Genomic DNA, 57,671 nt, shown 5'->3' on the forward strand with positions numbered 1-57,671 from the left:
ATTCAAGACGAACTTTGGACTTGCCCCAATTTCTGAAAAGAGAACTAAACAAGAGCAGAAAAGTCAATGTCCAAAACTGCCATATAGAACCTTCTTCTTTTTTCATAAATCCATTTAAGGAATTAAAACCAAATCCATATTTTTATATATAAAAATAAACATCATTTAAAATACACATAAATAAATTTAATTATTTTTCAAACACATTAAACACAAAACAGATATTTACTTTTTAATTACTGGTCAATTAATATCCAAACAATGTTTTTATAAAAATCAGGAATAATCATGGGTTTCCATCGTTCTCATTTTTCTAATAATTTCTCTATTTCTGTTACCCCCTCACATCTATCTGAACAAGCAGACAATCAAGCTGTTAAGATAGTTAATTCAAAAAAAAGATCCTATGAAGACACCCATTATCCTCAGTCTTCATCAAAAAAACAAGAAGAGCCGAATTCTTCTAATTTTTTAACCTTAGCACCGGAACTAATCTGTCACATATTTTCTAATTTAGGAGTTAGAGATCTATTGCATTTTGAGAGTGCAACCAAAGCCCATCAAGCACTTACTCAACATGTATGGGCTGATTATAGCAAAAGAGAGTGCCTCCATCATTTCAATTATCCGGAATCTGAAAATGAAACTAATCGACCTTATTCATCTAAATGGAATTATTGGTTAAGCAAAGCTCTGATCCAATATGTAAAAGAAGGCTATCCTTGTCTCTCTTCTCAAAGTTTGCAAACAGCCCAAAAGATCGGGAGATGTTTTAATGGATTGATGCAACGATTTTCCGATTTTAAAGCTTATATTAGCGAAGATCTCTTCCGGATAGGTTCTTCTCAGAAATATGACAGTCAAAATAGGCAAAAAATTATTGAAAGGCTATTTCAAGAAGGAAAATGGAGCGGAGATTATCTATTTGGGGCTCTATTCGAAGCCAGGCAATTAAAAGAGATAAGGGATCGATTTACACCTTCCGCAGATGTGTTAAAACAAGAACAACTAACTCGAGAATATTTTGAAGAAGCCATAAAAATTGGCGGGGCTTATGCTCACCTCTTAGCTTTTTATGCTTTGGGAGAACGCACATCTCCTTCACAAGAACAAGCTTTATCTAAGCAGTTAATAAAAACAAGCGCCTCATATGATACGGAAGGATTAGAATACCTGTTAAAGAGCGACTCTACTTTTGCAACTTTCATTTGCCCTCAAATCGTTGATTTTCCTCACCTTTTAACTAACTTTATGGATGAAGAAATCAATTTAAAGAAATGGCAAGAAGCCGACGAATGGGGTATCAAAACAATTAAGGCTTATGGCAACAATGTTCCGGCAGCTATATGGGCCAAGGTCGGCTTAGTAAAATTCAATTTAGGCAAATACTTAGAAGCCGATGAATGTTATACAAAGGCCATAGTAGCTTTTAAGGACGATACTTCGGCAGATGTATGGGCTAATGCCGGCTTAGTAAAAATTCATTTAGGAAAATGGCTAGAAGCTGATGAATGTTATACAAAAGCCTTAACGGCTTCTGAAAACAATGTTCCGGCAGCTATATGGGCTAATGCCGGCTTAGTAAAAATTCATTTAGGAAAATGGCTAGAAGCTGATGAATATTATATGAAAGCCTTAACAGCTTATGGCAACAATGCTCCAATAGATATATGGATTGGAGCTGGCTTAATAAAAATCTATTTAGGCAAATGGCTAGAATCCGATGAATGTTATACAAAAGCCATAGCAGCTTCTGAAAGCAATATTCCAACAGATGTGTGGAATAATGCCGGCTTAGTAAAAACCAAATTAGAAAAATGGCTAGAAGCCGATGAATGTTATACAAAAGCCATTACAGCTTCTGAAAACAATCTTCCGAAAGATGTGTGGAATAATGCAGGTGTAGTAAAAACCAAATTAGAAAAATGGCAAGAAGCCGATGAATGTTATACAAATGCCTTAACAGCTTTTGGGAAAAATGCTCCGGCAAGTTTATGGGCTAATGCCGGCTTAGTAAAAACCCATTTAAAAAAATGGCAAGAAGCCGATGAATGTTATACGAAAGCCTTAACAGCTTTTGGCAATAATATTCCAGAAGATCTGTGGAATGATATTGGCTTAGTAAAAAGCCATTTGGAAAAATGGCAAGAAGCTGATGAATGTTATACAAAAACCATTACAGCTTTTGGCAATAATATCCCTGCAGTTATATGGGTTCATGCCGGCATAGTAAAATTCAAGTTAGGAAAATGGACAGATACTGATGATTTTTTTACAAAAGCCATTACAGCTTATGGCAACAATGTTCCAGCTGATGTATGGAATGGAGCTGGATTAATAAAAACCAAATTAGAAAAATGGCAAGAAGCCGATGAATGTTATACGAAAGCCTTAACAGCTTATGGCAATAATGTTTCAGAAGAAGTAAAGATTAGTGCCGCTTTGGTAAAAACTAAATTAGAGGAAAAAATACCAGTGAGTACTCCTTAATATTCGAGAATATGTCAGGCAGAGCTAATAAGGTTTGTCAATGTAAAAGCCTGTAAAAAACCTTTTAATAGCTTGATTTCGAGTTCTTTTTCCCTATTAACCTGGGAGGAAATAATCTCAAATTCAAGCTATTATACATTAGTTAACAAACTCTCCATCGCTTTCTTATGACCCCTTTTTACATTCTTTCTTTGATTATTACCTAATTCTTTCCACATCTTATTGGTCTAATTTCTAGACCTTTAATTGAAAAAAATCAATAATTGATTTTAAAATCTATAAAAATATAATTTATCCATTTTCCAAACTAAATTCTTTTCCATTCGTTTATTTACAACTTAATTCTCTTGGATTATTTTACTTCCATTCGTTAGATAAATGATTCTAGTTGAAGGAAGGGACATGATTAGTTTTGCAACGGGAAATATTCTTTATCATCTGGTAGATGATGGAATCGCCAATGCACTAGGAGTGGAAAAGCTGCGCCATGGAACAAGCTTGCCTCATTATATCCGCATTCGCTTATATGGGGGCGATCCTGAAGAAGGTGGGAAAGCAACAGGGTCTACCCACCGCTTTTTTAAAGAGGATACCAGGCATTATTTGTATGTTTTTAAAGATAGCGCGTTTGTCACTCCCTTTTCTTTTTCTGACGGTCCCCCTTCTGTATTCGATTGCCCCTGTGTCCAAAAAAGAGTTCGTCCTGCCTGGCATGCTTTCCTTTCAGGATATAATCTTATTTCCAAAGAAGAAGGAACGCATGAATCTATGCTGCAAATCCTTATAGGCGAAGTCGGCGGTCTCGTTAACACCATTGCGACCCCTACTATTAGCTTTCATTTCAGCAAAATAGATAAAGAACGCTTTGAAGATGATCTCCACTATAACGGGGGAAATTGGGCCTATCGCACAAGCCAAAAAATAGAAAGCTGGCGCATTGGAACAATGGGAGCACTCTTCACGGGCATTAATCGAGGGTGGTTGGACAGGGTGAAAAAAAATCCTTGCAAAGTCCTGACGGGAATTGTCCAACTGACAGGAGCGATTGCCTTAGCGACTTTGGCCTGGGACACAGAAACAGTGTCAAGCCCGAATGTCTTTATCCCCCTGGTTTTAGGCGCCTTGCTCGCTTAATTCCGCATGCGTTATGGATAAATAGACGACGGACAGTGTTTCCTTTTAAAAAATAGATATAGGTGCAATCGATGGATGCCTTTGATTTAAGGAATTGGAGTGGATTCGGGCCTGCCGGAGGAGATTTGGCAGCTCCCGCCATCGTGGATCAAATCAGCATTGATTCAAGGCGGATAGATTCCAATCATGCCCTTTTTGTCGCTTTAAAGGGTGAAAAGCTTGACGGACATCAATATATTGCCCAAGCCGCTCAGGCTGGCGCCAAATTTGCGCTTATCTCTTCTCAATGGAAGCCGACGGAAAATATTCCCGGGCTCACGCTTCTTTCCGTTGCCGATCCCCTGCGTGCTTTTCAAGACATTGTCAAGTCTTATCGGCTGCAGCTTCCCACCAAGATCATCGGCGTATCGGGGTCTTTTGGCAAGACCATGCTAAAAGATTTGCTGTTAATCCTGCTCGGAACGCAAAAGCGGACGGCAGCTTCTCCGGAGAGCTTTAACAGCCAAATTGGCGTCGCTTTAAGCCTGTTAACGCTGAAAAAGGAACATGAAATCGCCATTATAGAAGCCGCTATCTCAAAAAAGCAGGAAATGGATGTGCTGGCCGATCTCATTCGCCCCGATTACACCATTTTGACGCCTATTGGAAAAAAGCATTTGGTCACGCTGCAAGATCTATCTACTTTATCCCAGGAAATTCTCAAGCTGGCCTCAGCGACTGCCCCTCACGGATGGTGCCTTCTGCCAAGCGACCTTCCCTTGCAGCCAGTTTCTTCCTCACCTATTTATACGTGGGACAAAGAGCAGGCGAATCTACCGCATGCCAATCCTCTGCATCCTGAAGTGACCATCCCTGCTTACTACCGCTTATCTTTTCCCGATCAAACGACCTATCAAGGGCAAATCACAACAGGATATTCATATTTCCTCAATCTCATCAACATGGCGGCCAAAGCGGCTTGGCTCAGCGGCATTTCTTCTGCAAATATCCAAAGGGTTTTTCAAGATTATCAGCCAGAGCCAACGCGGACTGAAATCTGGAAATCCCCGCATGGCGCGATCTTTGTCAACGACACCTATTGTTCAGATCCGCAATCGGTAGACCTTGCCTTGCGCCACTTTGACTTTGCCACAACAGAACATCGCAAGATCTTTTTGTTTGGAGGCATGCGAGGAGAGCCAATCCGCGCGCATACAGACTACCGCCGCATTGGCCAAGTTCTTGCAAAAGCCCATATCCGCCACCTCTTTCTTTTTGGGCAAAAAACATTTAAGCCGCTCATTGAAGAAGTGGAGAAGCTATCTCCGGAGACTGAAATTTTAGCTTTTGAGAAAGAGCAAGACGCCCTTCATTATTTGCAAAACCATATCCAAGCACATGACCTGATCCTTATTAAAGGAGATAAAAAGCTGCCGCTTGATGTACTCACAGAAACCTTTAATGATAGCTTGAACAATAATCAATGCGTGATCAATCTAGCCGCCATCCAGACCAATATTGCCCTCATCCGCAAGCAGCTCGCCCCCGATACGCGTCTTATGGTGATTGTCAAAGCGCTTGCGTATGGAACCGATGACGTACGCATGGCTAAATTCCTAGGCTCATGCGGCATTGATATTTTAGGGGTTTCTTACGTCGATGAGGGCGTCTCTTTAAAGCGCGCAGGAGTCACTCAGACGATTTTTGCCATCAATGCGACAAACTATGAAGTGGCCAAAGTCGTCAAATGGGAGTTGGAAGTCGGGGTAAGCTCTGCCGACTTTATTACGGCTTTATCAGAAGAGGCCCAAAAGCAAAATAAGCCCATCCATGTTCACCTGCATGTCAATACCGGCATGGGACGCTTCGGTTGCCGTCCGGAAGAGGCTTTGTCATTGGCTAAATTGATCGTCTCTTCTCCTTATTTGCGCCTAGCCGGTTTAATGACGCATTTTGCTTGCGCTGAAGATCCCGCTGAAGACGCCTTTACTTACCAGCAAATGTCCAGCTTCGATCAAGTCATCCTATCCTTAAAAGACCAAGGCATTTCCGCTCGCTGGACGCATGCCGCCAATTCAAGCGGAGCAATCCGCTTTCCCCAGGCGCAATACAACATGGTGCGCATCGGATTGGCCGTTTATGGCCTTTACGTGTCCGAGGCTGTCAAGAAAGCGCTAGATTTAAGACTGGCTTTAACGTTGACATCCCGCATTGTGGGCATTAATATTTGCAAGCAAGGGGAAACAATCAGTTATGGAAGGCGCTACCGCGTCGAACGCGATGTTCAAAAAATAGCCGTTCTTCCCATTGGCTATTTTGACGGGCTTCACCGCAATTACAGCGGGAAAGCTTATGTCATCATCCGCGGCAAGAAAGCCCCTATGATCGGCAACATTTGCATGGACTATATGATGGTCGATATCACCGACATTCCAGAAGCTGCAGTTGGAGATAAAGTCTTGATTTTTGGCGAGGATGAATTCGGCCAGTACCTGTCGCCCGAAGAGCTGGCTTCAAGCGGAGATTCCATTGTCCATGAGCTCATTACCTGTTTGGGGCCTCGTATCCAGCGGGTGTTCGTTTATGAAGAAGGACGCCAGATCCGCTAAATTTAACTTTAATTGGATATAACGCAAGAAAGGACGCCTCTATGGAAAAAGCACAAAAAGATTATCAGCAGCTCCACGAGCTGGCCAAGCACGCGCGCGTTTTGCAAGGGATTGCTTCTTTGCTGGACTGGGATCAAGAAACATATATGCCGCAAGGTGCAGCGGCCATTCGCGCCGAGCAGCTCAAAACGATGGCCGGCCTAGTCCACCGCGAGAAAACAAGCCGCAAATTTACCAATGCCTTAGCTAAATTGGTGGATATTAAAACCGGCCAAATCCTAGCCAAAGATCTGACATCTGAGCAAGCTGCAGCTGTCAGAGAATGGCGACGGGACTATATTCAAGACACCGCCCTGCCCACCAAGTTTGTGGAAGAATTCGCCAAGCTCACTTCCCAGTCCATTTTAGTCTGGCGCAATGCAAAGAAAGAGAATGCTTTCATGCAATTTGCCCCTTATCTTGATCGCATTGTCAGCATGAATCGCAAAAAAGCTGAATATTTGGGCTACAAAGACCATCCCTATGACGCTCTATTGGACCAGTATGAGCCCGATGTCAAAACGAAAGAAGTCAATCAGCTCTTCAGCCAATTACGCGATGCCTTAACACCTCTTATAAAAAAAATGGCCCACCAGCCAATTGATGACCAATTTTTATTTGGCAATTGGGACCATGCCAAGCAAATGGCTTTCAGCCATCAGATCTTAGAAGCCATGGGCTACGACTTTGATAAAGGCCGCCTCGATTTTTCTTCACATCCTTTTTCCTCTTCGAGTCATCCGACGGACAGCCGCATTACGACACGCATTCATCCCACCTCTTTAATGAGCAACATTTTTGTCATCTTGCACGAAGGCGGACATGCCTTATATGAAATGGGCCTTTCAACAGATCTTTATGGCACCCCATTGGGCGATGCACGCTCTTTAGGCGTTCATGAAAGCCAATCACGCTGGTGGGAAACCCGCATAGGGCTAAGCCGGCCTTTTTGGCAGCACTTTTTGCCTTTGCTAAAAAAAACCTTCAATGGGCAGCTTGAATCCATTACCCTTGATCAGTTTTATCGTGCCATCAATAAAGTCGAGCCTTCTTTTATTCGCGTCGAAGCGGATGAGGTCACTTATCCCCTGCATGTCATTTTACGCTTTGAATTGGAAAAGGCTTTAATTGAAGGTTCCTTATCCGTTCGCGATGTTCCGGAAGCTTGGAATGCCAAAATGAACGAATATCTGGAAATTACGCCTTCAGATAATAGAGAAGGATGTCTGCAAGATATCCATTGGGCAATGGGAGCCTTTGGTTATTTCCCCACTTACACGTTGGGCAATCTCTATGCCGCCCATCTTTTTGATGCCTTTGCTAAAGAGCTGCCAGATTGGGAAAAACGCGTCGCTGCAGGCGAGCTTCTTTTTATTAAGGAATGGCTTCAAGACAAGATTTATCAGCATGGCCGCCGCTTTGCAACGCAAGAGCTTCTCAAGCAAGCAACCGGAAAGGCGTTTAGTGCGGATGCTTATATTACGTATTTAAAAGATAAATATGCGAAAATTTATTCCTTATCTTAAATTCCACTGAATCGCGCTCCTTTTGAAGAATGAGTGTGATTCTCGAAATTGCCGCACACCTCTTTGCAACAGGAAAAAATGCAGAGGAAAAAAATTATAAGGGCTTTGCCAATGGTCATTTTTTTTCTCTGCTTTTAGCGCGGAAGCAAAAGTATAGATTCCAATAAAGACGTTTTGAATACGCCAAAAAAACCTTCCTGAACAATGGCTTTAAAATGATCCAGGCCAAATTCCGCTTGCGCATTTTCAATCGTCCTTAAGGCGCTTAGCATGCGATTGAATCGCTCGGGCAGCATGACGCGCTCTCGAATCAATAAGGCTGGCGCATAGAGCATGAAATTGAGATGATCCCAATCCGCTTCCGTCCATTCTTGCCCGCTCATCAATTTTAAGAAGGTAAAGAGCTCAATGCTATAGGCTTCACCTATATCTATTCCATCTTTGCAAGTTAAGCTGAAAGAATCTGGAGAGACCCAATCAATGACCTTTAGCTGCAAAAAGAGATAAAAGATTTCAATGAAATCCAAGCGATGTTCTCTTAGCAAAACATTTTTATTTGAAAAGAATACGCGATGGATGACTTCAAAGGCTTTATCAATAAACTGCAGCAATTCTTGCCGTGGAATAGAAGAGGGAAAATAAAAGCCCGAATATTCGCTTTGCAAATGCTCCTTAAATTGCTCCATAAAAGTATGGACATGATTGACTTGATGATAAGGAGTCAGTTGATGGTAAAAATCCGTATCCGTAGCCAAGGTAACTACGCATAAGGCATTTGCCATTCCGGGCCGATGCTGCAGATCTTCCAGAGCCGCACAACGGGCATGCTCGCGCCAAGAAGTCCGATCCTGCAAATTAATGAGCAAATGTTTCCTCTCTAGCCCTGGCTGGCTATACCCTCTTAAAAATCCCTTGAACTCTTCGTCAACGATGGCCTTATTAATAAATTCCTGATAAATAGGCGCCGCCAGGCGCAAATGAGAAATACGCCTATCTTGCATATAGAGATCAAAAAGTTGATTAGGGATATTATGCTGTAAAAGCGGATCGAACACATGGAAGGCATTTTCTTCCAGGATCGCCAAAACTTTCAGCAAAGGGCCATTGGGATGCCTTTTCATCAATTTCATCATGGCTGTATAATCGCCTCCCAATCGGCTCGAAATAAGTTTTGACTCTTTTGCAGCCTCAACATGTTCTCTAGAAACCATTTGATGAGATTCATGGACTAATTTATGAATGATGGGAACCATTTCTTCAAGGCCTTGCAAATTGGCATATAAATGGCGGCAGATCGTATGAATAAAATCTAAGAGATCGTGAGCAATGTGATTGTGCTCTTTGGGGGGATAAACCAGCCATTTCTGGTAAGTGCGGTTATGAAGCGCTTCGCGCAAAAATGTTTGAAAATCCTCGAAATACTCGCTGCAGCTCTTAGTGGGATTATGACGCAATAGATTCTGCGCATGAGAGCTGAGAAGCAAAGCCATTAACGCTTTATTCAAAATGACAACCAACTCTTGATTCTTTATCTTCCTTATGTCGTGAAAAAAATGCTGAAAGCGAGAGCCTAAAGCTTTTACAAGCTGCCTTGCACAATTATGAAGGATGCGGTCATGCCAGTGAGCGATTCCTTCCAATGGATCTATTCCTTTTTTTTCCCCAAAGTAATCCCCAAAGTCGCAAACCAATTTAATATTGCGCAAAAGGCGAGGGCTGAAAAAACGCGATCCATCTTCTTTGCGAATAAAGAATAATTCATACTCCGTATCTTTCTTCACTGTTTCTAAATCAACAAAGACATGCTTGGTTTCAGCCAAAGTCTTTGCTCGGCTGGTTGCCGCTTCTATCGATTTTTGCTTTTTCCACTTTCCAAGCGAAAGCCCAAGAATCCATTTTCCTAAAACGCCCTCATCAATCTTACGCGCTATCTTAGACAAATAAAACTCTTGCAATTGCTTATATTCCTTAAATTCAGTCACACTCTTCTTATGCGCCTGGTGGAAAAGATGGGTATACTTATCTAATTTCTTCGCAGCTTCCCCCACCAAAACCATAATGGTCTTAATCCCCTCTATGGTTTTTTGATCGGTGACATAGCCATATTCTTTCCGATAGAACTGGCGCAAATAATGTAAAATAACCCGGAAAATCTCTCGGACAAGATGAACAGTGGAAGAGGCATCAGCCTGATGCAGCCAATGCACTGTTTTGTAATCTATCTTTTCGTCTTGCAAAACAAATTCATGTTGTTGTGCAATTCCAATCTCTCGGTCGAAATCTAAATCTGCAATGCTAGATAGCGTTTCAACCGCTTCAATAATAGAAAGGTTATGATGACCACGGGTTGGCATATGCCCCCCTTTATATTTAATTTCATTCCTATCTACTTTTAATTATTGCAAAGTTTTAATTATTATTAAATTGTTTTTGAAATTTATATTTACATTAGAGAAATAAATACAAAAAAAACAAAAAACATCGATACCATAAATATCGCTTTTTAAGCAATTAGACATAAACAATTTATAATCAATGCCTAGCTAAAAAAACATTTTTGCATGTAAAAAAGGTTGACCAAATAAGGGAGAATGGCGTATAAATCATGACTTAATCTAGTCATTAGGTGATAACCTAATAAGTTGTTTTTCTATACGGAAGAGTGGCAGAGTGGCCGAATGCGTCTGTCTTGAAAACAGAAGTCGGGCAGCCCCCGACCGTGGGTTCGAATCCTACCTCTTCCGTCCCTTTTATCTGATTGACCTCTTTCCCCTACATTTACTTGAGCGGATTCCTTTATAGACTGATGACCTTTCAACTTAAAGGATCGAATCGGCTTGATGTTGTCATTCCACTTCCTTTTCTGCACAAGGCCTGCACAATTTGAAATCGTCTGCTTAGCTATTCAATTTTGCTAGAAGCGCGGAAAAATTTTTAACCTTATTTTTTAATATGACGAAAAATTTTTACCGGTTTATAAATAAAGTATACAAACAGACGATTTCAAATCGTGGACAGTTTCTAAGAGGGTATATTAATCTCTTCTTTTCAAGACCCACTCTTAGCGGTTTTAATACACCCTTTTAGGCAATCATGCTTGATATTGCTATCATCATTCTCTGTGTGTTAATGAATGCCATTTTAGCCAATGCGGAAACAGCCTTTATTGCTGTCAGTATTCCAGCTTTAAGAGAATTGACCAAGAGAGGGAACGAACGCGCTAAGCTATTACTTTTCCTACGAGAGAGGCCTGAAAGGACCTTGTCCGTGATCCAAATTGGAATCACCTTTGTCGCCGCCTTAGCAGCAGCTATTGGAGGATCTGGCGCCGAAGAGTTTCTTACCCCTTGGATAATGTCAAGCTTTGCGGTAGGCGAGACCCTGGCCAGAATACTCTCCTTATTGATTGTGGTTATTCCTTTGACATATGCGAGCGTGGTAATTGGAGAGCTTGTGCCAAAGACGTTTGCTCTCAGAAGGCCTCTATTCTTTGCCTCAGTGTCAGCCCCTTGGCTGCATTTCATCAGCAGGCTTCTAAATCCCTTTGTAACAATTTTTGAATGGTCTACTAAAAAAATTATCCACTTCATTCCCAAGAAGCATGGGAAGGAAGAACCCTTTCTAGAAAGCTCTTTGATAGAATTAGATATTCTTTCTGCGCCCAACAGGCAATATGTCCTTAATATCGTTAAAATAGAGACAACAGTTGTCAAAGAAATTATGGTAAGCTGGCCTGAGGTCACTTATGTAGAAGAAAACCACCCCCTCGAGCTAGTTGAAAATATAATCATTTCATCAGGACATACACGGCTGCCTGTCATCAAAAATAACGAGGTTATGGGAATCATCAACGCAAAAGAGTTCTTGGCCTTTCAAAAAACCGGGCAGCTCAATTGGCTTTCTCTTATCCATGCTCCCCTCAAAATTTCAGACCAAACGCCCCTTTTAACAGCCCTGCGCACTATGCAGGAAAAAAGGGCACATATGGCTATTGTCTATGCCGGAAATAATAAAATCGGCATTGTCACCATGGAAGCCATCTTTGAAGAAATCATCGGGGACATCTATGACGAAGAAGATGAAAATAGACTTAGACAAATATTGAGCGCCATTCAATTCAAGAAGAGTAGCTCATAGCTAGGGTGTGAATTAATTCCGGATAGATGTTTATTCTCGCTAAAGTCTTGCACATCTGTCTTTTTTTCTATAAAATCGCCTTTTTAAAATTCGAACATTTTAATAAGGTATTTATGTCTTTAATTGCTTATTCCATTCCCTTTAACAGAATTCAGGCTTGGCTGGAAAAAGAAAAGGAATTGGGCTCCCCCTTCCCCGATCGCGTGGTATTGGCTACAGCTACACCTCAAGGAGTTCCTAGCAGCCGAATTGTTGCAATTAGAGAGCTAACAGAACAAGGCCTTGTATTTTTTACTCAATTAGGAACTAAGAAGACGCATGAATTAAGAGAGAACCCTTGCGCTTCCATGACTTTATGGCTTGCCTTGCAGCAACGTCAGGTCATTTTAGATGGCAACATTATCTCTCTAACGCAACAAGAAAATGAATCTTTTTGGAAAGCCTTGCCGCAAGAGAGGCAGCTGCGCTTTTCCACATACGCACCTCTATCCGGTCAGCCCATTTCTTCCGCTGCCATCTTAGAAGATGAATTTCAAAAATTAACGAAGACATTTAAAGATCAACCTTTACCTGTATGTAAACACTACTGCGGCTACCGCTTGCTGCCTGAATCGATCTCTTTCTATACCTTAGGCACGCAAAATTTCTCGGAATCCATTAAATACACCCTTCATCATCAGCAATGGAAAGAACAGCTTATCTCTCCTTAGAGATTTCTTAAAACCTATCAGCCTATAGGCGACATGATTTCCTTTTAGGGAAAAGAACGCGGGTTATTAAGTCCATCTCATCTTAAAGTCATTGATTATTAATGACTTTTGGGACTTTTATTGCTAGAAAAAGAACGCTCTTTTACAATATTGATCTAATTCTTATTTCACAAATAAGCACTTATTTATTCCAGATAATCAACAAATTAATTTATTTTAATTGATTAAAAATCAATATGTATGTATAAATAGTTAATAAATTTTAAAGATCCACAAACAAATCAACAAAAAAAACACTCGATTTAATTAAGTTGTTGCAAATCCAAAGATTGAATTGAAATAAAATTCATTTAAATTTGTTTTTTGAATTTGCAAAATTTAATTATTTCTTTTGTTCAGAAAAATCGATGAGGAAAAATGACTGACAAGAGAATTTTTTTTAACCCTTCCCACTCCATTTCTTATTCAAAATTTTTGCATACGTATCGTCATGCTCATCCTTTGAAACAGGAAAAGACAGAAACGATTGTAGACATTGATTTTTTTCGTCGTTCTATCTCTCTTCATTACCATTATGTTTATACTTTTAAAAGGCGCCAGCATAAGGCCTATCGCATCATTTTCTTTGGCTTTGCGCTTTTGTTCTTTATTCTTTCCATTTTCATTTACTTTAAAACAGCAAATTATGCGTGTACATTGTATTTCAGCCAGGGTGATTTGATGAAAAATTGCATAGATGCCCTATGCTTGCTTTTAGCCTTCGCTGCTTTTGGAATGGGTTATACAACGAATCCTGACAAAGAAGCTCTCCGCTTTATTGTCAAAAAGGTGGAAAAGGAGCTTAGAAATCCAGCCAAGCATGTACATATTGAGCTTAATGATTTATTTAAGCATCTGATTTGCGAGCAGATGAACCAACAACCTTTTCTCGTGAATTCAGCAGCTAAATAGCTGCAGTGTTAGCATCCTTAACCCAAATTTGGAATTTTTAAGCCACTTTATCTAATTATTTTGACATTTTACGCCTTAAAACTTAAAAACAACTTTAACATTTTGGTTTAAGGAGGAATAAAATGTCGCATGAATATTTGTTATGGCTCTGTCTCTTTGCTTATGCTGTTCACATTTTTGAAGAGAAGGCTTTGAATTGGCTTTACTGGTCTCGAAATGTGTTAGGACTTAAGACGCTCACATGGGCAGATTTCTATATTGCCAATGGAGTTGTCATTATCACAGGCATTTGTGCAGCTATGGTCGGATGGGTCTTGCCATCTTTTGCCCTTATCATTCCGGCCTTGCAATTGATCAACGGCGTGGGATTTCATATCCTCCCGACATTGGTTCAGCGCCGTTTTTCGCCAGGCATCATTACGGCGATCTTACTGTTTTTGCCGATTTCGATTTGGAGCTTTTATGGAGCCTACCAAGATGGCATCCTAACTGTGCAAGCAACAATCTTATCTTTTATCTTCGCCGGCTTGTTAATGGCAAGCCCTTTTATCTTTATGCAAATTAAAGATCGCCTACATATTCCTTCTGAATAATTTATTCGAGAGATTAGTTCTAACTAAACAGGCTAATCTCTCTCTCTAAGCTTTCGCTTCGTTTGCAACGCTCTCATGCCTTATGGGAGCCGCGTGCTTAGGCGCTTTTTTAGCTGTTGCAGCAGTACGTTTAGGCTTAGCTGCAGCCTTGGCTTGGCCGGCTGGAGAATGATGGGCAGGGCCATGGGAAGCTTTCTGCTTAGAGATCTTTTTAACGGCTTTCTTTGCTGGAGTTGCCGTATGCTTAGCTGTCTCTGTAAATGGCTTAGACATGTCTTTAATCAATTCGCTTCCTGATTTAGGAGCAAATAAAAGGGCTGTTGTGACACCAACCAAACCGCCAGCCACTCCCCCTATCAAGCGGTTTTTAGTCGTCTCTTTCCTTTTCGTTACAATTTTATCCGCTATTTCTTTTGCCTGTTCAGTCCATCCCGTTCTTTTCCTTGGAAGCAAAAGCGTTGTCAATGTGCCCAGAAGACCGGCAGCCATAGCGGCTCCGATCAGCAGATTATTATTTTGCTTTGCCATAACATTATCTCCTTCTTTCAACATTAACTATTCAGAACGCCTACGGCCATAGCCATCTATAATCTTATAGCTATGGCCTGAACTGCTTGTCATGGCTATTATCTCTTGCTATTAATTCCTTTCCAAACGCGCATTCCTAAAGCGGCCCAATCCATAATGTCATTTAAACGGTCTTTTGCTGTATCGGTAAAGTCTTCTCCCTTCTCCTGTACTTGCCCCGATATTTCATCTACAACTTCTCTTGCCAGCTCTAGCCACTTGTTTGTTCGGGATCTGGCCGTTTTAGCAAAAGATTTGCCTTTTTTAGCAATCTCTTCTGCCATATCCTGGGTTCTATCTGAAACATCATTATAAGCATCTGCCAAGTCTTCCCGCAGTTCGCTGCCTGCTTTAGGAGCCAGTAATAAGCCTGCTGTTGCACCCAGAATTCCCCCGACCAATCCGCCGATCAGCAAATCACGGGTTGTTTCTTCTTCTTCCTCTTCTTCTAGGCCAACCCAATTCTTTACTCCGCTCACAATACATTTCGCTTTATCAGCCCAATCGCAAGTTTGCGAACTCATTGATTTGGCCAGAGATTTCCCTCTTTTAGAAACTTGCTGAGCCACATCTTGAGTACGGTCTGAAAGGTCGCAATACATATTGTTAATATCGCCTCTCAACCTTTTTCCCGATTTTGGAGCGGTCAACAAAGCAGCCACTCCTCCTAATAAACTCCCAACAGCCGCACCTACTAAAAATTCTTTAGAATTAATATGGTTCGTCATGGCTTATCTCCTTTTCTTTAGTTTTTGCCATAGGCGAATGCCTAGACCTGCTAATTCAAGAACATCAGCAACAATAACATCCTCTTTATCTGTATGCTTTCTCTCATTTTGCGGAGGAATTAACGCTGGAGCTACTGCCTCTGGTATGGAGGAGGAATGAATCGCTTTTTGTTTAAGCTCTTCGGTCTTATATTCTAAAACCTCTCCTACATTGGCAACCGATTTAAAAAGAGGATCTAAAGATTCCATTTTTTCCTTTAAATCGGCACTTATTTCGTTCGTGTGCTCCACTGCTTTCTTCGCTTCGAAACCAATATCATCTAATTGCTTTCGTGCATCAACAATCAAATGATTGACCTGGCCAAACATAGATCGTAATGCCTTAGTCATCACAATTAAATAAATGACTAAAACAACGAAGGCCGCAGCGATGACAGCAACACTAATTTCAATTATCATGCCAACTCTCCTATCTTGATTTTTGCCTCTTTCATAAGGCAATTTAAGGTGAGAGCGAACGCTATTAATAAGGCCCCAAATCTCACTATGTCGATTTCAAGGTAGAATGTAAATATTTTTTTAACTTTTTCCACTTACTCACCAATTCCTCATTATAATTTTTTCTCAAATTAAAATTCAAACTTACAAGCAAGTCTAAATTTGATTGAATTTTATAAAATCTTCAAAAAGACTTAAAAATAAACACATTAAGAACATATATAAAGTAAACAATAAATAAACAAACAAATTAATACTAAATATATTAAAATATGAAATATAACAGGTAAGCATAATTATGCAAATTACTACACATTCCTCTTCTCCTATTGATTATCGCAGTCCTTCTTCTTCATCTGCAGCAAGTGCACATATGCCTTCGCTATCTTTGGTTACTAAGGTTTCTGTCGTAGCACTCTGTACACTGCTTGGCATAGGGGCTGCTTTTGCAACAGCTTGCACCTTAGGTTTGCCGGTTATTGCCACTCTAGCTATTGGGACTGGAGTCGGGTTAATAACAGGTGCACTTATTCTTTTAATATATGAGCTTTTTTCTCGGTGTTGGAAAAGGAGGAAAGAAGGAGAAAATGCGCCTCTTCCAAGCAATCAAACAGGTCTTTCCAATCTTGCCCCCACCCCTTCTGCTAGTTCTTTATCTGTTACACCCATTCGCGTTCCAGACATTACTGAACCACAATTCCTTATAAATCCTTCCACGCAATCCTCCCTAAACTCTTCTTTAAATTTCATGGCGGAACGCGGAGAGAAAATTGATGAATTAGCAGAACTCTTAGAGAAGCGTTTTCAAGAAAACAATAGCGCTTTAAGTCCAGAAGAACTGGACAACATCTTGGATTTGACGGATCGCGCCCGCGTTAGCCTAGTCCAGCAGGAGCAATATCAAAAGTTTTATCATGGGTTAGTGGCAGCTTTTGGAGAGGAATTGGCTAAACAGGCTCTTGTCTATCCTGGCCTTATTCCTGAAGAAATGAAAGGCTCTTCTTTTATTTTATCTAACCAGCAAATTCAGAACCTAACCGATAAAGTCAAAGCGTTTTTTCACAATCAGCAGGCTCTAGAGCGTATTAAAGGACAAATCGAGAGAGAGTTCGGTTCTAGCAGCTGGGTAGACAGCATTCTGTCTAAGATGAACTTAGCAGACTTTCAGGAAGGACATCGCTTGATGAGTTTAGAAACGGAAGAAAATATCTTGAGATGCTTGAGAGAGGCGCACGCCAAGGACCAGTTTGATCATTTACTTGTTGCGATTAAGGAATCCGCGAGCCGCGACCTTATTTTGGATGAGCGATTGATCGAGAAGAAATTTGATATTACGGCTGTACTAAAGCCTTTAACGCCAAGCGAGCAGCAAGCTAGACGAGATGCCTTGCAGAAAATCATTAACCAAGCCTATCTCAACCGGGAATTAAGGCTTAAATCACATTTAATTTCAGGCCAGGAAGGCGAAGTGAGCGTATTAAAGCATCTAGGCTATTCCATCAACCCGGATTCCCCTTATTATGATAAAGACTTAATTTACCGCACAGTCCAAGAAGTCATAGAGAATCAATTGATCGAAGAACATTATACGAGCCCTCTACAGCTTTTTAAAGAAGCCATTAAATCTTGCAGCCTGAAAGCCCGTTTGAAGGTGGTCGGCCTGACAGATCAAGACAAAGTGCAAAAATTTCAAGCCGCTTATGATTTATATATACGCATTCAAGACGAGCTAAAAGACCTTCACAAGCAATTCAAGATAAGCTTTCCGGAAAGCTTTCCTTTTCAACCTGACTCCATTACCGCTCAAACGATCAAGACTATGATTTTAATTGTTCAAGAGGAAGAGACGCAAAGCAGCATTCGACAATTTTTCTCTAAAAAGAAGATAAAGGAGATTTTTAACGATCCAAGTATACAGGTAGAGAAATTTCGAAGCCTTCTTGAAAACAATCAAGCTAAGTACATCGATCGGGAAGATTTAAAAATAAAGTGGGAAAAAGCGCAGCACATTGACATCATCCAAAAGGATTTGCAGTTTTATACAAAATGGGGAAAAAACATTGTTATTGAGATGATCCAAGGCTATTCGAATGATAATGAGGTCTTGGGAAAAGGCGTATGCTGGGGCCTCTGCCAGCGCATTCGTCTAAAAGCTCAGTCTAATCCTGATATAGCTGTACAAGATCTTGCAGCTGAAATTCAGCTGACAAATGAAGACCGCTATCTTCAAGGCCTTCACTTTTTAAATACGGCTAATCGCGCTGTGCTACCTCGCCATTTGCTTCGCAAGGAAGGCTTTGCAAAAGATAAATGTATCTTAGATTTAGTCTATGATGCCAACGAACCTGACTTGAAAAATTGGTTCAAGAAACAAGAAACGAAGCTTGCGAGCTCCCAGGGCTGGCTGCACATAAGTTTAATCATGGAGAAAGAGGGAACGAGAGCAGGCCATGCGATTTTGATCCGTCAAGATATGCAACGCCAGCATTTTTGGGTCTTCGATCCCAATATGGGATTTTTGCGCTTTGAATCCGAAGGAAAAACAAAAGAAGACGCGCAAGAGGATATGCTAACCTTTATAAAAGAATTAGTTGAGCACATGTATCCTTTCACTTTCAATATAAAAGCTTATCAAATGACTGCGATTTCATCAGCTCCTAAGGCGTATCCCTAAATCCATCCCCCTATATTTGAGATCACTTTCTCCCTAAGAAGCAATTGAGATAGCGGACAATATTGAGTAAATATTGCCCGCTATCCCCTATCGCTTGCTAACCTGAGTTTGGAGTTTTTTTGCCCTTTCGACTGCGTCAAAGCCGCGGAGATGAACAAATGGCAACTGGATATTTTAAAACGGATAAACCCGCAACTAAACGTTTTATTTTTCTTTTAGCGCTTGATTGATCAATCGGCTGATCTCGCTATAGGTCATTTGTTCGACTTGCTTGCCATTGATATAAAGAGTTGGCGTTGTAAGCTCGCCATGCATAAGAGCAAGGCCTGCCTCAGTATTTTTTTCTACTTGGGAGCGATATAGCCCTTGCTTAAGCCCTTCTTTCAACTCATCAATGCGAATGGCAGGATGGGCTTCCTTAGCCCATTTTTCTAAATTGGCAGGCGTTGCCCAATCCTCCGATTCGGAAGGTTGATGAGAATAGAGGTAATTGATATAGGAAAAAAACAAGTCGTGGTTTGGACGGTTTCCCTTTTGGTTAAACACGCATAAGCATGCAATAGCAGCAGGCATGGATCCTGGCACAAAAGAGACCGGTATAATTGTATAGCGAACTTGATGAGTATCAATAAAGTCTTTCTTTAACAAAGGAAAGATCATTGTTGTAAATTGCTTGCAATCCGGGCATTTCGGCTCTTCAAAAATAATGAGTTGAACGGGAGCTTCTGCGTCTCCAAGCGTAGGCTGTCCTTGAGCTAAGCGGTTTAAATCCCCGGCAGAAGCGATTTGATGCTGTAAAAAGCTCCCCGTCAAAAAAGCGCTGATAAGGATCAAGAAGAATATAGAAATTTTAGAAGTAAAAAGTTTCATTGATTTTCCTTTCGCTTAAAAATAGACTCGAATTAAACGACAGTTGAGGGGCCGTTAACAATTTTTCCATGATATTTTTTTGAATAGCCATTACTTAGAGTGCTTCATGAATTTCTTTTTTTTATCTTCCGGCAAGTGGATGAGAATTCTTTTAATTATTGCTTGCTTATTTTTTTGGGCAGCAAGTTATAGACTTAGCAATGAGCCAACTTGGGATTACGCCCTGCTTTTTCTATTGACCGGATCTTGCAGTTTGATTATCGCCATTGATCCCAAGCGCTTATGGCCATTATTAATTTGCACAAATCTGTTTCTAATAGGAGTCATCATTAAATTGCTATTTGATGCAAATCAGCCTCTTATAGCTCCAGAAAATGCCTTTTGGATCTTGATTGGCTGTATATGGCTCATTCTTTACAGCTTCTACTTATATCACTCTTATCAAATTTATCTGCATGATATTGGCCGGCATTTTGCTTTTGAAACAGCCGACGAGGCTATCAGATATACGATCATATCCTCTGAGAAAAAGACATTAATGGAGCTCTCTAATCAAACCCCCTTGCTCATCGTTTTTTTAAGATATATAGGCTGCCCTTTTTGCCGTCAAACCCTCAGGCACATGATGAGGCAAAGAGAAGCGTTAGAAAAGAGAGGCTATCAAATTATCTTTATTCATATGGACAACGAACAAGAAGCAAAGTCTTTTTTTAAAAGATATGGCTTAGAGGATTTCTTAACGATTTCGGATCCTGATCGCCATTTATACTATGCCTTTGGGCTAGAACGCCATACTCTTTTACAATTATTTCATCCTTATGTGGGAAAAGAATGGATTAAATCGCTTTGGACCAACGGCTCCGGGGCCATTCATTCCGATCCCTTTCAAATGCCTGGCATGTTTGTGCTTTATAAAGGGCGGATCACTTATTTTTATCGCCCTGATTATGTTAGCGAACAGCCTGATTATCAAGACCTGCTTAGTATGAGCGAGGCCAATCAAAAGCTAACTGAATTCACTCAAAACTTTCAACGTTAAGAGGGTTTTGTTGCATTCGACAACAGTCTCTAACTGTACATTTATCTCTGCTTTTCTTAAACTCTTTCATACTCTCACCTTATACAAACTTGATAGAAATCGCCATTAAAAGAGGTTGCATGATCGTTGATTCTCTCAGCCGCTGCCAGCGCTATTTTAAGATTCATCCAGGATTTGAGGAGGCTTTTCAATTTTTAATCCAAGCTTCCCGCACTCAAACATTTCATCCTTCTCGAACAGAAATCGCAGGAAAACAGCTCATTGCCATTTTCGAACAGGTACAGGGTAAGTCTCGCCAAGGAGCGGTATTAGAAGCTCATCGGCAATATATTGATATCCAATATACTTTTTCGGGGTTTGAAGAAATCGGTTGGAAACCGCTGGAAGAATGCCAACAAATCAAACAAGATTATCAATCAGACAAGGATATTGCCTTCTTCTCCGATGCCCCATCTTTATGGATCCCTCTTCCTGCAACCACTTTTGCCATCTTCTTTCCCGAAGATGCCCATGCGCCATTAGCGGCTATGGGTTCCGCAAACAAAATTATTATGAAAGTGGCTGTCCCGGAATAAAAAGAATAGAAGGAAAAAAATGAATTTAGATGAACGTTTAAAAGCAATCCGCTTGCTTGTTTTGGACATCGATGGCACATTGACAGACGGAGGCATGTACTATTCGGCTGAAGGGGATACGCTTAAGCGATTTTTTGTTCAAGATGGCATGGGCCTCACTTTATTGCAGCGAGCGGGTATTGAAATAGCTTTTATGACTAGCGAACTTTCCCCTATTGTGTCCGCAAGAGCTAAAAAATTAAAAGTTAAGCATGTCATTTTAGGCTGCCAAGCAAAAAGGCAAGCACTGGAAGAGTTGGCCGAAAAATTAGCGTTGTCTTTGGAACAGATTGCCTATATGGGCGATGATGTCAATGATGAAGCTCCCATGCTGATTGCCGGTTTCCGCGCTTGCCCTAGTAATGCCGTGCCTCTTATTCTTGCCATTGCTGATTATGTATGCGAAAAAGCAGGTGGCCAGGGGGCTGTGCGTGAAGTCGCTGAAATGATTTTAAAGGCTCAAAATCATTCAAATACCCTTCCGGTTGTTTGGTGATCTAATAAGAGGATGTCTTAAAGCCGCTAATGGGTTTTTAATGCATCCGCGGGTAAAATTCATGCGTGCGTATCAAGGCGTCTTTTGATTGGGCGGATTGGTTTTAATTGAGGAGGCTGGCCATGAATATCAATATTCCATCTAACTGGCTTTTTCCTTCTTCTTTAGAAGAAGCCAGCGAGATCCAACAACATCTCGCCGATCGCGTGCGTTTGGTAGATGATTTTGGTACAGTGGATCTGCTGGGAGGAATGGATGTTAGCAATAATTTGCAGGATCCCAAGCAAATGGTCTATGCCAGTGCAGTCTTAATTGATAAAGAATCGCTCAAATTGCAAGCTCAGGCCTCTGCCGCTCAGCAACAAACATTTCCCTATATACCCGGCTTTTTAGCTTTCAGGGAAACACCCGCTCTAATTGAGGCTTTTCAAAAGCTCCCTAAACGCCCTTCTATTATCTTAGTCGATGGACATGGCATCAGCCATCCGCGCCGTCTAGGCATAGCCAGCCATATAGGCGTCTTACTTGATATTCCAACAATTGGAGTGGCTAAATCCATCTTGGTCGGAAAGCCGGAAGGAATATTAGGGGAAGCGGTTGGAAGCCATGTTCCCTTAATATGGAAAAAACAACCGATTGCAACCATCTTGCGTACCAAAAGAAATTGCAATCCGCTTATTATTTCAGCAGGCCATCGGATAACGCTCGAAACAGCTATTGAAATTGTCATGCACAGCCTAGCCGGCTATCGGCTTCCTGAACCTACAAGGCAGGCCCATATAGCAGCTAACGCGCGTCGGCGCTTATCTTAATTCATCAAGCATCAATCAGGCTAATTTAGGAAATTTTATGTCTCTTAAAAGTCTTTGGAAAAAAGAATACTCTCAGCAAGGCATTCCCTCTTCTTACAAAACGCAACCCAGTCAAGCCGTGATCCACTTTATGCAATTTTTGGAAGAGCAACATAAAACCGCAGGCCCCATCTTAGATTTAGGCTGTGGAAAAGGGCGCAACTCTCTCTATTTTGCTGAAAAGGGCTTTGATACTTTCAGCATTGATTTGCTGCCTGAGAATAGTCTATTTATTCAAGAATTGGCCTCAAAATTAAAATTACCTCTTAAAGCCTACTGCCAATCAGTAACAGATCCTTTACCTTTCGCAGCCAAAACATTTGAATCAGCTATTGATATTTTCTGCTATAAACATCAGACGGACGAGCAACAGCGCTTTCAATATAGGCAAGAACTTCATCGAGTTTTAAAAGATGATGGGTTTTACCTTTTGAGCCTAGCTTCTTATGAAGATGGGTTTTATGGTCCTCTAAGGCAAGACCTCAGCAAGACCTATGGAACGATCATCGATCCTTTTACCTCCATTCCCTCCGTCATCTTTTCCAAAGAAGATATCGAACAGGAATTTCAGCCGCTTTTCAACATTGTCGGGTTTACTCAGCGAGAATCGACCAGCCACATGCATGGCCAGCTTTATCCGCGCGTTATTTTGGAATTTATTATGCAAAAAGCAAATTAGAATTTATTCAGCAAAAGAACAAGTCTTTAATTGTCCTTTCTGAAGTTTCAAGGCCAAAGTAAATCTATTAAAATTTTTTAAGGGATGTTACTTATTAACATGAGTGTGGTTTTTTTGCTCTTTCACGCAGTCAAAGGACAAAAACTCCACACTCAGGTTATTCTGCAAAGCGGCAAGATTAAGACTGAACCGCTTCCAATTCAAATGATTCGGTTTCTCTTTCCACTTTTTTCAAGAAAAAGCTGCGGCTTTCCCCAATGACTTGCTTCGATAAACCGATAACTCCAATTAAATTGGTCAACAGCATTAAAGAAATAGAGACATCCGCCAAGCGCCAAATTAAATCCACATGCAAAACTGCCCCTATGGGGATAAGAGCCGTATAGATATACTTAAAGCGATCGGCATAGCGCGCTCCATACAAGAAACCAATTGCTTTCTCAGCGCAGCAGGCCCAAGCTAAAATAGTCGTATAGGCGAATAGAATGAGGGAAATAATGACAATATAAGCTCCAATGGAATTTCCTAGTCCGCTTGCAAACGCATGCGTAACCATATTAGTGCTTTGAAGCCCTTCCTCTTGCCAAGCTCCAGTCACTAAAAGGACAAGGCCTGTTGTTGTACAAACAATCATGACCAAGAAAGGTGCTACTAACGTCACGACTCCGTCCATAATGGGATTGGTCGTGCGTGCGCTAGATTGTAAAATAGGAACAATCCCCGTCCCGGCATCTGTCGCAAAAATTCCACGATCAAATCCCGAACTAATTGCTTTAACGATACCAAATCCTAACGTCCCACCCAGAGCAGATTGCGGATCAAAAGCAGAAACTAGCATCAATTTAAATGCAGGAATAACCCTGTCTGCATGCATGCCCAAAATTAAAATAGCAGTACCCAAATAGACCAACGCTTTTACAGGTACGATAAAAGAAGCAAGCTTAGCAACCCGCTGGACACCTCCAATCAAAACGGCGCCTACCAATAAAGCAATCAATAAACTGCACATAAAAGGATCTAATCCTAACTGCTTAAGAGGCAAGGTAACAGAATTGATTTGCGCAAAGTTACCAACTGTGAGGGCTCCCATAATAGTAAAAAGGCAAAATAAAGTTCCCAAGAACTTCATCCCCAATCCATCCCTCAAATAATACATAGGCCCGCCAACGTATTCGCCATCAGCATTTTGCCTGCGATACTTAACCCCTAATACACAGCTTACATACTGAATAGATGCCCCTAAAAAGGCCATGATCCACATCCAGACTAAAGCCCCTGGACCTCCCGTCGCAATTGCGACTGCCATCCCGGAAACATTTCCCGTACCAAAATTACCGGCCAAAACAGCCGATATGGCTTGGTAATGACTAATATTCCCTTGGCTGCTCTCTTCTTTTTTAAGAAGGCAGCAAAAACTCATTTTTAATTTCGAAATTTGAACAAAGCGAAGTTTAAAAGTTAAATACAGCCCGAAGAGAATAATGGTCGGGAAAACCAGAAAGAAGGTAAAGGCCTCGTTAACACCTGTTAGTAAAGATTTTATATCAAAATTCATATATTTTTTCTAACCTAACTTTTTATTTATCTTAACGGTTTAAAAGCTGAATACCGTGGTTGATAGGGCTCTGGATTATCTCATGATTTGCGATTGATGTACATGCAAAAAAAATGAAGGCTTCGGCTATTTTTTCTCCCCTAAAGGGGAGGAAAAACTAAAGGAGGGAGAAGATAACAAGGCTATCTCTTGCTCAAGAGGTAATAAGTCAAGGCAAGGAAAAGCTTTTATTTTATAAAATTGTTGCATAGCGACTTATATGATGTCGTTAAATGACCAATAATATCTGCAATTTAAATGGTTTAAATAAATCTTAACAATAGCTGCAAAGAAAACAGTTCAATTTTCCTCGCCGACTTGCCAATTCGTCTCTATTCAAGATTATTTTCTCTTAAGGAAACTCTCAAATCTAACCTTCGACAGCAGTCTCTCTCAGTAAGTCCATTACCAAAAATGGCAATCAGAACATAGATAGATTATAATATAGTTTTATATCAAAGGTCTTTTAATTTGACAATATAATTATCTTCACAGTATTACAAAAAATTTTATTTTTATATTTACTGTAAAAGAGAGGAGTAGAAAAGTGTAGAAAGAAAAAAAAGACAAGGTCGCTTCTAAGCATGCTAATCGACTTCTTGCTCTTGCATGGTAATGAAAACGAGTAGGCTTAAATTAAATATGATTGCGATAACAATATATAAGATAAAATCCGCTTTTTGAACATTCAAGTTATCCAATCCTTCTTTTGGAAAAAAGGGAAGGGGGGTAAAAACGGCTGCTGCAATGCCTGTGTAATGCATGCCGCAGACAGCAATTCCCATCATCATAGCGCTTAACATTTTTTTTCCCTTTCCTTTGACATTAAAAAAAAGCCAAAGGGCTGCAATTGAAGCCAAAATGGCAATCGCAATCGAAAGAGAAAATAAAAAAGGACGATAGGTCATTTTAGCATCTAAAATCATTGCCGCCATGCCTGTATAATGCATCATAGCGATTCCCGCCCCCATAAAAAGTCCGGCCAAAAGAAGCCGTGGCCATGTCTTTTCTCTTAATCCTATAATAAGCAAGCCTATACCGGTTGCTAATATGGCGAGCAACATAGAAACCAAAGTCAAGGAAAGATCGTAGTAGACATCCATTCCAATGTTAAGAGCCATCATGCCAATAAAATGCATGGTCCAAATTGCACATCCCCCGGCCGTAATTGCAGCTATCAATAACCAAGGAATTCGCTTCTCTTTCTTTTCTTGATTTAAGGCTTGCGTGACAAAACACAAGCTGGCATAAGACCCGACAAATGAAACCAAATAAGATAAAATGACTAAACCAATATGATAATGGTGCGGGTAGGCATAAGGGACAACAGCAGGCGCCCATTCAATAAAAGTAGAAAGAAGGAAATCATTCATCATACTTACAGCTAATTAAAATTTCCTCTGTGCTTATCTTTTACCTCTATTAGTTTTTATAGCTTTTAGCATTTTACTACAACAAGCAGTAAGAAAATTGATCGACAATCACAATCACTAAATATTTAGAGGCTGGGATCGAATTCATAATCGCTTAGATTCGAGCTCTTTTTTCTTTTATTCGGCCCCTCCTAAGAGAGGATATTAAAACCCATTATAATCGATATTTGAAGTTATCTCCATAAGAGGCAATAGGAGAGAACGGGCCATATCGAGTGAATATTCCATCTTTTCTCAGCCCAAAAAATTTCAACCAAGGCTGCCGCTTTATGTCCAACGGATCAATTTTCTCTTCAGAAATTTTTCCAGCCTCTTCTATTTACCATCATCGCTTAGCATCCCCCTTTTCTTGCAATCAAGCCTATGAATGGATAGAAGACAATATCCCTTCTTTTGATGAAATGATTCTTTCGTGGAATGCCTTTCGTCCCTTGCATGGATATTACACCTTTTCCCTTTCATTGAAATTGGAAGACTGGTCACCTTGGCATCTTTATGCTTATTGGGCCAACCAGGACCAAAAAAGCTTTGAAGATAAACAAGAGTTTTCTTTGCAGGTTTTTCAAGATATTGCCACTTGTTTAGAAGGAAAAACTGCCACAGGATTCAAAATTCGTGTCGAGGCCCATCAAGGGGCTATTTTAAAAGATATCTTTGCTTTCCATGCTTGCACGACTCGCTTAAAAGACTTTTGCTTTCAAGATAAGACAGGGGATTCTTCCTTTATTGATATCCCTATTCCGGGGATTTCTCAACTCGCTTTAGCTCATCCCAGGCATCGAAGCTTATGTTCACCCTCTTCAACGGCAGCGGTCATTAATTATCTTACGCAGAAGAAGATGTGTCCGCTGAAATTTGCTGAAAAAGTGCACGATAGCGGATTTGATATTTACGGAAATTGGGTCTTAAATACCGCTCAGGCTTTTATAGAATTAGGGCCTGCTTGGCAATGCTGGGTCATGCGTTGCGTGGAATGGCAGCAAGTCATTCATCAATTACATCTTGGGCTTCCGGTAGTCGTAAGCGTCAAGGGCTCTTTGCCTGGAGCTCCCCTTTCCTACGACAATGGCCATCTTATTGTCATCAAAGGATACGATCCTCAGACCAAACACATTCTATGCATGGATCCCGCTTTTCCAACAGACGATCAAACTCATGTTTGCTATTTGTGGGAAGATTTCATTCTAGCATGGAAGCGAAGAGGATGCATTGCTTATTTTTTTGCACCTGCCCAGAGGCTGTCGTTCGATTGATGGGCAGATAACAGCCTCATTAAAATTTATTTTTTATCACTTCCGAATTTTATAAAATTCTGCTAAGAACAAACTGCTTTTCCAATAGATTCTTAAAATTTAACGAGTTGAAAAAATCACCTAAAAATTTTTAATGCTTTTAAAGTATGTATGGCCAAAAGCAAATTTTTGACTTTCTCCTTTACTTATATAGCCTTGCCATATGCGGCTTTGCTACTCGTATTGGCTTGCTGCTCGATTAATAAAGGCAAACCGCATCAGGGATTCCCTATTGCTGTTGCTGAAGTTACCCAGCAAGACGTCCCGCTCTTTATTGAGGCGATCGGCAATGTCTATTCCCTGCAAGTGGTTCAGCTAAGGCCTCAAGTGGGCGGAATCGTGCAAGAGGTTTTTGTGGCGCAGGGGCAATATGTCAAGAAGGGCGATCCCTTGTACAAGATTGACCCCCGTCCTTTCCAAGCCAATTTAGATCGTGCGCAAGCCGCTTTGATTAAGGATACAGCCAATTTAAAATTTGCTGAAGAGCAAGCCAAACGCTATAGCGAAGTCGTAAAAAAGGAATATGTTTCTAAATTAACATATGATCAATATGTGAGCCAAGTCGAGTTAAATAAAGGGCAAATTCTCAGCGACCAGGCAGACATTGCGATAGCCAAGCTTAATTTGGAATGGTGTATGCCTGTCTCTCCCATGGATGGAAAAATCAGCCAATATAATATTGATCCGGGCAATCTTGTGACTGCCAATGATCCCAATGCCATTACAGACATTAGGCAGATCACACCGGCAGATATCCGTTTTTCCATTACACAAAAGGACTTTATCGAGGTGCAAAAAGCCCTTAAACGAAACCAAGGGGATTTGAAATTTATTGTCTTACTGCCTCAATTGCCTAAAGAGCCGCGTGAGGGAAAAATTTACTTTGTGGACAATCACATGGATCCCAATACCGGTACGATTATGCTAAAGGGAGAAGCTCCCAATGAAGATGAACTGCTATGGCCAGGCGAATTTGTCCGTGTACGCCTTCTCCTCGATACGAAGCCCAATGCAATTTTAGTTCCTGAGGAAGCAGTGAAAATCGGCCAAGACGGCTCTTATGTCTATGTTTATCGGCCTGAAGATTCGACGGCCGAATATCGCCGAGTGGTCAAAGGCCAGCAGGTTGATCACTTGATTGTCATTGAAAGCGGCCTCAAAGTCGGAGAAAAAGTGATCACCAAAGGCCAGCAAAACTTGCTTCCCGGCTCTAAAGTATATATCGCCTCAAATGACGAATCGCAGAAAAAAGAGAAAGCATGAACTTATCCCAGCCTTTTATTCTACGCCCTGTCATGACCACCCTTCTGACGGCAGCGATTCTCATTTTAGGCCTTTATGCTTATTTTTCTTTACCGGTGAGCAATCTTCCCGATGTGAATTACCCCACCATTACGGTATCTGTTCCCTTTCCGGGGGCAAATCCCGAGATCATGGCCAATACAGTCGCTACCCCTCTCGAAAAAGAATTCATGACGATTCCGGGAATCAAATATGTCACCTCTTCCAATACGCTTGGCTCGACAAGCATCATTCTCGAATTTGACATCAATAAAGACATCGACTTGGCCGCTGTCGATGTCGATGCGGCCATTGTACGCGCTAGGCCCAATCTTCCGCCTAATCTTCCCCAGGAGCCCACTTATAAAAAAGTCAATCCCTCAGCGACCCCCATTCTTTACCTTGTTGTCACATCTCCTACAGTGACGCGGGGCGAGCTTTACGATTATGCAAATACATTGATTGGGCAACGCATCTCTATTCTAGAAGGCGTATCCGAAGTTTTAGTATACGGAACGCCCAAAGCCGTACGGGCGCAAGTGGATCCAGGGGTAATTGCTTCTCTTGGCCTTACGATGCCGGACATTTCTGCCAATATTAGCAGCGGCAACCAATACCAGCCATTAGGCCAGTTTGATGGAACACATGTAGCCTCAACAATTTATGATACAGGCGCCCTTTATACGGCAAACGAATACCGGCCGCTGATCATTGCTTATAAGAATGGTTCGCCTGTCCGAGTGGAAAATTTAGGAATGGTTCTTGATAGCTTGAGGGATGATCGCAGCGAACGCCATTATATTGACCATCGCATTAATCAACCTAGCGTCACTTTAGCCGTCCAACGCCAACCCGGCGCCAATACAGTCACGGTTGCCAACGCGGTGAAAAAATTACTGGCCACTTTAAAAACTCAATTACCCGGCTCTTTGGAACTAATTATTTTATTTGATCGCTCGGAATCGATCCGCGAATCAATTAAGGATGTGCAATTCACCCTTGTCCTAGCCTTTATTTTAGTTGTTTTCGTCATTTTTATTTATTTAGGCAAATTCCGGGATACGCTTATTCCGGCTTTAGTTATGCCTTTATCTATTATAGCCACTTTTGCCGTCATTTACCAACTTGGCTATACTCTGGACAATCTTTCTTTACTGGCCTTGACTCTAGCAATTGGATTTATTATTGACGATGCCATTGTTGTCTTGGAAAATATTGTCCGTTGGATTGAAAAAGGAAATTCTCCTCTTGACGCTTCATTGGAAGGATCCAAACAGATCAGCTTTACCATTGTTTCAATGACTTTATCTCTAGTAGCGGTCTTTATTCCCCTTATTTTTATGGCCGGTTTAATAGGCAAGCTCTTTCAAGAGTTTTCCATCACGCTAACCGTGGTGACTCTTATTTCCGGCCTTATTTCTCTAACGCTGACGCCTATGCTTTGCAGCCGCTTTCTTCCTCCACGGACAGAGCTACATAGAGGGAAAATAGCCTTTCTTTCCGAGCAATTGAATGCTTGGATGCTTAGGCACTACGAAAGGGGCCTTAAATGGACTTTAGAGCACAGAGGGATGATGCTTTTAATTGGAATTGGCAGTGTGATTTTGAGCGCTTTCCTATTCAAAATTCTTCCCACGGATTTTATTCCCGATGAAGATATTGGATTTTTAATCGCCTATACCGAGTCTGAACAGGGCACCTCTTCGGAACAAATGAATGCCTATCAGCAGCAGGTTATTAGGCTATTAAGGCAAGAGCCGTTCATTGAATCCTTGATGTCAATCAGCGCGTCGCCGGTTTATCGGCAAGGATTAATCTTTATACGCCTCATTCCTAGAAATCAGCGCTCGCCTGTCGGACAGATCATCCAGCAACTCAATAAAAAACTTAACTCTATTCCAGGTGTGAATGTCTATCTAAAAAATATCCCTTTAATCGATTTGAGCATCGGCTCTCAAGCCAGAGCTGCCTATCAATATCTCATGCAAAGCTTGGATCAAGACGAACTTTATCGAGGAGCTGACGCTCTCCTGCAAAAGATGCGCCAAGATCCGCTGTTTCAAGGCGTTTCCACGGACTTAGAAATAAAAACTCCCCAACAAACTCTAGTCATTGATCGAGACCAAGCCTCGGCATTGGGAATCGATGCTGCCAATTTTGAACAGACTTTATCTCTCGGTTTCTCTGGCAATCGCATCTCACGCATCCAAACCCCTCTGGATCAATATGATGTTATCTTAGAACTCGATCGAAATTTTCAACGCAATCCCTCTTCCTTAAATTTCATCTACTTGCGGTCGAGCACAACCAATCAGCTTGTGCCGCTCAAAGCCGTTGCGTCTTTGAAAGAAAGTGTAGGTCCTGCCAGCATTAACCATTTTGCGCAATTTCCTGCCGTTACAATCTCTTTCAATCTTGCTCCTAACATTCCTTTAAGCCAAGGACTCCAGCACTTGCGCGAAATGGCAGCGGCTACCTTCAGCGATAAAGTCACAGGAGATGTCAAGGGGACGGCAGAGACTTTTGAAGAATCGATCAGAAGCGTCGGATTCCTTATTATCATTACCATTTTGAGCATTTATATTATTTTGGGAATCCTCTATGAAAGTTTTATTCATCCGCTCACCATTCTTTCCACACTTCCGCCCGCCATCGTCGGCGCTTTGTTAACCTTATTTTTCACAGGCCAGCCCCTTTCCCTCTATGCCTATTTAGGCATCATTTTGCTGATTGGAATTGTTAAGAAAAATGGGATCATGATTGTGGATTTTGCTTTGGACAATATTCGGCAAAAAGGGGAATCCGCCGAGAAATCCATTTTCGATGCCAGTCTGGTGCGCTTCCGCCCTATCATGATGACAACGATCGCCGCGATCATGGGAGCTATTCCGATTGCCATGGGAATAGGAGCAGGCGCCGACTCAAGACGGCCTCTCGGTTATGTCATTATTGGCGGCATGCTTATCTCTCAGTTAATCACTCTTTTTCTGACTCCTGTCATCTATCTTTATCTCGAGCAATTAAGGGAAAAATTTAGCAGCAAATAGCTATAAATTAAAAAGATGGATTCACCCATCTATTTTTAAAATGCTCTCCAACGACCTATCAAATCGAGCGCTTCAATACATGCTCTAGGATCTATTCCTTAGTATAAATGAGAAAGGATGAACCCAGGATTAAAAGTTTTACCCTCTATTCAATAAATATCTCCTGGATTAAAGTAATTTTTAACACAACATTCAGTGGGTAATCCTATGTTTAGAGATCGAGAGGATGCTGGACAAAAGCTGGCCGCCGCGCTCACTCTTTTTGCGAAAAGAGAGCACACCTTTGTCTTTGGACTTGCTAGAGGAGGCGTTGTTGTCGCGGCTGAAATAGCCAAAAAACTTTCCCTCCCTTTATATGTAGCGACTCCTCGAAAAATTGGCGCTCCTGGCATGCCCGAATTAGCTTTAGGGGCAATTGCAGAAGATGGAAGCGGATTCTTCAATGATTCTATTATTCACTCACTAGCTGTCTCTAAAACTTATCTTCAACATGAAATAGAAAAGGAAAAAGCTGTTGCCAAGCAAAGGCGGGCTTTATACCAGAAAAATCCCCTGCCAGATTTAAAAAAAGCAACCGTTATTTTAGTGGATGATGGAATAGCGACTGGAGCGACAATGATGGCGACGATCCAATGGATGAGAAAGGCGCAGGCTAAACGAATTATTGTCGCCATCCCTGTTGCTGCAACAGATAGTTTAGAATTAATCGAGCAGGCTGCGGATGAAGTCTTTTGCCTGCATAGCCAAGTAGATTTCGGGGGGGTTGGGCTTTACTACCGGGACTTTTCCCAAACCAGCGATCAAGAAGTCTTAAATTTGATCAAAGAAGCGGATGAGCAGGCAGCCAATCAAGCAACTCTCCCTCGCCATTCTCCTATTCCTCTTACAGCTGTTCGAGAACAAACAGTTCGAGTGCCGATCGGGAAAGAAAGCCTGGAGGGCACGCTCCATCTTTTTGATCAGGCTAAAGGGATTGTCCTATTTGCCCACGGTAGTGGAAGCAGCCGTTTTAGCCCTCGAAACAGAGCCGTCGCAGATTTCCTAAATAAAAATGGGCTGGCCACCCTCTTGATTGATCTCCTCACCCAACCTGAGGACCGCATCGACCAACAAACCCGCGAATTTCGTTTTGACATTGAATTACTAGCCAATCGTTTGCTGGAGGTTACCCACTGGCTTCAGCAAACAAACCAAACGAAATCTTTGCCGATTGGATATTTTGGATCCAGCACAGGCGCGGCAGCTGCTTTGATAGCCGCTGCCAAAGAAGGAAAGACCATCTCTGCTGTTGTCTCAAGAGGCGGCCGAGCAGATTTGGCTCGAGACTTCCTGCCTCAAGTCCGCTCTCCTACTTTATTGATTGTAGGAGGAGACGATTCAACTGTATTGGTGCTCAACCAACAAGCTTACGCAGTCCTAGCCTGCCCTAAAGAGCTAACGGTTGTCCCAAACGCCACCCACCTATTTGAAGAACCCGGCGCTTTGGAAGAGGTTTCGCGCTTAGCGGCTCAATGGTTCAACCATTATTTACCCCTTTCTCTTAATACCTAATCAAGAAGCAAATAGCAGCCATGACTTCACGTTCAACTCCCATTCTTTTTAGCGGATCTTCCCATCCAAGCCTCGCTCAAGAAATAGCTGCGCTCTCTTCCATTCCTATGGGAAAAATTGACTTGCATGCTTTTCCTGACAAAGAAATTGCCGTAGATATATTAGAGCCTGTCCAAGGACGCTCCGTCTATGTTTTGCAATCTCCCGCTTTAAATCCCAATACTTATCTAATGGAATTATTTATTATGATTGATGCCTTGAAGAGAGCCTCTGCCGATTTCATTACAGTTATTTTACCTTATTATGCCTATGCCCGCCAAGACCGTCTATGCCCTCCAAACACAAGCATCACAGCCAAATTAGTCGCCAATTTTCTTGCAACAGCAGGAATCGATCATTTAATCACATTAGATCTTCATTCTGAGCAGATTGAAGGGTTCTTTGATCTTCCCTTTACCCATCTCGTCAGCCGCCCAATCCTTCTGTCTTATTGCAAGCAGTTTTCTTTGGAAAATGCCATTATTGTTGCTCCTGATAAAGGGGCAATCAAAATCGCGAGCGCCTATGCCAAGCAGCTCAATCTGCCTATCGCTTTAATCGATAAAGAACGGATAAATGCTTTCCAAGTCAATCTCAATCTTTTCGTTGGCGATGTCGCTGGAAAAACGGTCTTCATTCCAGACGATATGTGCTCAACTGCTGGCACAATTGTACATGCCGCCAATGCCTGTGCCGAGCTAGGGGCCAAGCAAATTATAGCCTTAATCGGCCATGGATTATTTACCGGCCAGGCAATTGAAAATATTGAACGCAGCCCTATTGATCTTCTTATTACCACAAATAGTATTCCCCACTCGCAAAGAGTGCAGCATTCCCATAAAATCCGCATTCTTTCCATTGCTTCGCTTTTTGCGGATTTCATAAAAAAACAAGGATTTCTTTAAACCTTATCATTATTAGCTTCGCCCTTTTAATAAATTCTCCTTGATTCCAGTAAAATTTCTGCTATAATAGATTCGCCCTAAAGGCTATAGGAAATCAGATCGACCAATTTTACGAACTGCGCTTCTGATAAATACCAAACATCTAATTAAATTAAATAATTAAAGGACAAATCTAGGTCTCAAAAGAAGATAAGATTTGTACTCATCTTCTTTAAAAATGAATGAATTATTATTTATTATACAGGCATTGCTGATTATCGGTTTTGCAATAGGAGCTTTAAAGCTTGGCAAAGCGGCTCTTACGAGTTGGGTTGCCGTGCAAGCCTTGATTGCCAACCTCTTTGTCCTCAAGCAAATTACTTTACTGGGGTTTAATGTGACGGCCAGCGACGCCTTTGCCATTGGCAGTCTTTTAGGCCTCAACTTTTTGCAAGAGTATTTCAGCAGAGAAGAAGCACAGCAAGCGACTTGGATTTGCTTTTTCTTTATGCTGTTCTTCGCCCTCGTCTCCCAATTGCACTTACTCTACATTCCTAGCCCCTTTGATACAGCGCAGGCGGCGTTTGTCACTATCCTTTCCCCTTCTTTTCGCTTACTTATCGCTTCGATGAGCGTATTTTTTATTGTTCAGCAAATTGACATCCGTTTTTTTGGTTTTCTTAAAAAGGCGATGCCTCAAGCCAGCTTTGCCTTGCGAGCCGGCCTAGCCTTAGTTGTCTCCCAATTTTTAGATACTTGCTTGTTTAGCGTGGCCGGCCTTTATGGAATGGTCGCTTCTCTCTTCGATATTATTCTTGTCAGCTTCTTCGTCAAGCTTGCTGTCATTTTTTGTTTTAGTTCTTTTATGAGATGGGTCAAAACATGAATTCTTTTCGTTTCGAGCTTCTTCATCGCTCAAAAAAATCACGCGCCCGTGTAGGACGCATTCATACACCGCATGGAATCATCGACACGCCCAATTTTGTGGCTGTTGGAACCAACGGAACTGTTAAGGCCCTGGATAACTCGATCCTGCATGATATCGGCCTGCAGCTCATGTTTTGCAATACTTATCATCTTTTGCTTCAACCGGGAACTGAAGTTGTCAAGCAGGCTGGCGGATTGCATCAATTTATTAATCGCAAGCTGCCCATTATCACCGATTCGGGAGGCTTTCAAGTCTTCAGTTTAGCCTATGGATCAGTTGCCGACGAATTAAAAAGCCGCGGCACAAAAAAACAAGGCGGATCCGTCATTAAGATTACAGAAGAAGGTGTCCTTTTTCGCTCTTATCGGGATGGAGCAAAAGTCTTGCTGACACCGGAAACGTCCGTTCAAGCGCAAAAAGATTTGGGCGCAGATATCATTATTCCCTTTGATGAATTGCCTCCCTATCACATCTCTCATGAGTCATTAAAAAAATCGCTGGCAAGAACGCATCGCTGGGAAAAACGCTCGCTTGAAACGCATTTAAAAAATCCTCAGGGACAAGCGATGTATGCTGTCATTCATGGAGGGATTAATCCTGAATTGCGGCAAGAAAGCTGTTCATTTTTAACCAAACTGGACTTCGATGGATTTGCTATTGGGGGAAGCATGGGAAAAAATAAGGAAGAAATGCATACGCTTCTTTCCTTTACCCTTCCGCTACTTCCAGAGGAAAAGCCGAACCACTTACTGGGCATTGGCGATTTAGCCTCCATCGAGCGCAGCGTGCCTTTGGGGATCGACACCTTTGATAGCTCTTATCCGACGCGCGCCGCCCGTCACGGCATTTTATTTACTGCCCAAGGCAACTTGAATGTCACTAAAGCCGAGAATTCAAGAGAGTTTACGCCAATCGAAAAAGACTGCACGTGTCCAACTTGTACCAAATTTACACGCGCTTATTTGCACCATTTATTCAAGGCAAACGAATTGACAGGCATGAGCTTAGCTACAGCGCATAATTTACATTATATGATTCAATTGATGCAGCGCTATCGCAATCAAATCTTGGAAGATCACGTGTAGGAACCTGCTCTTGAATCCCTATCAATCTATTATTACGTTTTCTCAAGAAAACTTTTCTTTTTCCATTCAAGATCTTCACAAGGGATATTTATAAAGTAAATTTTTTATTTTCTATCCTTAAAAGAAGATCCTCTCTAATAATTAGAATAGTCTAATAGACTTGTCTTAATATTTTTAATTACAAATAAATTAAATAAAATAAACTAAATTAATTATGAATATTTCTAATCAAAATTCTTATTTTCTTCCTTTTACCTATGCGTTTGATCAAATGCATAGCCCTGAGCATAACTGGACCGTTGAACCTGAGCAGCAGCAAACAGCAGAAGGAGAGAAGGGCCTTATTAATGAAGCCTGCACTTGCCCAGAATGTGCACAACACGCTCTTTCTGAGCAAACGATTACTCAAATGTCGGTACCTCAGACAGAACAATCCGCATGCTCGATTAAAGAACTAGACCCAACACAGGTCAACCATAAAAAGGAATTGAAGCGTTATATTAGAGAAGACTCTCGCTTTTTAAAAAATCAGGAAATTTTCATTTCTAAACAAACCTGCGACGCAATAATAAATTTTTTTCCTCTTTTAGGAGAAATAGCAGTCAGAACCAAGCTTGCCAAACGTTTAGTTAAATTAGTAAACAGCAAAGGAATTGAATTTCCTTATCGGAATATTTCAATTGAAGAAGCCGAAAAAACTTTCCAACGATTGGAAGCATTCCGTTATAGCAAACCCATAAAAAAAGGGGTTTTTAATTTCCGCCATCCATATGCTTATATGCCTTTCGATCCTGTCAATCCGGATCAGAATCCTCTCTATCAGAAATATCTGTCAAAGATGCAAGGAAAAGGATTAACTGTAAGCAATCATTTTCACGAGCGCATAAGAATGAATGCCGGTCCTCAGGCCCCTGCTAAAATATGGTCCAATCCTCAAAAAAGTCTACGTAGCTGGAAAAGAATATTAGTCTGTTCCTCTACCCGACCACCTATTATCAGCTCAAAATTAAGAACCTTATTTGAACGCAATTGGGGGGTGTATCCGGCGAAAGCCTTTATGAAATCAAGTTTTACTTAGAACAACTCCCCAATGCCGAAAGCCGCTTGTTTTTATCCGAAGAATATGATGAATTGGGCATGCCTCTCCCTTGCTTGGATTGGAAATTCAGAGAAGAGGATTATCTAGGATTTAAAAAATTTATCCAAAAAATAAAGGAATTGCTGGCTCGTCACCAACTGGGAAGATTGGAAATAGAAGAGGAATGCTACAATTTGGACTTTATCAGAGATGCCAGCCACCAGATGGGAACTACCCGTATGGCCGCAAATCCTGCTGATGGAGTCGTTGATATTAATTGCAAAGTTTTCGGCATTAATAATTTATACTTAATGGGCAGCTCAGTTTTTCCTTCGGGAGGCAATGCCAATCCCACATTTACCATTCTTGCCCTAGCAAGACGCTTGGCCTCCCATTTGAAGCGTTCTTTCTTATCCTAATTGTTCATTCTCATTCTTAGAAATCCATTATTTTAACATCTCATTCCAACAATTTAACAAAATAACGTTCAATATTTATTATATTTTATGAAAAATTTTTATAAAATTAACAATTTCTATAAATATTTATAATTTAATTTATGGTACAATTTAATCAAAGTTTCAAATATTACATTTTTAAATAAAAATTAAATTAAACTATAATAATAATATAATGACACTTAAAATCCTGGTTAATTATGACCAAAATTAATCCAATTTTAATAAAATCTTTTATTGATGAAATAAATAACTTTAACGATTTAGGTAGAGACATCTCTACACTAAGCAATAAAGATAAAGATTTTATTGTTGCCTGTTCCCGGATTATTCAATCAAACTATCAGCAAACTTTGCCCAGTGACTTACAGTTAGATAACGATAAATTTAATGATTTGGCAAAATCTATTATTTCTAAGTTAGTGGATGCTCAAAATGACTCGACTCTTTCTAAGGTAGCTCGGACTGTCCAGCATTTCTTTGCAGTTGGATTTGATAATAAAGTCATTCGGGAAGTTAAAAAGGCAGCCGTCAATGAACAGCAAATTACACAAATTCTGACAAAATTAAAGCGTTATAGAGAACAACATCCTTCTGAAAGGATTGACTTTGCAGACTTTTTAAGAGAGCAGGGATTGCCCTCTTCCGAATTAAGCAATATTAACTTTAGGCAAATGAGCCTTTTTCTTAAGCCGGTTGCAAAATCTGGTATTCCTCCCTATTGGGGAACCGATTTATTTAAAAATGTTGATTTTAAGAATATTCATTTTAAAGATTGCGATTTAGAATATTTGAATCTCTCCGGCTCGACATTTGAAAACTGTACCTTTGAAAATTGCAATTTAAAAAATGCTGTCTTATGCGAAGCTGCCTTTAGGAATGTCTCCTTTAATAATGCCTACTTGCAAGATGCCCTTTTTGATGGCAGCGAATTGAAGGATGTCCGTTTTGAATCAGCACAGTTGGAATATACTAATTTTTATGATTGCCGCTTAGAAAGCGTTGACTTCCAATCCTGCAAGATGGCAGGAGCCAATTTCTTTGAAGCGCAAGTGGACGAAGGGAAGAGCTGCCATCTGGCCGATTGCGATTTGATCAATTGCTTGCTGTTTGAAACCAAAAAGCATTTTGCGATTAGTGGAGGCACGCCTCATACCCTGACCAAGCCTGTCGTTGTCTTGCCATGGAATAATCCTAAGCCCGGTGTGATGGCTACGCGCACCAACCGCTCGCTCAAGCTTGCCGATAGCCTACCTCTCAAATTCAATTACTTTCCCTCCAAGGTTGATACGGCCCTATTAGACAAGCAAGTGAAAGAACAACTTGACTATATTCAAAGCCATCCGGAGGAAGAAAAATTAAGCATTCCGGAAGCGATTTTGCGTAGAACCATGGAGACAGAAAAGAGCCGCAAAGAGAATTCTGAAATTTATACGCTTGTTTCCCATGCTGCCAAATTGGCTAAAGCGACAGATGCCATTATGCTTCCAGGAGGAAGCGATATCGAACCCGAATTTTATGGACAGAAAAAGGAAAGCAAAACGCGTACCGACTCAGACTATCGAAGAAGCATTTTAGAGTTCGGCTTGATTCGAGAAGCAAAAGAAAAAGGCATTCCTTTAATGGGAATCTGCCGCGGTTCGCAATTAGGAAATATTTATTATGGCGGAACGCTGAAGCAGCATGTCGGGGGACAACTCTTTTCCATTCAATCTTATCAAACTACACCTACGAGAGAGGGACAAGAACAAGGAATTATCAAGGGAATTATAAAGGATGAAGAATTCAAAGGATTGGTAGATCACCATCAAGCTATCGATAAGACAGGCGCGGATTTAGAAAAGATTATTATTCATCAAAAGAAAGGCTTCTTTTCTAAGATGGAAATCCCCAAAGCCTTGGAAGGAAAAAAGGGCGCTCCTCTGATTTTAACTCAATTTCATCCTGAATTTTTTGGACATTCCGACTCTATTCACAATCAATTTGCCAATTTTGTTTTTTCAAAGAAAAATAAAGAACTTATCACAGCTTTTATTGGCGCCGCAGATACGCAAAGAAAGAAAAAAGCTTTAAGGGAAGACTTGAAGCTTTTTCCTCGAGAGAAGAAATTAAAAAAAGTTGGACTCCCAGCTGAAAAACCCTTGCGGGTAGAAGTAGAAACAGGAGCGGTGAAGGAAGCAACAGACATACCCGATGCGCCAGTTTCCACAACTTTCGCTCAAAAAGTTCATCGATTAGCCTTAGCGATTTTAAGCCCCTTTAAATATTTAATTGATTCCATCTCTGATGCCTGGAGGCGTTTAACCGCTTCGAAAACAGAAGACGCTTCCTTCGTGAATCAAGTCGCTACTCCTATTATCCAAAAAACAATAGACAAGTACAAGCTGCTGGCTGGTAAAAAGGATGTTACCCCCTCTCAAGAGGCTTGGCACCTCAATCTAGCCTTATTGCGAAGCGCGTACAACGAGACAGATGATCCAGAAATCAAAAAACAGATTAATTTCTTGATCAATAACTATTTAGATAAAGCGGCTCCTGTCCGAGCCTGGGAAACCAAATGGCTGGTCAACGATTTTGAATCGAATTATCAAGTCCATCCTCATTCCAATTATTACTATCATCGAACAGAATTTCTGAAGAAGTTAGAATTCAGCGCCCCTTATAATAAGGGGCTCGCTTTCGCAGATTCAAGCCCGCTTATTTTGACCGAGACAACCGAGTTGGAACACTTCTTTCCTCTAAGTTTTACAGTAATGGGAAATGATGAGAAGACATGGGCAAATGCAATGGCCGGCACCCTAGCTGCCCATTTCTCCAAGCATCCCAATATCGGCAAAGGATTAGAAGAAGAGTTGTCTTCTGGTATTTTATTTGATTTAACGTCGCAGTTCGAAGCCCTTATGCGAACCAATGGCTCGCCAGAAGCAGAGAGACAAGCCAAACAGCAATTAAGTCAAATTAAAGACAAGCTCGATGCAACAATTGATCAATCCATCAAAATTCTTTCCAATCAATATCCCGAATTAAAAAATAGCCGCTATCAACGGCACAAGTTAAAGGAATATCTCAAAAACAATATTACGACGATCTCCCGCGTGCAAGTGGAAGAAAATTTAGGTGGAATTAAAGTCCTGCCCGTCTTTTCTAAATTGAATAAAAGCGCATTGGAAAGTAAATATTCTCATTTTATCGATTTCATTGGCCATACGGGCCTTGCCTTAGGCGCCATCAACATGCGCAGATATGCCATGAATGCCCATGAGTTGCGTCCCGACATTCAGTATGCCGTCAGAGGGGATAATGCGCTTTACTTTCCAAAGAAAACGGATTTAATTGAAACGGAGCTCGCTAAGCGGTTGACTCAAAAATTTGCTTCTAGCGACTTGATGAAAGAGCAGCCTCAAATCGCTATTTTAGGCCATTCAACTATGCAACTCCTGAATGGACTGATGCATAAAATCAGCGAAGAAAAATGGAATGCCTTAAACGAAAATCCCGCGACAAGGAAAATTGTTCAAACAACTCTTTATCAAATTAAAGAGCATTTAGCAAATGCCGAACTTCAGACAAATGACTTTGCCAAATTTGCCCAATATATTGAATTGGCGCATGCAGAAATGGCGGCATTGCTTGAGCTGGCCCGTCCCTATCAAGCGGAAGACTTTCCCAAGATCTATCAAGAGCAATTAAAACCGATTGTTCCCGAAGGCCTTCAAAGTTCTGTCAAAGCAGGACTAGGTAAAACGGCGGTCAACCTCTTTGCCGGAATGAATGCGGCTCTTATGCAGCAAGATCCTAATGTAACAAGATGCTATAGCAAGGGGCTTTACTATGAGCAAGCGCTTGTCATGGGAAATAATTATAAGTTTGATGAGATGATCGACGATCCAAGCGTCACTAAAGTGGATTTTTATGCCTGCCAGACCAATCCCAATATTGAGATAGACACCGATCACCACCATTATGCGCATATTGACATTGCATCAGACGTCAGAAAAATTATGAAGAAAAATGAACAATCCGGTACCCAGCATCTTACGGTTGCGGTTGATTGTACAATCGACTATCTCCATTCCCCTCAAATTAAAGAATTGCTGGCGCAATTCGAGCAAGAAATCAAAGATGGCAAGTTGAATTTTGTTTTCTTCCACAGCGGTCAAAAGTTTGACATGCTGGGCATGGATAATTACTTCGGATCACCTTTCTATATGGTAAACAATGGCTCAGCCCATTGGCAACCCTTTAATGGGCTTCTAGAAAATAAAGTGCATCAGACTGATCCTTTAAGCCAACAATGGTTCTGCCTATCCAATGAATTTGCGCCTACTACGGTTGATACCTATCGCAAGCAGATCTTTGAAAATACAAGAGAGATCATGAAGAACCTGCCCAAAGCGCTTATCCCCAATGGAACAAGTTCGCAGAAAGTCAGAGTCAGCACATTTGATGAAGAGACCGAACCTTGCTTTATTGATTTAAAAATCGTTGGCTTTGGCCATCAAGTCAGGGCCTTCAGCATGATCAATTATTTTTACATCAAATGCGATGAATATGGCATAAAAGCCTTCAGAAGGCCAAGCTTTGGATTTTATCATCCCAATATCACTCTCATTGCCGGAGAAGATGGCTCAACCAGCTTACGCATCAATCCCGGTTTAGATCCTAAAGAAAACGCAGCCATTCTGGACTATTTGAACGATGTCGCCCATTCATGGGGTTACTGGATATCGCCAGCAAAGAAATAACCGTTGGCCATTTAAGAGTCCGCATTTCAAAACAGCCCTTGAATTTCACAGCACCTCTTAGAGGTGCTTTTCATCTGTGAAATACAAATCTTCGTCGATTACATTCTGATAAGACTGAGAAAGCCCCATCCAAGAACCATTAATTCCCTTATTTCGTTTATTGCTAAGATTCCGATTAAGATTAAAAGCGGCACTAATCAATCCTAAATGCGTAAAGCTCTGAGGAAAATTTCCCAAATATTGCCCTTGAAAGCCCAGCTGTTCGGAATAAAGTCCTAAGTGATTGGCATAAGACAGCATTTTTTCAAAATAAAAACGCGCTTTTTCCAACTCTCCGGCACGCGATAAGCATTCCACAAACCAAAAACTGCACAGCGAAAATGTTCCCTCCTCACTACTATGCAATTCATTCTTAACCGGAGTAGCGGATTTCCGGTTAGAGCGGCGATAGCGATAAATAAGTGAATCGCATCCCAACTTTTCCTCGATCAATTTTAAAGTGGAAAGCCATTTAGGATCTTTAGGGCTAATAAAGCGCATGAGAGGCATCAAAAGCGTAGAAGCATCCAAGGCTTTTCCGCCTTTATACTGGACAAAAGCCTGCAATTCTTCATTCCAAAAATCCTGATAGATAGAGCAATAAATGGCATCCCTTTCCTTTATCCATTTTGAATTAATAGGAAACGAGCGGCCTTCAGCAATTCTGACTGCTCGATCGAATGCTACCCAGCACATTAATCTTGAATAGAGGTATTCCTTGGGTTTTCCCCTGCTCTCCCAAATGCTATAATCCTTTGTCTGCCAATTCTGACTGAGCCAATCAATTTGCAAGCTCAACGCATTCCAAAAGGAGTAGGAAATGGGTTCCACATATTTATTGAATAGATAGACGGAATCCATCAATTCGCCATAAATATCAAGCTGGACTTGCTTAAAAGCCAAATTGCCAATACGGACGGGCTTTGAGCCTTTGTAGCCTTCAAAATTATCTAAAATTTCTTCCTTGAGATTCTCTTCATCGCCTCTTATGCTGTACATCAAATGCAAATGACCGCCTTTTCCAATAGTCTTGCACAGTCTTTCTACCCAATTCATAAAATCCCTGGCTTCTTTGCCATAGCCAAGCCGAATAAGCGCGTAAACGGTAAAGGCCGCATCACGAATCCATGTGTATCGATAATCCCAATTTTTACTGCCCCCCACTTTTTCTGGCAGTCCAAACGTGACGGCTGCCACCATGGATCCATAATGATAAGAGGTAAGCAGCTTCAAGACTAAGGCTGAGCGGTCGACCATTTCCCTCCAGCGCCCATTGTAATTAGATTGGCTAATCCAATCACGCCAGAACTGGATTGTCAAAAATAAATGCCGGTCAATAAGCGGTTTTAAATCAGAAGAAGGCTTGTCATTATCTTGAAGATTTTCTAATAGAAAGTCGGCTTCTTCGCCCGCCTTAAGCGTAAATTCCGCATATCCATCTCCTTGTCTGATGCTCAAGGGAACAGTGCTTGTAAGCCTGAGCTTAAATTCCTTTGTCTCGCTTACAAAAATGAGGGAATGGTCTGTCTTGAATATATCATGGCTTGTACGCCCATAATTAAAACGAGGCTGGCAGCGCATGACATAGGTCATCTCGCCTTTAATGCTTTTGACTCTTCGAATTAAAAGATTGTCCTTACAGCCTTCAAAAACAGGCATAAAGTCCAATATCTCCCCAATTCCCTCATCTGAGAGAAAACGCGTGAGCAGCACATTGGTATCGGGTAGGTACATCTGCTTGTTTTTCATTTTCCTATTTTTAGGAAAAATTTCAAAAAACCCTCCCTTCTCTTTATCTAATAAGGCGGCAAAAATACTCGGTGAATCAAAGGCGGGATAGCATAAAAAATCAATCGAACCATTCAATCCGACAAGTGCAGCCGTGCTTAAATCGCCTATGACGCCGTAATTTTCAATGGGTTGATAGTCTTTCACGGGCATCCTATTGAAAAATAAAGGATTAATTTGATTCGCTTTCTTTTTATACGAAAGAGTAAGGCAGAAAAGCGATCTTCATAAAATAATAAAGGCCCGATCAGAATGGCCGGGACACAAGCTTTCGGAATCGCGAATGATAATTTTTTTTTATAATACAAGCTTGCATCCAATACAATGGAATTCTAATGAATAGACTAAGTCCGGAATGGCATTAGCATTTATTTGAAAAATCTGTAATTCTTTTGTAACCATTTGTAGTTCAATAGGATTCAAAAAACCACGCGTATGGACTCTCCAGCACCATGCAGACATAGAAGAGAGGATTTGCCTTCATTGGATTTAAGATTGAATATAGGCCTCCGCTTCTATTTCTACAAGCATATCGGGATGGATCAATCCTCTCACCTCGATCATGCTAGTGGCGGGCCGAATGGCCTTAAAGACTTCTCCATGGGCTTTTCCGATTTTTTCCCATTCCCTGATATCCGTCACAAACAAACGCGTTCTCACAACGTCTTCCATCTTTGCTCCTGTTTTAGAGAGAGCTTCTTTGATATTATGAAGGATTTGAACTGTCTGCGCATAAGCATCCCCAACGCCAACCAGCTGTCCATTCTGATCTGTTGCCGTTGTTCCGGACACATGAACAAAAGGGCCTATTCGGACCGCTCTTGAATATCCTATCAATGGTTCCCAAGGCGTTCCGGTCGAGATAAGTTGTTTTTCCATTGTTCCCTCTCTGAAAAAGCTTGAATTTGCGATTTGATTTCAGCACGTCTGGCAAAAAATTTCACGCTTTTTACGCTTTATCAAGACATAGATAGCCTTGCAATTTTTAATTGAAAGGCGTATGGAAGGGAATAAGTATCCCGTTTACCTAAACATCTAAAAAGCCATTATGATTAACCATCCCCCTAATTTTCAAGGATGTCTGAAAGGAAAAGTCGCTGTCATTACAGGCGCTGCCCGAGGAATCGGACGAGCTGTGGCCATCGCATTTGCTCGAGAAGGCGCTCATATTGCCGGCATCGATATTTGCTCAGCCGTCTTTCCCCCATCTGGAGTGCAGCCATCCCGTCCGGAAGATTTAAATGAGACGGGACGCCTAGTGAAAGAGACGGGCAGCCGCTGGCTTGGCTTTATTTTGGACCAACGCAACCTATCGACCCTAAGGACAGCCGCCGATCAGATCGCACAAGAGTACGGAGGCATCTCTATTTTATTCGCCAATGCGGGCATTCAAAGTTTCAAGCCCTTATTAGAGATGGAAGATGAAGACTGGCATACGCAAATTGATGTCAATCTTAACGGAACAGCAAATGCCATTAGGGCTTTTGCCCCGCATTTGGTCAAGCGCGGCGGCGGGCGCATTATTGTCACAGCTTCAACGCAGGGCAGGCATGGCATGAAAAATGGAGCCGCTTATTCGGCTTCTAAATGGGGAATTATCGGCCTGATGAAATCTGCCGCTTTAGAATTGGGAACGTATGGTATTACTGTCAATGCCCTCATTCCCGGCCTGATCGACACTCCCCTCACACGCCATGAAGAGCGTTATGCACAAGCGCTTCAAGAAGCGGGCAAACAGCCAAAAGGTTACCCGGCAGATGAGGAAGAAGCCCGCAAGCTCCTTTCCCTTAAATCCCCTCTTGGTATTCCTTGGATCGATCCCAATGATGTCGCTCCCGTTGCGGTCTTTCTTGCCTCAGACGCTGCGCGCATGATATCCGGCGCCACCTACGACGTCACAGGAGGCGATAGTGCCCACAATAGCGCTTAAATAGCTCCTTGCCAAAAACAGCTTCAAACTGACTTATTTTAACCTGAGTTTAGAAGGCTTGCCCATTCGGCTTCATTAAAGCCGACGAGCCCGCTATTTTCTCCAATCAAAAAAGGCCGCTTGATCAGCATGCCATGCTGGCTTAAGAGAGCCAGCGCATCAGGCTGCGGCAAATCCTTTATTTTCTCTGCCATGTTCATGTCCCGATAAAGCTGGCCTGAGGAATTAAAAAGTTTCTTTATATTTCCGTTCACATGGCGCAGCATTGCTTGCAGTTCCTGTATAGAAGGCGGCTCGTCCGTTATTTCCTTGCGGACAAACGAGACATTATTTTTTGCCAGAAAACTCAAGGCTTTTTGGCAAGTCGAGCATTTGCTATAAACATAGACTTTCATCATCATATCACTTGATTTGTGGATTTGAAATGCAGGCAACGAGAAAAGCGATTCGCTTCTATTTTCTAATCCTTTTGGCAAAAGACCCGAAAGCTAGAATGGGATTGATAAGAATGCGATTTCTCGACCAGATCAAAGGCCAGTATCTTAAAACGCGCTTTTTGCAGAAAGTCTTTAAGTTCTTTTTCTTCAAAAAAAGACCAAAATTTTTCCACTTGGTTTTTATAGCGCACATCTTTCTCTAATCCCTCTCCGCATCCCTGCTTAAGGGTCAGATAAAAGCATCCCTTTTCTTTTAAGGCTGCGTGAATGGTTTTTAAGACCGATAGAAAGCGATTCTTAGAAATATGCAGCAAAGAACAGCCTGCCCAAGCTCCCTCAAAGGTCTCATCGGAAAAAGCCATTTCCTCTATGTCCATGATCTGAAACTCAGCTAAAGGGGCCGTCGCTTTTGCTATTTCAATTAATTCGGAGCAAAAATCAATCCCTATCACCTTAACCCCTTTCTCAGTAAAAATTTTGGCATCCCTGCCGGACCCGCAGCCTATATCCAGAATCTTGGCTTGGGAAGGTAAAAGCTGAATAAATTTTTCAATGGATTGCAAAGGGGCTAAATCAGCCACATTCAAGGCAAATGCTTGTGCTGTGGCCTGGTAGCTGTCTTTTGTGATGGCTTTGTTATGCACCTCTTTCCCCTCTTCTTTTAACCTAAATCTTAAACAGGCATTGTACTTTGCGTGCATTTTTTAGCAAATGGCTTATCTTTCCATTCATTCTTTTTCCCATCCCATTCAACCAGATGGCTTTAAACAATGCCAACCGGATAAAGCATAGGTCTACTCCTCATAGTGTTCCTCATTGGTCAAACAGCGAACGCCCCCTTTCTTATTCGCAATAAATGAGGAAAGCTCAGCAATGGTATATAGGGCCATATTTGTAAAGGTACAAGAAAAAAGCCGGGTAAACTTTTTATGAATCATTTCTTCTATTACATGCGAAGGCCCAGTCGTCACAAAGCACAGCTGTTTTCTCTCTGCTTCTCCCTCTTTCTCTTTCGCGAATAGCTGAGCGCCCTTTTTGCCATCCAAAAAAATGCCATTGCAATAATTCAAAGAAACCTTAGGATAATCTGCGTTGAAAACGGCAGGCATGGTCAGCACAGACACGCCCTGCTTCTTCAATAGAGCGATGCGCTTTTTTTGATTGGCTCCGCACTTTTCCATGCCTTTTAGAGCTTTCTTCTGAAATTGCCTCAAAATCAATCGTTCTTTTCTTGTCAAATCCTCGCTTTTTTCAATGACATTTAAAAATTTTAATGCTTTCTTATTGTCGTGTAAAACCACCTTTCCATCCGGGGTGACAAACATCTGCATATCAATATGAAAATGATCTTGAGGAATGAACACGCAATTTGCCAAAGGGACCCGCAACTCTTGTGCCATGCGCTGTTTGGTGAGACGTAATTTTGCTTCTAACTTTCTGGCATTTGCCGCATATTTCTTTTTTTCTTTCTCTGTAAGAGGAGCTATCAGGCGCTTTCGATAAGCGAGCTCTTTTAGATTCATTTTAATTAAGCGCGTCCAGGGAATGTCCTCTTCCTCCAGATGCAATTCTTCTCTGCTATTATTGTTTATTTGCCAAATGATCCGGGCGTCCCATTTCTTTGCCAGCTTGGGAAACTGGATAGTCGCATATAAATCTCGATTGCGTGCGAGCCGATAGGCCTCATCAGAAGGTTCAGTGTCTTCCGCCGTCCATTCAATCTTTTCAAAATACCTTTGCTCCTCTAAAGCAATTAGACTGAGATAAAGGCTTAATTCTCCAATAATAGCTTTAGGTTTTCCCTCATGCCAATAAAGGAAGCAATTCCCTCCTTCTATGCAAGTCTTGCCTTGCTCATAAGGGATGCGCATATATTCTGCTGTAAAGATGGCTTGATTGACATTTCTCCTTTCAAATCCTTTTCCCATCCCGGTTTCATTAACAAGGCGGTCATTATCTTTGATTAAAAAATGATTGACAGACGCAGGCAGATTAGCGAGAAAATAATGGCAAATAAAAAAATTTTTAATGCTATAAGGAATTAAAAATCCCCCTTCTAAAAGGCCAATATGCGAGTCTCTAATAAAGACTGAACAGCGCTCATCTGCAGAGGGGATCGAAAAAAGTAAAGGGGAGAGGTCTTTTAGAGTTTCTTTAGAAGCCTCTTTGCTAGACATCCAAAAACGCCTATCAAGAGGACGCCTAGGCGGATTTCCATTTAGCTCATCTGCTTTTTTTTTAACAGATTCAAATGCACAAAGTGCCAGACTAGCCACATGGGAATCGCTTTGCAAGCAAGAGCTTGCTAAATAGGAAGGATTGCCATCATTTAAAACAGCTTCATCATCTTGATAACCAGAGAAATCTGTAAACTGCGTCTCCACTTCGTTAAGTGCCGCTATTTCCTCGCTTCGTGTAATCATTATCTGGTTAGGTGGGGATTGACTTGAAAAATAGACAGACATTTTACCCTTCTCTAGAGTGCATCCTAGCTTTTATCAGGATCCAAATTTAAATATTTTTTCTAGAATTTGAACGTTTAATTTAGATACAAAGCCTATTGATTGACAATTCACTATTGCTGCTAAATGAAAAATAAGAGAGAGAGAGTTTTTTTCTCTCTCCCCTTTTTATTCAACTCATGGATGCATTAACCGGGATACCAATTGGCTCGGCATAGATTATCATAGATCCGGCCAAAGCAATCTGAATGTCCGCTCTGCTGCTGCACAGAAAAATGCTCTTGAAAGGTTGTAAAGGTGGGCAGGCGTGAATCGGAAGGAAGCACTCCAAGCTGAATGCCTTTTTCTGCTATTTTAGCTGCATTTAGCGAGTTTTGATATTCTAAATATTCCATCGATCTTACATACGTCGCTTTATCTATTTTTCTCTGAATAGCAAGCCCCGCAAGATACTCAAATTGAGAATCTACGGAAGCATTATGCAATTCAAATAAAATAGACCCTATCAAATCCCCTTCCGTTGTTTTAGAAGACATCGCCACACAAATCATGCGCTGGTCAGGATCCCAATAAGCCCCAAAAAAGTTAGATAATTTGGTATTTTTGACAGCAATTTGAATGGCTCCTTCTTTTTGAATAGAAGCGATTAATGCCTTTGCCTCGGGAACCTTTAAAATTTTATTTAAAATAGACTGCAGTTGCGGTGAACAGCGCACAGTCACCTTTTCTTCACTTTGAGCAGCATGCAAGGAATAAAAAAAAGGTGCTTGGCAAAATAAAAATGTAAATAAAATTTTAACTAAAACTTTATTCATAATTCCCCCTATTTAATTTAAAGAGGGAAAAGATAAATAAACAAAGCAATACAATCAATCAAATTAAATCAAAATTCAATTAAAATAATTTATTAATTTATAACTACATTTTTAATGGCAACTATAAATTTTAACTTACTTTAAATATTCCACTTCTATTTCTGTTTGGAAATAATTAACAGCGCTTTGAAAGACAGCCTGGTCAAGGGATTTTTGAATGGGATCGTCTTCTTTTAGATAGGAGCTATAGCTGATTAGACGTCCCAATTTTGAATAGACCTTATAAAATCGCCATGATCGCTTATCCAGGGGGTGATTAGTCTTAGCCTCATAAGCCTGATAGAAAGCGGCAAGCAAGCGGTTAATTTCATCTTCCGAGAGAAGTCCTAATGCTTTTCTGCGCAAATTTTCTTCTGCTTTTAATAAATCCATCGTACCGTCCAATAAGGGCCGTTCGTGAATATCGATAGAGAAATGCAGCTTGGCCAGATCAATAAAAGTAAAATGATCACTCGCTTCATCATAGAACATATTACCCAAGTGGGCGTCTCCATGTGCATAGCTGCAAGCAATGAGAGCGAGACATGCCCCCTGCTGAACGTCTTTAACATATTGAATAAAATCAGAAAGAGAAACCTCTTTTGATAGCTCGTCCACAATCAAGGGATGGTCAATAATTTGATTAAACTTATCTTCATACTTCATAAGAACATTCGAAGGAAGTGAGCTTAAATAGGGAGCTTTTATGCGATGAAGTTCTGCTAAACTTTCTCCCATCCGACTAAAGGCTTTTTGAGCCGCCTCTATCTGTAAGTCTCGTTGTTCCGAAGAGAGGTGCTGAACAGCTATTTGCTGGATATATTGGTCCATCCGCTTGCCTTTAGCGACTGTCTCTAATAGTAGCCCCCATTCCTGGCCTTCAAGATTACAGCTTGCAACTGCCAGCGGTTCAATGCTATCTACCTTGGCAAGGGAAAGCTGCCTGATTAAATCCAAAGCTGAGATTTCCGGTAGAAATTTACTTGAAGATTGGCGAGGCCCTCGAAACGCTTTGACAATATAAATCAATTGACCCTGTTGATCCATTATCATAAATACAAGGTCATGCGATTTTCCTCCTAAATTCGTCTGTTTCGCATCCACAATCGCAAAAGAAGACGCATCGATGGATAAAGCCTCCTCTAAGAAAGTGGCAATGGCATTTTCAAGATTATCAGAGGAATAACAGACAAGGTCTGCATAAGCGTTTTCTAGTAAAGCTTGGGTTCTTTCTTTTTCTAATTCAACCGGAAGGCTTGTATCTATGCGATATTGCCTTGCACATGCAATCACTTCTTGAAGAGCATCTTTCTGAGAAACCAAAAAAGAGGGGCTATGGTCAGCAATCCCATCATGACTTAAAAGAAAAGAAAAAAAAATTAAGAAAAAGCCAAACAAGCTCTTAAATAATTTATTAAAACTCATAACAACCTATATTGAAATTATTCTCGAATCTAAATTATTAATATTTTAGATAGCTTATTAGTTATAAAAACAGAATTAATCAAATTAAAAAAAACCGAAACAAGACAATAATTTAAACATAATCAATTAAATAAACAACAATTCAACTTTGAAATGTTTTTAACCATTAATAAAAAACACTTAATTATTAAAAAATGCGTAAATTTTATTCACATGAGTTTGGAGTTTTTTAGGAAATAAAAGCAATAAAAAAGAAATTGCTATTGGCAAAATAGAAATGAATGATAATTTTTTTGATACCATCCGGCCGCCATCAATGACTTTGGCGTGATCGCATAGGCGATATATGATGAAGGGAAATTTTTCTAGAAAAGCTAACCGATTGATCCCTCATATTCCAGCTTCCCTTGGCTTTAAAAGGCAGCTAGCCTTTATAACAATGCCCCCCATCTTTAGCTCAAACATTTGGCAAGTCCTGCACCGATTCCCCTATTACAACGAGTGATCAAAGCTATTTAGCCTTTGAAATGAAGCTCTATAGTTCTACCCCCTTATTAAGTCCATTCAAGAGCCATTTTTAACGATTAGAAGCCCCTTTTGCGAATAGAAAATGGGAAGCGTAGCTGATTATCCAAATTGCAACTGCTATTGCGCCAATAAGTCCCCAATCTGCCCATTGAAGAGGCACTGTTTTAAAGATGATCTGCAGAGGAGGCAGGTAAATAACCAAGAGTTGTAAGAATAAGGAGCTCATAAGCGCCATAAGAAGCCATCGATTTGAGAAAAAGCTCATGTTATATTGAAATCTAACCATTTGGACACGAACCAATTCTAAGACAATTAATGTTGTAAAGGCCATGGTATGCGCAAGTTCGGGGCTTTGGTTAAGCCCAGTCTTGCAAGCGATCAAAGCTCCTGCAGCAATGATTAGGCTAATAAGAATAATTTGAAAGGCAAAACGTGCAGATAGAATGGGTTGATTGGGATGTCTGGGTGGTTGCTTGAGTATCCCTTTTGCAATAGGATCTAATGCCAGGGCAATAGCTGGAAAGCCGTCTGTAACTAGATTCATCCAAAGCAATTGAATAGGCAAAAGCGGAATGAACGGATTGCCTTGAGAATCGCGGAAATTAAGCAGCATGCCAAAAAAAATCACTAGGATCTCAGCAATATTGGAAGAAAGCAAATAATTGACAGATTTCAGGATATTGTCATAAATGCCTCTTCCCTCTTCGATCGCATTAACGATAGAAGTAAAGTTATCATCTGTAATAATCATGTCGGAAGCTTCCTTAGTCACATCCGTTCCAGTCACTCCCATCGCAATTCCAATATCAGCTTTTTTGATGGCTGGAGCGTCGTTTACTCCATCGCCTGTCATGGCTATTACCTCGCCCAATTGCTTCCAAGCTTTCACAATTCTTAACTTATGGGCAGCTGAGACACGAGCATAGACAGCAATCTTTTTTACTTTATCAATAAATTGAAGATCTGTCATTTCATCCAGCTCTTTTCCCTCTATAGCCATTAACAAGGAGCCTATTATTCCCAATTCTTTTGCAATTGCAATCGCCGTATCTCTATGATCGCCTGTTATCATGACAGGTCTAATGCCTGCTTCTTTGCAGGCTTGGATGGCTGCCTTTGCCTCTTGCCTAGGAGGATCCATCATGGCAATTAGCCCGATAAAGACAAGGCGTTCTTCTAAAGAAGGATCAATATGATCCTCCTTGATATTTCTATAAGCCAATGCCAGCACTCTAAGCCCTTGACTGGCCAGCTGATGATTGATCTCCAAGATCCGCTTTCTATTAGCAAGGTTTAATGCCTGTTCTTGCCCATTTAAGAGTATGGATGCCGATCGATTAAGAATGACATCGGGAGCTCCCTTAGTAAATAAAATATTGCCTTCTGCTCCTTGCCTTAAAAAGCTCATGCATTTTCTTTCTGAGTCGAAAGGAAGCTCATCTAGTTGCGGATAATCTTTTTCTAAGGCGGCTTTATTCAGTCCCATTTTTTTTGCAGCGACCAAAAGTGCAGCTTCTGTAGGGTCGCCGCTGATTTCCCAGCGCCCCTGTTCTTGATAAAGGCTTGCATTGTTACAGAGGCTAGCTGTTTTTAAAGCTAAGGAAAGCTCCGGAATATGAGAGGGATCAATCGGTTGGCTTTTCTGGAAAAATTTCCCTTCAGGGATATATCCTAATCCTGTCACGTCAATTAACGCATCGTTAACCCAAATCACTCTTACAACCATTTCATTTTGAGTAAGCGTCCCTGTTTTATCTGTGCAAATCACCGTCGTACACCCAAGCGTTTCGATAGAGGGAAGCCGCCTAATCAACGCATGCCGCTTGGCCATTTTTCTAACTCCACTGGCGAGGGTGATTGTCACAATGGCAGGAAGTCCTTCTGGAATGGCTGCGACTGCCAGGCTTAATGAAGTTAGAAGCATGTCAAGCGCTGGAAGGTCCCTTAAGATCCCTATCCCAAAAACTAAACCAATAACTCCCAAACAAATCCAGACAAGGTTCTGACCAAACTTTTCTAGTCTCAGCTGCAAAGGTGTCTGCTCTTCCTTTCCCTTTTGCAAAAGGGAAGCAATTTTTCCAATTTCGGTATGAAGGCCCGTTTCTGTAGTTATAAATAGCCCCTTGCCATTGACGACAGTTGTCCCCATAAACCCCATATTTTTGCGGTCGCCAATAGAAAGCAGCTCTCCATCAAGAGAATGAGTTGTTTTTTGAATAGAAACGGCCTCTCCCGTCAATTCTGCTTCTCGGGTGCTTAGTTGCGTAGCCTGAATAAATCTCCCATCAGCCGGAACACGATCACCCGCTTCTACTAGGATGACATCTCCCCTAACAATCTCTCTTGCAAGAATTGTTCGTAGTTCACCCTGACGAATGACTTTAGAAAAAGGCATCGAGAGCTTTTTAAGGGCAGCAAGGGATTGCTCAGCTTTGTATTCTTGAAAAAAGCCAATAATGGCATTGAGAATAATGATTAAGCCTATGGATAAAGCATCCAACCATTCTTGTAAAAAAAGGGAAATGATAACCGCTCCAATGAGTACCCATATAATAAAACTTGAAAATTGGCCAATGAATAATTGCCAAGAAGATAGAGGAGCAGTTTCTGGAAGTTGATTAAACCCCTCTTTAAGCAAGCGTTCTTTCGCCTGACTTTCTCTTAAGCCTTGGTGCAAATCTGTGTCCAAGGCATAGGCCACTTCTTTAGGCCCCATCTTCCACCAGGGTCTAGTAAAAGCTTGATCGCTAGAGGATAATTTGGTTTGCATGCTGAATATTACGTACTTTTAAAACGAGCGTCGGCCATTCTTTTACATCACTTCCATTTGCAGGAAGTTTTTTTCGGAATTTTATTTGTCGAGCAAGTAAAAATTACAGATCATCAATCAGTTATGTACATTGATAGCAATTGATTTTAAGCGTGTATTAAACTGCTAATGATAATCTCAATAAGGAGTAATTATTATTCAATTTCCTTTTAGGAAAGGATATGAGTGGAGGGCAATCAAAAAATCAAGAAAAAAAATTTACAACCCAATAAAAATTAAAAAAACGCGGAGAAACCATTTAGCATTCGCTTTAATTTCCAACATCCAAAAAAAAACCGAATAATCTGTCTTTTCTGACAAATTATTCGGTTTATATGCCCAGGATAGGACTCGAACCTACACACCTTACGGCACCAGAACCTAAATCTGGCGTGTCTACCAATTTCACCACCTGGGCGCTGAATGTCCATTTACATTAGTGGGATTGAAAGTTTTTGTCAATCTTATTTCTAGTAGAGACCATCCCCATTGCTAATTGCCTAGATTCGAGATTATTAACCTGAGTTGCATTCCCCTCTTAATACACTTTCTTATATACTGTTCCCGGTCTAAAAATAGTAGGATTGATATACTAAATTTAGTTATAAACGTGTATTTTTTCCTATCCTATAAAAAAATAGGCCTAAAAATTTTTCCGTTTTTTCTAACAAAATTGAGCAGTAAATCATACTTATTTAAAATCGTGGGCAGTCTCTTAATAGACTGTAATTTACTTAGGCTTTAATTATTCTTTACATAATCTTAACTTGTAAACGTTAAAATTTTTAATAAATATCAATAAAGTTTTTTTATTATGATTCGCATTTCCCGCTTATTTCTTTTTATTATTTTACTCTTCCCTTTTATTAGCCGAGCTGATCAGCGAGAAGATATCCTGACTAATCATCACATTAAAGAAATCACGCTTAAAAATGGCATTCGGGTCTGTTTAAAGAAAACGGACTATGATGAAGACGAGTTTGTTTTTCAATTATTTGCGATGGGAGGCTATGCCGCTTTGGCCCCAGCAGACCGTCCCTTAGCTATTTTATCTCCTGACATTGTCTGGGAATCGGGCTTGGGTTCGCAAAGCGCAGATCAAATAGCCTATGATTTATATCAACGCTCGCTTGAAATAGAAATGAAGGTTCAGGCATTTGACCGCGTCATTGAAGCTTCTGGTCCAACAGAAGAAATGGAGCGTTGCCTTCAGGTTGTCCATAACTTATTTACTCAACCCCAATTTCAGCCTGAGGCACTCAGCAAAGTCATCCATCATACGCGCCGCTCTCTGCAAAAAACTAATGCTTCCACGCAAACAGAGTATTCTTCCCGTAATATTTTTTTGGAATTCAATACCCAAAACTGGGATGTTTGGAATCCTCTTAACTCGCGAGATCTCAATCACATTAGCTTAAAGAAAGCAGAAAAGACTTTTCTTCAGCTTTTCTCCAACCCTTCAGAATTTATTCTTGTCCTTGTCGGCGATATTGATTTTGAAGCAACTATTCACTTATTGCGGCAATACTTAGAATCTATTCCCTGTCGCTCTCCGTCTTTTCATTTAATTAATCCGCCACCGCCGCCTTTTCCTCCAGGCATAACAAAAAAAGAAATATCGGGTTATTCTCGCTATGCAAATGCCTGGACAAGACTAACCTTTCCTATCCCTGCTAAGCAAGTCGAGACCCAACAGTTAGAATTTCTTTGCGACATTCTTTACAATCGTTTTGCACAAAATGAGGCAACAAAACAACTAGATGTCAGCTATGAATTTCCTCTCTTTCCTCGCTTAGATCAGGCCTGGCTCATCATTGAATTTTCCTGCGCATGCAACGAAATTCCTTCCGTTTGCGGGCAGATTATGAAAATATTGGAGACGTTTAAAAAAGAAGGGCCGAGCGCAGAAGAGTTAAATATAGCTTTAAAGAACTTGGAAGAACAAAAGAAAGAAGTCGAAGAAAATGACTACATTCTTTCTGTCCTTGCCAACTATTATCGAGCGGGATGGGATGTAACTAGGCTTTATACGCTATCAAAGGAAAAAGAAGAGTTAAGGAATAACGATTTAACATTTTATCTTAATCTAGATCAGTATTCTATTATTTCCCTTTATCCTTAAGTCAACTATTGAATATCTACCTGCAAGATAACGTAAACGCAAGACAAGACAAAAAGGACTTCGCTCGCAATAGCAAATGAGCTATTATCATGAAGTTATTTCATTTGCAAATGACCACCCATGCTTAAATCCGGTCAATAACCCAAAATCAGGTCATATAATATGCCTCTTGCTCCTGCTTCTATCGGAATTATTTTAAATGAATCGCGTACGCATGTTTTATTGATTAAAAGACGTGATGTGCCCGTATGGGTCTTGCCCGGCGGGGGGATTGATGACCAGGAAACACCAGAACAAGCGGTCATTCGAGAGGTTTGGGAAGAAACCGGTTTGACTATTGCGATTCAAAAAGCCTGTGCCGAGTATTACCCTATTAACCGCTTATCCGCTCTTACTTTTGTTTTCCTCTGTCAAATACAAAAAGGCCAGCTAGAGTTATCGAATGAAACAGCTGCTATTGACTTTTATCCACTCAATCAGCTTCCCTCTTCTTTATTCCCCATTCATCGCAATTGGATAGAAGAGGCTTTGGCTGCCACTGATTACATAAAGAAACCCCTTACGCAAGTCAGCTATTCAGCTCTTTTTCTTTATTTTCTGCGCCATCCTTATCAAGTGTTGCGCTTTGCTATAACACGTTTCTTGAAAAATTAAGGCAGACACTAAAAGCTGTGCTAA

The 57,671-nt window shown here is 41.0% G+C and carries 43 protein-coding genes and 2 tRNA genes (1 of these 45 only partly in view); 28 read left to right on the forward strand and 17 right to left on the reverse strand.

The genetic code is table 11. The features are described 5' to 3' along the window. A protein-coding gene (locus tag BN3769_RS04250; protein WP_068467924.1) for a hypothetical protein crosses the window boundary here: on the reverse strand, nt 1–106 show its 5' end (the start). Its footprint begins 296 nt before the window's first position; the window shows 106 of its 402 coding nt (coding positions 1–106); it begins with the start codon at nt 104–106; its stop codon lies beyond the left edge, outside the window. Nucleotides 107–990: 884 nt separating this feature from the next. On the opposite strand from BN3769_RS04250, the gene BN3769_RS04255 reads away from it, so the two are divergent. The 4 genes from BN3769_RS04255 (at nt 991) to BN3769_RS04270 (ending at nt 7,777) form a co-directional block, all read left to right on the forward strand. Further along, nucleotides 991–2,490 (forward strand): tetratricopeptide repeat protein, encoded by a 1,500-nt coding sequence (locus tag BN3769_RS04255; RefSeq protein ID WP_195155547.1) that lies wholly within the window; start codon nt 991–993, stop codon nt 2,488–2,490. 402 nt (nt 2,491–2,892) lie between these two features. Next, entirely contained in the window at nt 2,893–3,624 is a 732-nt protein-coding gene (locus tag BN3769_RS04260) for a hypothetical protein (RefSeq protein ID WP_068467930.1), read from the forward strand. Between the two features lie 71 nt (nt 3,625–3,695). Beyond that, the gene (locus BN3769_RS04265; protein WP_068467932.1) at nt 3,696–6,212 is read left to right on the forward strand and encodes a bifunctional UDP-N-acetylmuramoyl-tripeptide:D-alanyl-D-alanine ligase/alanine racemase; all 2,517 of its coding nucleotides are present in this window, start codon (nt 3,696–3,698) and stop codon (nt 6,210–6,212) included. A gap of 41 nt (nt 6,213–6,253) precedes the next feature. After that, a complete protein-coding gene (locus tag BN3769_RS04270; RefSeq protein WP_068467934.1) occupies nt 6,254–7,777 on the forward strand; it encodes a carboxypeptidase M32 in 1,524 nt (507 codons plus the stop codon). 134 nt (nt 7,778–7,911) lie between these two features. Here the strand turns inward: BN3769_RS04270 and BN3769_RS04275 are convergent, their stop codons facing one another. Continuing rightward, entirely contained in the window at nt 7,912–10,131 is a 2,220-nt protein-coding gene (locus BN3769_RS04275; RefSeq protein WP_068467936.1) for a hypothetical protein, read from the reverse strand. Nucleotides 10,132–10,433: 302 nt separating this feature from the next. On the opposite strand from BN3769_RS04275, the gene BN3769_RS04280 reads away from it, so the two are divergent. The 5 genes from BN3769_RS04280 to BN3769_RS04300 all read left to right on the forward strand — a co-directional run bounded on the left by BN3769_RS04280 (nt 10,434) and on the right by BN3769_RS04300 (nt 14,168). Then, nucleotides 10,434–10,521: transfer RNA gene (locus tag BN3769_RS04280), tRNA-Ser, on the forward strand. A 349-nt stretch (nt 10,522–10,870) separates the two neighbouring features. Continuing rightward, nucleotides 10,871–11,914, forward strand: coding sequence for a hemolysin family protein (locus BN3769_RS04285; RefSeq protein WP_068467938.1), 1,044 nt, complete (start codon nt 10,871–10,873; stop codon nt 11,912–11,914). A 113-nt stretch (nt 11,915–12,027) separates the two neighbouring features. Further along, a complete protein-coding gene (locus tag BN3769_RS04290; RefSeq protein WP_228840612.1) occupies nt 12,028–12,624 on the forward strand; it encodes a pyridoxine/pyridoxamine 5'-phosphate oxidase in 597 nt (198 codons plus the stop codon). A gap of 417 nt (nt 12,625–13,041) precedes the next feature. Beyond that, nucleotides 13,042–13,575 (forward strand): hypothetical protein, encoded by a 534-nt coding sequence (locus tag BN3769_RS04295; protein ID WP_068467940.1) that lies wholly within the window; start codon nt 13,042–13,044, stop codon nt 13,573–13,575. Nucleotides 13,576–13,697: 122 nt separating this feature from the next. Further along, nucleotides 13,698–14,168 (forward strand): HXXEE domain-containing protein, encoded by a 471-nt coding sequence (locus BN3769_RS04300; RefSeq protein ID WP_068467942.1) that lies wholly within the window; start codon nt 13,698–13,700, stop codon nt 14,166–14,168. A 45-nt stretch (nt 14,169–14,213) separates the two neighbouring features. Here BN3769_RS04300 and BN3769_RS04305 read toward each other — a convergent pair whose 3' ends face one another. The 3 genes from BN3769_RS04305 to BN3769_RS04315 form a co-directional block, all read right to left on the reverse strand. After that, the gene (locus BN3769_RS04305) at nt 14,214–14,696 is read right to left on the reverse strand and encodes a YtxH domain-containing protein (protein ID WP_195155548.1); all 483 of its coding nucleotides are present in this window, start codon (nt 14,694–14,696) and stop codon (nt 14,214–14,216) included. Between the two features lie 98 nt (nt 14,697–14,794). Further along, entirely contained in the window at nt 14,795–15,463 is a 669-nt protein-coding gene (locus tag BN3769_RS04310) for a YtxH domain-containing protein (RefSeq protein WP_068467946.1), read from the reverse strand. Nucleotides 15,464–15,466: 3 nt separating this feature from the next. After that, nucleotides 15,467–15,922: a DUF948 domain-containing protein gene (locus tag BN3769_RS04315; RefSeq protein WP_068467947.1), complete on the reverse strand. Its 456-nt coding sequence runs from the start codon at nt 15,920–15,922 to the stop codon at nt 15,467–15,469. Between the two features lie 337 nt (nt 15,923–16,259). Between BN3769_RS04315 and BN3769_RS04320 the strand changes: the two genes are divergently transcribed. Further along, the gene (locus tag BN3769_RS04320) at nt 16,260–18,635 is read left to right on the forward strand and encodes a hypothetical protein (protein WP_068467948.1); all 2,376 of its coding nucleotides are present in this window, start codon (nt 16,260–16,262) and stop codon (nt 18,633–18,635) included. Nucleotides 18,636–18,839: 204 nt separating this feature from the next. On the opposite strand, the gene BN3769_RS04325 is transcribed toward BN3769_RS04320, so the two are convergent. Then, the gene (locus BN3769_RS04325; RefSeq protein WP_068467949.1) at nt 18,840–19,505 is read right to left on the reverse strand and encodes a DsbA family protein; all 666 of its coding nucleotides are present in this window, start codon (nt 19,503–19,505) and stop codon (nt 18,840–18,842) included. 106 nt (nt 19,506–19,611) lie between these two features. On the opposite strand from BN3769_RS04325, the gene BN3769_RS04330 reads away from it, so the two are divergent. The 5 genes from BN3769_RS04330 (at nt 19,612) to BN3769_RS04350 (ending at nt 23,184) form a co-directional block, all read left to right on the forward strand. Then, entirely contained in the window at nt 19,612–20,544 is a 933-nt protein-coding gene (locus BN3769_RS04330) for a SelL-related redox protein (protein WP_068467950.1), read from the forward strand. 119 nt (nt 20,545–20,663) lie between these two features. Continuing rightward, nucleotides 20,664–21,119 carry a NanQ anomerase/TabA/YiaL family protein gene (locus BN3769_RS04335; RefSeq protein WP_068467953.1) on the forward strand — a complete coding sequence of 152 codons (456 nt, stop codon included), beginning with the start codon at nt 20,664–20,666 and terminating at the stop codon, nt 21,117–21,119. A 19-nt stretch (nt 21,120–21,138) separates the two neighbouring features. Further along, nucleotides 21,139–21,654: a KdsC family phosphatase gene (locus tag BN3769_RS04340; RefSeq protein WP_068467955.1), complete on the forward strand. Its 516-nt coding sequence runs from the start codon at nt 21,139–21,141 to the stop codon at nt 21,652–21,654. Nucleotides 21,655–21,776: 122 nt separating this feature from the next. After that, the gene (gene nfi, locus BN3769_RS04345; protein WP_068467957.1) at nt 21,777–22,466 is read left to right on the forward strand and encodes a deoxyribonuclease V; all 690 of its coding nucleotides are present in this window, start codon (nt 21,777–21,779) and stop codon (nt 22,464–22,466) included. Between the two features lie 37 nt (nt 22,467–22,503). Further along, a complete protein-coding gene (locus BN3769_RS04350; protein WP_068467959.1) occupies nt 22,504–23,184 on the forward strand; it encodes a class I SAM-dependent methyltransferase in 681 nt (226 codons plus the stop codon). 178 nt (nt 23,185–23,362) lie between these two features. On the opposite strand, the gene BN3769_RS04355 is transcribed toward BN3769_RS04350, so the two are convergent. After that, on the reverse strand, nt 23,363–24,739 hold the full coding sequence (locus BN3769_RS04355; RefSeq protein WP_068467961.1) for an alanine/glycine:cation symporter family protein: 1,377 nt from the start codon (nt 24,737–24,739) through the stop codon (nt 23,363–23,365). Between the two features lie 626 nt (nt 24,740–25,365). Continuing rightward, a complete protein-coding gene (locus BN3769_RS04360; protein WP_068467963.1) occupies nt 25,366–26,154 on the reverse strand; it encodes an MHYT domain-containing protein in 789 nt (262 codons plus the stop codon). 326 nt (nt 26,155–26,480) lie between these two features. Between BN3769_RS04360 and BN3769_RS04365 the strand changes: the two genes are divergently transcribed. The 10 genes from BN3769_RS04365 (at nt 26,481) to BN3769_RS04410 (ending at nt 42,599) form a co-directional block, all read left to right on the forward strand. Continuing rightward, entirely contained in the window at nt 26,481–27,464 is a 984-nt protein-coding gene (locus tag BN3769_RS04365; protein ID WP_154017819.1) for a C39 family peptidase, read from the forward strand. Nucleotides 27,465–27,614: 150 nt separating this feature from the next. Continuing rightward, nucleotides 27,615–28,766, forward strand: coding sequence for an efflux RND transporter periplasmic adaptor subunit (locus BN3769_RS04370; RefSeq protein WP_068467967.1), 1,152 nt, complete (start codon nt 27,615–27,617; stop codon nt 28,764–28,766). Next, a complete protein-coding gene (locus BN3769_RS04375; protein WP_068467969.1) occupies nt 28,763–31,831 on the forward strand; it encodes an efflux RND transporter permease subunit in 3,069 nt (1,022 codons plus the stop codon). Before BN3769_RS04370 ends, BN3769_RS04375 begins: the two co-directional genes overlap by 4 nt. A 207-nt stretch (nt 31,832–32,038) precedes the next feature. Further along, nucleotides 32,039–33,382, forward strand: coding sequence for a phosphoribosyltransferase family protein (locus tag BN3769_RS04380; RefSeq protein WP_079989406.1), 1,344 nt, complete (start codon nt 32,039–32,041; stop codon nt 33,380–33,382). A gap of 20 nt (nt 33,383–33,402) precedes the next feature. After that, a complete protein-coding gene (locus tag BN3769_RS04385) occupies nt 33,403–34,326 on the forward strand; it encodes a ribose-phosphate diphosphokinase (RefSeq protein ID WP_068467974.1) in 924 nt (307 codons plus the stop codon). A 196-nt stretch (nt 34,327–34,522) separates the two neighbouring features. Then, complete coding sequence (locus tag BN3769_RS04390; protein ID WP_154017820.1) at nt 34,523–35,191, forward strand: queuosine precursor transporter; 669 nt, start codon at nt 34,523–34,525, stop codon at nt 35,189–35,191. Beyond that, entirely contained in the window at nt 35,188–36,318 is a 1,131-nt protein-coding gene (tgt, locus tag BN3769_RS04395) for a tRNA guanosine(34) transglycosylase Tgt (RefSeq protein ID WP_068467978.1), read from the forward strand. Before BN3769_RS04390 ends, tgt begins: the two co-directional genes overlap by 4 nt. Nucleotides 36,319–36,532: 214 nt before the next feature. Beyond that, nucleotides 36,533–37,396, forward strand: a complete 864-nt coding sequence (locus tag BN3769_RS04400; RefSeq protein WP_068467980.1) for a hypothetical protein — start codon at nt 36,533–36,535, stop codon at nt 37,394–37,396. Further along, nucleotides 37,348–37,815 (forward strand): GMC family oxidoreductase, encoded by a 468-nt coding sequence (locus tag BN3769_RS04405; protein ID WP_068467982.1) that lies wholly within the window; start codon nt 37,348–37,350, stop codon nt 37,813–37,815. Before BN3769_RS04400 ends, BN3769_RS04405 begins: the two co-directional genes overlap by 49 nt. 239 nt (nt 37,816–38,054) lie before the next feature. Beyond that, nucleotides 38,055–42,599, forward strand: coding sequence for a gamma-glutamyl-gamma-aminobutyrate hydrolase family protein (locus tag BN3769_RS04410; RefSeq protein ID WP_068467984.1), 4,545 nt, complete (start codon nt 38,055–38,057; stop codon nt 42,597–42,599). 57 nt (nt 42,600–42,656) lie between these two features. On the opposite strand, the gene BN3769_RS04415 is transcribed toward BN3769_RS04410, so the two are convergent. Next, entirely contained in the window at nt 42,657–44,579 is a 1,923-nt protein-coding gene (locus tag BN3769_RS04415; protein ID WP_079989407.1) for a glycoside hydrolase family 15 protein, read from the reverse strand. Between the two features lie 336 nt (nt 44,580–44,915). Then, a complete protein-coding gene (locus BN3769_RS04420; RefSeq protein ID WP_068467986.1) occupies nt 44,916–45,305 on the reverse strand; it encodes a RidA family protein in 390 nt (129 codons plus the stop codon). 169 nt (nt 45,306–45,474) lie between these two features. On the opposite strand from BN3769_RS04420, the gene BN3769_RS04425 reads away from it, so the two are divergent. Then, nucleotides 45,475–46,356, forward strand: coding sequence for a mycofactocin-coupled SDR family oxidoreductase (locus tag BN3769_RS04425; protein ID WP_068467988.1), 882 nt, complete (start codon nt 45,475–45,477; stop codon nt 46,354–46,356). A 38-nt stretch (nt 46,357–46,394) separates the two neighbouring features. Here the strand turns inward: BN3769_RS04425 and BN3769_RS04430 are convergent, their stop codons facing one another. The 7 genes from BN3769_RS04430 to BN3769_RS04460 form a co-directional block, all read right to left on the reverse strand. Then, complete coding sequence (locus BN3769_RS04430) at nt 46,395–46,757, reverse strand: arsenate reductase family protein (protein ID WP_228840614.1); 363 nt, start codon at nt 46,755–46,757, stop codon at nt 46,395–46,397. A 59-nt stretch (nt 46,758–46,816) separates the two neighbouring features. Continuing rightward, on the reverse strand, nt 46,817–47,437 hold the full coding sequence (locus tag BN3769_RS04435; RefSeq protein ID WP_195155549.1) for a class I SAM-dependent methyltransferase: 621 nt from the start codon (nt 47,435–47,437) through the stop codon (nt 46,817–46,819). A gap of 150 nt (nt 47,438–47,587) precedes the next feature. Continuing rightward, a complete protein-coding gene (locus tag BN3769_RS04440; protein WP_068467992.1) occupies nt 47,588–49,258 on the reverse strand; it encodes a hypothetical protein in 1,671 nt (556 codons plus the stop codon). A 185-nt stretch (nt 49,259–49,443) separates the two neighbouring features. After that, the gene (locus tag BN3769_RS04445) at nt 49,444–50,070 is read right to left on the reverse strand and encodes a hypothetical protein (RefSeq protein ID WP_068467994.1); all 627 of its coding nucleotides are present in this window, start codon (nt 50,068–50,070) and stop codon (nt 49,444–49,446) included. A 135-nt stretch (nt 50,071–50,205) separates the two neighbouring features. Continuing rightward, nucleotides 50,206–51,534, reverse strand: coding sequence for an aminoglycoside phosphotransferase family protein (locus BN3769_RS04450; RefSeq protein ID WP_068467996.1), 1,329 nt, complete (start codon nt 51,532–51,534; stop codon nt 50,206–50,208). A 577-nt stretch (nt 51,535–52,111) separates the two neighbouring features. Then, nucleotides 52,112–54,832 (reverse strand): cation-translocating P-type ATPase, encoded by a 2,721-nt coding sequence (locus tag BN3769_RS04455; protein ID WP_068467998.1) that lies wholly within the window; start codon nt 54,830–54,832, stop codon nt 52,112–52,114. 375 nt (nt 54,833–55,207) lie between these two features. Then, nucleotides 55,208–55,289, reverse strand: a tRNA-Leu gene (locus BN3769_RS04460). 396 nt (nt 55,290–55,685) lie between these two features. Here BN3769_RS04460 and BN3769_RS04465 point away from each other — a divergent pair. Then, entirely contained in the window at nt 55,686–56,993 is a 1,308-nt protein-coding gene (locus BN3769_RS04465) for an insulinase family protein (RefSeq protein WP_068468001.1), read from the forward strand. A 162-nt stretch (nt 56,994–57,155) separates the two neighbouring features. Further along, on the forward strand, nt 57,156–57,647 hold the full coding sequence (locus tag BN3769_RS04470) for an NUDIX hydrolase (protein WP_068468003.1): 492 nt from the start codon (nt 57,156–57,158) through the stop codon (nt 57,645–57,647). The last annotated feature ends 24 nt before the right edge of the window (nt 57,648–57,671 follow it).

The sequence above is a fragment of the Candidatus Protochlamydia phocaeensis genome, from assembly GCF_001545115.1.
Taxonomy (GTDB): domain Bacteria; phylum Chlamydiota; class Chlamydiia; order Chlamydiales; family Parachlamydiaceae; genus Protochlamydia_A; species Protochlamydia_A phocaeensis.

Excerpts from the sequence above, each read along its gene's own strand:
- BN3769_RS04415 (WP_079989407.1), bottom strand. The coding sequence starts at position 44,579 with ATGCCCGTGAAAGACTATCAACCCATTGAAAATTACGGCGTCATAGGC.
- BN3769_RS04270 (WP_068467934.1), top strand. The coding sequence starts at position 6,254 with ATGGAAAAAGCACAAAAAGATTATCAGCAGCTCCACGAGCTGGCCAAG.
- BN3769_RS04290 (WP_228840612.1), top strand. The coding sequence starts at position 12,028 with ATGTCTTTAATTGCTTATTCCATTCCCTTTAACAGAATTCAGGCTTGG.
- BN3769_RS04360 (WP_068467963.1), bottom strand. The coding sequence starts at position 26,154 with ATGATGAATGATTTCCTTCTTTCTACTTTTATTGAATGGGCGCCTGCT.
- BN3769_RS04450 (WP_068467996.1), bottom strand. The coding sequence starts at position 51,534 with ATGAGTTTTAATAAATTATTTAAGAGCTTGTTTGGCTTTTTCTTAATT.
- BN3769_RS04295 (WP_068467940.1), top strand. The coding sequence starts at position 13,042 with ATGACTGACAAGAGAATTTTTTTTAACCCTTCCCACTCCATTTCTTAT.
- BN3769_RS04310 (WP_068467946.1), bottom strand. The coding sequence starts at position 15,463 with ATGACGAACCATATTAATTCTAAAGAATTTTTAGTAGGTGCGGCTGTT.
- BN3769_RS04305 (WP_195155548.1), bottom strand. The coding sequence starts at position 14,696 with ATGGCAAAGCAAAATAATAATCTGCTGATCGGAGCCGCTATGGCTGCC.
- BN3769_RS04470 (WP_068468003.1), top strand. The coding sequence starts at position 57,156 with ATGCCTCTTGCTCCTGCTTCTATCGGAATTATTTTAAATGAATCGCGT.
- BN3769_RS04350 (WP_068467959.1), top strand. The coding sequence starts at position 22,504 with ATGTCTCTTAAAAGTCTTTGGAAAAAAGAATACTCTCAGCAAGGCATT.
- BN3769_RS04420 (WP_068467986.1), bottom strand. The coding sequence starts at position 45,305 with ATGGAAAAACAACTTATCTCGACCGGAACGCCTTGGGAACCATTGATA.
- tgt (WP_068467978.1), top strand. The coding sequence starts at position 35,188 with ATGAATTCTTTTCGTTTCGAGCTTCTTCATCGCTCAAAAAAATCACGC.
- BN3769_RS04400 (WP_068467980.1), top strand. The coding sequence starts at position 36,533 with ATGAATATTTCTAATCAAAATTCTTATTTTCTTCCTTTTACCTATGCG.
- BN3769_RS04455 (WP_068467998.1), bottom strand. The coding sequence starts at position 54,832 with ATGCAAACCAAATTATCCTCTAGCGATCAAGCTTTTACTAGACCCTGG.
- BN3769_RS04325 (WP_068467949.1), bottom strand. The coding sequence starts at position 19,505 with ATGAAACTTTTTACTTCTAAAATTTCTATATTCTTCTTGATCCTTATC.
- BN3769_RS04320 (WP_068467948.1), top strand. The coding sequence starts at position 16,260 with ATGCAAATTACTACACATTCCTCTTCTCCTATTGATTATCGCAGTCCT.
- BN3769_RS04285 (WP_068467938.1), top strand. The coding sequence starts at position 10,871 with ATGCTTGATATTGCTATCATCATTCTCTGTGTGTTAATGAATGCCATT.
- BN3769_RS04335 (WP_068467953.1), top strand. The coding sequence starts at position 20,664 with ATGATCGTTGATTCTCTCAGCCGCTGCCAGCGCTATTTTAAGATTCAT.
- BN3769_RS04365 (WP_154017819.1), top strand. The coding sequence starts at position 26,481 with ATGTCCAACGGATCAATTTTCTCTTCAGAAATTTTTCCAGCCTCTTCT.
- BN3769_RS04465 (WP_068468001.1), top strand. The coding sequence starts at position 55,686 with ATGATTCGCATTTCCCGCTTATTTCTTTTTATTATTTTACTCTTCCCT.
- BN3769_RS04315 (WP_068467947.1), bottom strand. The coding sequence starts at position 15,922 with ATGATAATTGAAATTAGTGTTGCTGTCATCGCTGCGGCCTTCGTTGTT.
- BN3769_RS04340 (WP_068467955.1), top strand. The coding sequence starts at position 21,139 with ATGAATTTAGATGAACGTTTAAAAGCAATCCGCTTGCTTGTTTTGGAC.
- BN3769_RS04330 (WP_068467950.1), top strand. The coding sequence starts at position 19,612 with ATGAATTTCTTTTTTTTATCTTCCGGCAAGTGGATGAGAATTCTTTTA.
- BN3769_RS04265 (WP_068467932.1), top strand. The coding sequence starts at position 3,696 with ATGGATGCCTTTGATTTAAGGAATTGGAGTGGATTCGGGCCTGCCGGA.
- BN3769_RS04380 (WP_079989406.1), top strand. The coding sequence starts at position 32,039 with ATGTTTAGAGATCGAGAGGATGCTGGACAAAAGCTGGCCGCCGCGCTC.
- BN3769_RS04440 (WP_068467992.1), bottom strand. The coding sequence starts at position 49,258 with ATGTCTGTCTATTTTTCAAGTCAATCCCCACCTAACCAGATAATGATT.
- BN3769_RS04385 (WP_068467974.1), top strand. The coding sequence starts at position 33,403 with ATGACTTCACGTTCAACTCCCATTCTTTTTAGCGGATCTTCCCATCCA.
- BN3769_RS04300 (WP_068467942.1), top strand. The coding sequence starts at position 13,698 with ATGTCGCATGAATATTTGTTATGGCTCTGTCTCTTTGCTTATGCTGTT.
- BN3769_RS04375 (WP_068467969.1), top strand. The coding sequence starts at position 28,763 with ATGAACTTATCCCAGCCTTTTATTCTACGCCCTGTCATGACCACCCTT.
- BN3769_RS04445 (WP_068467994.1), bottom strand. The coding sequence starts at position 50,070 with ATGAATAAAGTTTTAGTTAAAATTTTATTTACATTTTTATTTTGCCAA.
- BN3769_RS04275 (WP_068467936.1), bottom strand. The coding sequence starts at position 10,131 with ATGCCAACCCGTGGTCATCATAACCTTTCTATTATTGAAGCGGTTGAA.
- nfi (WP_068467957.1), top strand. The coding sequence starts at position 21,777 with ATGAATATCAATATTCCATCTAACTGGCTTTTTCCTTCTTCTTTAGAA.
- BN3769_RS04410 (WP_068467984.1), top strand. The coding sequence starts at position 38,055 with ATGACCAAAATTAATCCAATTTTAATAAAATCTTTTATTGATGAAATA.
- BN3769_RS04430 (WP_228840614.1), bottom strand. The coding sequence starts at position 46,757 with ATGATGATGAAAGTCTATGTTTATAGCAAATGCTCGACTTGCCAAAAA.
- BN3769_RS04355 (WP_068467961.1), bottom strand. The coding sequence starts at position 24,739 with ATGAATTTTGATATAAAATCTTTACTAACAGGTGTTAACGAGGCCTTT.
- BN3769_RS04425 (WP_068467988.1), top strand. The coding sequence starts at position 45,475 with ATGATTAACCATCCCCCTAATTTTCAAGGATGTCTGAAAGGAAAAGTC.
- BN3769_RS04370 (WP_068467967.1), top strand. The coding sequence starts at position 27,615 with ATGGCCAAAAGCAAATTTTTGACTTTCTCCTTTACTTATATAGCCTTG.
- BN3769_RS04260 (WP_068467930.1), top strand. The coding sequence starts at position 2,893 with ATGATTAGTTTTGCAACGGGAAATATTCTTTATCATCTGGTAGATGAT.